Origin of the sequence: Ruegeria sp. HKCCA0235A (assembly GCF_013033235.1) — a bacterium.
Classification (GTDB): domain Bacteria; phylum Pseudomonadota; class Alphaproteobacteria; order Rhodobacterales; family Rhodobacteraceae; genus Ruegeria.
Genome location: NZ_WQDQ01000003.1, coordinates 281,351 through 339,021, shown reverse-complemented (window position 1 = coordinate 339,021; position 57,671 = coordinate 281,351). Strand labels below are relative to the sequence as shown.

Sequence of the window (57,671 nt, the reverse complement as noted above, 5' to 3'; positions counted from 1 at the left end):
ATAGCTGACGACAGAAATCCCTTGCCCGCCCAACGTTGAACCTGCCTGATTTTGCGGCGGGTTCACGAAGAAGTCGATCTTGTCGCCACCGGTATTGGGATCGGCATAGAGGCCCGGGAAGAATGCAAACCAATTCATGGCCATGGCGACCTGACCTGACTTAAAGGCGTCCAGGCTTTCACCCATGTAAGAGTTTGTGTACCCCGGAGGTGTGGCTGTTTTGTAGAACTCTTTGTAGAATTCCAGCGCTTCGACGGCTTCGGGTGAATTCACGGCGCCTTCCATGTCATACGAGCCCGGCGTATTTTCATACTTGAACCCCCAAGGGTAAAGCGCACTCGTCACGCCCATTGTTATCCCTTCCGAACCGCGCTCGGTAAAGATCGCAGCGCCGTACACGGTTTTTCCGTCGATCTCGCGACCTTGGAAAAATTGCGCAATCTGCAACAGCTCTTTCTGGGATTCCGGTTCACGCAAATCTTGACCGGTTGCTTCTTTGTAGGCGGCTTGGATATCGGGATCTTCGAACCAGTCCTTGCGATAGAACCAACCGTTCGCATCACCCATTGCAGGCAGCGCATAGTAATTTGGCGTGCCCTTTGGCCAAGTCGAATAAGCGTACACAGTTGCCGGCGCGAAATCATCCATACTGATGCCTTCAGCATCAAAGAAGTCATTCAGCTTTACATAGTGACCGTTCTCAGCTCCGCCGCCAATCCATTGGCTGTCCCCGATCAGCAGGTCACAAAGCTTCCCTCCGGAATTCAGCTCGTTCAGCATGCGGTCCGCAAAGTTCGGCCAAGGCACAAACTCGAAGTTCATTGTGTGGCCAGACTCGGCCTCGAATTCCTTGGATAGCTCAACCAGCGCGTTGGCCGGGTCCCATGCCGCCCAACACAGTGTCAGGTCTTCAGCATTTGCCTTGGTAGAAAGAGTAGTAGCGGCAAGGACTATTGCGCTGGTAGACGCCAGTTTTGAGTAAGTCATCCATTCCTCCCTTTTTAACGCCGTCAATCGAGGATGTGCGAATCGCGGCATACTTCCAAGGCTATTTGAGGTACGCACCTCAAGTCTAGATAATTTTGAGGTTCGTACCTCAAAATGCCCCATGTAACTTAAATTTACGCTACTAATTCATTGTTTTTGAACAATTTACGCTGCACCATTTCCTTCCGCATACTTTCCAACAATCCACAGGAAAAACCGATAGTCTCAAAACAGTTCTTTGAAACTGACCTGCTGGCAGCTTTGGATAGCCAGTTCTCACAGGCCCTGCATTGCTGGATTTCCGGCTTTACGCCCCCCGCCCGAACGCGTGGAAATCGATGGCCCAGAAGACGCAAGACGAGCCAAATTCGGCTGTTCACGACGGATCGGAAACCAACGCATGAGCGAACTCACCATTGTCAGAATGAAGCGTTACCCTATCAAGGGTCTGAGTCCGGAGCCGCTGAAAACAGTCAACCTGAGCGCGGGTGAGGGTGTACCTGGTGACCGCCTTTTCGGCTTTGCTCGCTACAATTCCGGCTTTGACCCGACTGACCCAAAGCCACTTCCTAAAGACCGCTTTGTTGTTTTGCTGAAAGAAGCTGGGCTTGCGGGTCTCAGGACACGTTTCGACGCAACAACTCAGCAGTTGGAAATTGATGTGGACGGCCGCACCCACTGCTTCCGCATGAGCGAGCCCCAAGGAAAAACCGATGCCGCCAGACTCCTCTACGATACGCTGGAACTACAGGATCCTGAACCGCCTAGATTCGTGTCTTCGCACCCGCATCGTTTCACGGATGTTTCAGTCGTTTCACCGAAGATGATGAATGCGATATCGGTTCTCAACTTAAGCTCTATTGATGCGTTAAGCAGAAAGTTGCGCACAGACATTCACCCGGACAGATTTCGGGCGAATATCGAAATTGACGGATTGCCACCGTTTTCCGAGCTGAGCTCTGTCGGTTCCACCTTTGTGTTCGGCGATGTCAGGCTGCGGATACTCTCGCGGACGAAAAGATGCGCCGCTACCGAGGTGAATCCTGAGACGGCCCTACGAGACTTGAACATTCCGTTCTTACTTCGAACCCATCTGGGCCATATGGATATGGGGGTTTACGTAGAAGTGCTGGATGGCGGCACCCTCTTTGCTGGCCAAAAAGGAAAATGCCCGCAGGAATAAGTGGCCCAATTGATCAGACACTTAAACGTCTCCGGAATTCTTTTGGCATTCATCGGACGTGATCAGACCAACCTGTGCTCGGAACCACGTAATGCAACTCGCGAAAATTGCAGCATGAATCCAGATCGTCGAATGGAAATGATGCGAAACGGATACAAATGGCGGTGCTGTACGACAAATTGGAAGCAGTCTCTGCTAAGCCAGTACAGCTGCCCTTTTTGCCGCACCAAGTTCGCGCGGCCCGGCGAGAGCGACTGTGCGTGTTCGCTTGAAGGTATCTCTGCTGGCTAACGATCTTTTATGGTTGAAGTGGTTGTAGACGGAGGAGTGGACTACAGCGAACTTCTGCAAACTTCGCATGCGCCTAAAACGTAGCATGGCGCGTTCGCGTCGTTGAAACGGCAGGTGCGAATTCTCGACACGGTTTTTAGGCATCTACCAGCTTGCTGATTTTCTGTAGCACCCAAATCTCTGATTGCCGCCACAGATTATCGGGCTGGCCGTTGATCTTAAAAAAACCTCATCCACATGCCACTTCCATTTTTGAGTACGCCCGCTGCTGCTGGACCCGTTTTCTAAGGATTTCCGTGGCGAACATTGGGCCGAACCGGGTCCACCAGTATCGAACTGCCTCCTGGCTCACATCTATCCTACGCTCATTCATCAGGTCTTCGACATTGTAAAAGGCACAGGAAACCGAAGGTACAATATCACGGCCCGACGAATGATCCTGGGGTTGGCCTAGAATTCCTTGAATGGGCCTGGGTTGGTCACAGGTGGAGGCTTCGAAAGCCCCTGCCCGTTTCAACCCGAGTTCTTCTGACAAGACCCTTTTAGATGTCCACCTGTTCTCGCAATTCAGGTCTGCTTTGGGGTTGGTGTAATAATGGTTCAGAGCTTGCGAAGGAAATCACTGCACTCCGGCGAAAAGTATTTGTTTCTTGCGGTCTGCATCCCTTTGACACAAATCGAAATCGCACTCATGCAAAAAGCCCCGAGGGGAAGGCGCAACTAAGAAATGCCCAAAATCATCTCGCCCTGCGACTAGCGCAACCAAAGTTTTCACGCCGTTTTTCTGTTTCATTGAGGGTTTTATGAAACGCAACGCCGCGCCAATGCGTCTGTCGTCAGTGTAATTGGGTCCCGATGCGTGAAAGAGATGCCCGTGATGCATGGATGCCTGCCCCGCACGCAATTCCGCAGCCACTGCATCTTGTTCGTTCACATCGACTGCGATTTCCTGCCCGCGTGATAACAGATTGTTTTTGCTGAAGGTGTCTACGTGAGGCACGATACGGCTTTTATGGCTGCCTGGAACAAACTTCATACACCCGCTTTGCTCAGACGCTTCTGAAATCGCAACCCAACAAGTAACCTCTTCTGCATCATCCAATCCCCAATAGGTCAAGTCCTGGTGCCACGAGACGATTTTCGATGATCGCGCCTCTTTTACGAAAAGTGCACCGCTCCAAACCATGAGGTCCGGCCCCAACACCGTTGAAGCAGCCTCAATCAGCTTCGAATGGCGGAGAAGTGCATCGAATGATGGTATCAGCCTGTCCGGATACGAGTATAGAAGCTTGAGTTTCTCTGGGTCATCTCTGAGGGTGCGCTCTGCTTTCTCAAAATCATCGCGCAGCGTTTGAACCTCGGAAACTGTCAGGATATCCAGCGGAGCCACGAAACCATCTCTTTCATAAGTCGTCGCTATATCAGGCATTCGTTTAACCATTGTCATTATCCGGAAATGTTAACTGCACCTTCATTGATTGGCTTCGATCAGACGCAACCTCGAAAGCAGTGACAGCCTCCCCAACTTCGAAGGAATGCGTCACCAGATGGTCGACGTTTAGTAGTCCGTTTCGCATCATTTCGACAGCGACCGCGAACTCGGAATGGAAACGGAAAGATCCGCGAAGTGCAATCTCTTTTGCAGTCAACGCCTGCATCGGCACTGTCATGTCTCCGCCCAGGCCAAGCTGAACCAAAGTTCCACGCGGGCGCAAGCATGCGACGCCAGAAGCCAGGGCCGATTGAGCCCCGGAACATTCCAGTTGGACGTCAATCTGGCCCTTGTCCTTTTCAAACCGTTCCAACATTTGCGGATCAGTGTAGGTGTTGATGACATCGTCTGCCCCGCATTCACGCGCTATGGCTAGGGTCTGGTCCGAGATATCTGTCGCGACTATTCTGGCCGCCCCAGAACGACGTGCCACCAAGATCGTAAGGCAGCCGATCGGGCCGCATCCGGTGATAAGCACCGTTTTACCCACCAGGCTTCCAGCTTGTTTAACCGCGTGCAAACAAACCGCCAGCGGTTCTGCCATAGCGGCCTGTGCAGGGCTCAACCCGTCTGCCGGAACACATTGACTGGCTTTCGCCACGAGTTTGCTCCGAAAAGCGCCTTGGATATGCGGGAACGGCATTGCGCTGCCATAGAACTTCATATCAAGACAGTGGTTTTGCTGCCCGTTCAGACAATAGTAGCAGGCTTGGCAGGGGCGGGATGGAGAAACTGCAACCAATTGACCTAGGTTCAGCCCCTGCACACTTGACCCGAATTCTACGATTTCGCCGGCGACTTCGTGTCCAAGCACCATCGGTTGAAGCAACTTGATCGCGCCGAAGCCACCGTGGTTGTAATAATGCAGGTCAGAGCCGCAAATCCCCCCCACGCGCAATGCAATTAAAACTTCGTCTTGTCCCAGGTCGCGTACATCCCGGTTTTCCAACCTCAGATCTTTCGCAGCATGGATAACAACAGCAACACTGGCCGAAGACATTGCGCAGACTCCCTATACACATCGCCAAAAGATACGGATAGTCGGTGCCGACAACCAAGGGATTTTTGCATGACGCTTGAAATGTTCAGCCTAAGTGGAACTCGGGCGCTGATAACAGGCTCCAGTCAGGGAATTGGATTTGCACTGGCACGAGGTTTGGCTGCTGCCGGTGCGCAGGTCGTTTTGAACGGGCGCGACACCACAAAACTGGCGGCAGCAGCCTCCGAACTAAGTGAAACAGGCGCCTCGGTACGGGAACTTGCGTTCGATGCGACCGATCATGAAGGCGTCCGATCTGCTGTGGACGACTTTGAAGAAAAGGTTGGCCCGATAGACATCCTGATAAACAACGCCGGAATGCAACATAGGGCGGAGTTACAGGATTTCCCCGCTGATGCCTTCGAACGCTTGCTACAAACAAATGTAGCGTCCGTCTTTCATGTCGGTCAGGCAGTGGCACGACACATGATTGAAAGAAAATCAGGTAAGATCATTAACATTGCGTCGGTTCAATCCGCATTGGCAAGACCGGGTATTGCGCCTTACACGGCGACAAAAGGTGCCGTGACCAACCTTACAAAAGGAATGGCAACTGATTGGGCTAAGTATGGTCTAAACTGCAATGCCATTGCGCCTGGATATTTCGATACACCTTTGAACGCCGCATTGGTTGCTGACCCAGCGTTTAGTGCATGGCTCGAGAAACGTACCCCGGCCGGTCGCTGGGGCAATGTAGAAGAACTTGTCGGTGCCGCCATATTCCTTGCGTCCCCTGCATCCAGTTTCGTCAATGGACATACTCTCTATGTCGATGGTGGAATAACGGCGTCACTTTGATTTGTGGCTTTCAATCCTCTGCTGAATGCGACTGACCGAAGATATCGTTTACAGCGCCGACGCCAAAGCAATCACCACAACAACAATCAAGGAAGCCGCCATCGCAAAGTTGATCCTTCGATGCGATCTTTGGCTTATATCAAGGCTGCCCAGTTTTGCGCCAGCACCCAGCCAGATCATGTGCACTGGCACCCAGATCATATTGAATACAAGGATTTTTATGACGACCTCCCAAACGGGCGCATCGGGCAAAAAGGCAAACCCTGAAAACAATGCTGTGCTGACCACGTAAGCCTTGGGATTAATGAACTGAAGTGTCAGCCCGTTCGCAAAACCAAGTGGCGAAACCGCTGGAGAAAACCCGACCTTTGAGCCAGCGCTGGCAATTCGCCAGGCCAGAAATACCAAATACCCGAGTGAGGCGCATAGCAGCAAAGTTCTGAGCGCCGGTATAGCCAAAGCTACCGCAGCGACTCCAGAGACAACCAACATCATGTTGATGAACCCGCCCAGCATCAAACCAGCCACAAAGGCAAGTCCAGCTCGAAAACCAAATGCCGATCCAATACCCGCAGTTGTTAGAACACCCGGGCCCGGCGTAATCAGCAGAAAGAAAACCGCGACAGCAAACTCAAACACTCTTCAGATTGGCCTTTTACAGATCTCTGCATTCTGGCACAGCTGTGATCACCGATCCGTCCTTAAGGTGTTGCAGAAGATTGTCGACGGTTAGGTCACCCATAGCTGCACGCGTCTCAATAGTCGCGCTACCAGCGTGAGGGAGCAGAACGACATTGGACATCTCGCGCAACGCTTTTGGAACACGCGGTTCGTCCTCGAAAACATCAAGCCCCGCCCACCCAAGCTCGCCGTTTTGCAATGCGTTGATAAGGGCAGTTTCGTCGACGACCGAACCTCGACTAACGTTTATCAGAGTGCCGCCCGCCCCCAACGCGCGAAGCACCTCAGCGTTGACCAGCCTATTGGTCGACGGACCGCCGGGCGTGATGCATATGAGGACGTCAACATGTTCTGCCATTTCAACCAAATTGTCGAAATAACGGTACGGGACATCCTTTTGATTGCGGGTATGATAAGAGATTTCGGGGGCCCACGGCTCTAACTTATCAACGATCGCCTGACCAATGCGACCAAGACCAAGAATGCCTATCTTTTGATTGTCTGCTGATCGGGTCAAAGGGGCATTGCCTTCAACCTCCCACCGTCCGGACCGAACGTAATTGTCGTCACGTACAAGCTCTCGGTAACATGACAGCAATAGCAGAACGGCGGTGGTTGCTACTTCTTTGTTCAAAACATCGGGTGTGTGCGTCACACAAATCCCGCGCTCAGCCGCGGCATTTGCGTCTACGGCGTCGTAACCGACTCCATAGACGCTGATCATCTTAAGATTACTGAGTGATGTCATCAGGTCATGCGGAACACCATCGTGCCCGTTCGTTACGATATGCGTAATACTATCCGCGTTGAAATCGTCCAATTGATGAATGTCGAACGCTGCGGACAGGCGTTCTCGCATCCGTTCAGTGATCCCGCCGATTTGCAATAAGTCAGTCATCTTGGCCGACCGTTTGCCGCTGAACACCAAGCCCATCGATGCGAAGCTCCATTACGTCGCCTTTTTTCAGGTAAACTGGTTCCGGTTTGATCCCCATTCCGACGCCGGGCGGTGTTCCAGTTGAAATGACGTCACCGGGGTGCAGTGTGAAAAGTTGGCTTAGATGTTCAATGATCTCGGCAACGGAAAAGATCATCGTAGATGTATTCCCGGTTTGCATGCGCTGACCGTTTACATCCAGTGACATACCAAGACTTTGAGGATCCGGCACCTCATCCCGGGTCACTAGCCAAGGACCTGTGGGGCCAAATGTGTCGCAAGACTTGCCTTTGGTCCATTGACCGGTCAATTGAGTTTGAAAGTGCCTTTCAGACACATCGTTCACGATGCAATAACCGGCAACGTATTCGAGCGCATCAGCCTTGGACACGTATTTGGCCGTTTTGCCGATGACGACGCCCAGTTCGCATTCCCAGTCGGTGTGAGTAGATCCGCGCGGCATGACAACATCATCATAGGCACCAATGACGGCTGAGTTTGCCTTGAAAAAAAGTATCGGATGCTCTGGAATATCTGCGCCGGTTTCTGCGGCATGGTCCGAGTAATTCAAACCGATGCAAAGAAATTTTCCGATGCCACCGACACACGGTGCGATACGAGGATCCCCCTCGACAATTGGCAGGTTATTCGGATCCAATGAGCGCAGATTATCAAGCGTTCCGTCATCCAGAACATCGCCCGTAACATCATTGATGTGGGCGGACAAATCCCGCAATTGACCCTGGGAATCGACCAAAGCAGGCTTTTCCGAGCCCTCGGCTCCGTAACGAACAAGTTTCATTTCAGTTCCTTTTAGTGATTGTCGCGTGGCATGAAGCCTCGCGCGATATCGCGGTAGTTTTCGGCACCCTTGAGCGTCATACCGCGATCCAACCGATCTACTTTTTCGCGGAATATTTCCTGCCATGGGGATTGATTGGGCGGCATTGTATACCCACCCTTTGCCTCCAGATCGCGGGCGCGTTCATGCAGCTCTTCAAGCGAAACCAGCATATCTGCAGTGCCTTTGCTTAGATCGATGCGCAGTCGGTCGCCAGTTCGCACCAAGGCCAACCCACCGCCCTCTGCAGCTTCTGGTGAAGCATTCAGGATAGACGGGCTTCCTGAGGTGCCGGATTGCCGGCCATCACCGATGCAAGGAAGGGCTTCGATGCCTTGTTTCAACAAATATGCAGGCGGACGCATGTTCACGACCTCTGCGGCACCCGGGTACCCTTTTGGTCCTGCTCCGCGCATAATCAGAATACAGTTTGCATCGATTTTTTCGGCGGGATCATCGATCCGATGGTGAAAATCCTCGGGCCCATCAAACACAACCGCCCTGCCCTCAAATGCATTAGGATCATCCGGGTTCGACAAGTAGGTCTCTCGAAATGCCTGCGAAATCACAGATGTCTTCATAATCGCACTCTCGAACAAGTTGCCCGAGAGATTGATGAACCCCGCCTGTGGCTTAACCGGGCTACTGACAAGCTTGATTACGTCGCTATTCTGAGACCGGCGCGTCGAGCAATTTTTGCCTATCGTCTTACCGTTCACCGTTATCGCATCGGGATGCGGCAGCAATCCAGCATCAAGAAGCTCTCCCACAACGGCGGGAACACCCCCGGCCTGTTGGTAATCTTCGCCCAGATATTTACCCGCAGGCTGCATGTTAACCAACAGAGGAACGTCGTGGCCAAGCTTCTGCCAATCATCGTTGTTCAATGGAACACCAAGATGCCGGGCGATCGCATTCAGGTGTATCGGCGCGTTCGTCGATCCACCGATCGCCGAGTTTATGACAATCGCATTCTCAAAAGCCTGACGTGTCATCACATCACTGGGGCGTAGATCCTCCCAGACCATGTCCACAATGCGTTTACCCGTTTCATAACTGATTTGACCGCGCTCTCTGTACGGGGCTGGTATGGCTGCTGATCCTGGCAATTGCATACCCAAGGCTTCAGCAAGCGAATTCATGGTCGTTGCTGTTCCCATCGTATTGCAATAACCCACCGAAGGTGCCGCGGCGGCTGCGATCTCCATGAACTCATCGGTGTCGATTTCATCAGCCGCAAGGTCTTCGCGCGCTTTCCAAATAACCGTTCCTGATCCGGCGCGCTCACCTTTCCACCAGCCGTTGAGCATTGGGCCGACCGACAGGGCAATCGCTGGGATGTTGACGGTCGCAGCGGCCATAAGAAGTGCGGGCGTGGTCTTGTCGCAACCAATGTTCAGAACAACGCCATCAATCGGATACCCGAATAGACTCTCAACCAGGGACAGATAAGCCAGATTGCGATCGAGAGAGGCCGTTGGCCGTTTACCGGTCTCTTGTATCGGGTGGACCGGTATCTCGATGCACGTTCCCCCGGCGGCGATGATCCCGTCGCGAACGCGTTTGGACAACTCGATATGATGCCGGTTGCAGGGGCTCAAATCACTCCCGGTCTGAGCAATCCCAATGATCGGCTTGCCGGATTGCAGTTCTGCGCGGGTCAATCCGTAATTCAGGTATCTCTCTAGATACAATGCCGTCATCTCAAGGTTCTCAGAATTCATGAACCACTTGCGAGATCGCAGATCATTTTTTGATATTTTAGTCATTGGCCTGACCATCCCCCATCAATTATGTGCGTGTGTCCCGTGGTGAATGCACTTTCATCGCTCGCCAAATAGACGACCAATGCAGCAATCTCTTCTGCCTTCGCTACACGCCCCATGGGCTGACGCGCCACAAATTGTGCAAGGGCTTCTTCTCTGCTGCCCAGTTGCTCGCCCAACGCATCTACGCGGTCACGCCAACTGGGACTGTCGACTGTTCCCGGACAAATGCAATTGCACCGAATTCCTTGTGTTATGAAGTCCACGGCTACCGATTTCGTCAGCCCAACAACAGCAGCCTTAGTTGTTCCATATACAAAACGATTTGGCGCACCGATTATGGAACCCAATGCGGAAGACATGTTGATAATCGAGCCTCCTCCGCGCTCTAGCATCCCCGGCAATACAGCCTTTGTTGTGCGCACCATTGAACGCACATTCAGGTCCATGGCGAAGTCCCATTCTTCATCGGTTGCATCCAGAATAGTTCCATGATGCACGAACCCGGCGCAGTTGAACAAAACATCCGGCCGCGCTCGCGCGACCCCATGATGAATACTGTCATTATTTGTCACATCCATCTCGAAAATTTCGAGATTTTCGAGATTCCGATCGCGAATCAAATTTAGTTTTTCAGGGTCAATATCCGTCGCATAGACTTTCGCACCCTCTCTTGCCATCGCAATTGCGCTTGCAAGTCCGATCCCTTGTGCGGCGGCTGTAACCAGGACGTTTTTTCCCTTAAGTCTCTCTGACATATATATTTTCCGACCCTAAAAGTGGCGACTGGACAAGTGTTGCTTCGTCCCACAGATCAACCGAGAAGCAAAGAAACCTTGGTGGATTTGCAACGACTTCTGGCATGTGGGCCCAGAGCCGTTAGCGTATGACAGAGATTTTGGTTTGGCCATAACCATGCGTGGCGCACCTTCGGAAGGACAGAGGATTATGAGCAAGCAGTTCAAAGTAGCTCTATTGGGAACCGGCCTGATGGGCGCTCCTATGGCGAGGAATATTTTGCGCGCCGAATTTCCGTTAACTGTATGGAACCGCAGCTTGGATAAGGCAAAACCGTTGACGGCGGAAGGCGCGACATTGTCGGAAACTGCCCCGCTGGCGGTTTCGGGTGCAGACGTAATTGTAACGATGCTGTCGGACGGATACGCGAGCGGCGCGCTACTTTCTGACGAGGCTTTCCGCAAACAACTCAAACCCGGAATGATCTGGATTGATATGTCCAGCGCCAAACCCGAACACGCCCGAGAACAATCCGCGCAATTGTCTTCGATGGGGTTGCAGCATCTGGATGCCCCGGTTTCCGGCGGCACCAAAGGTGCCGAAGCTGCCACGCTTGCGATCATGGTCGGTGGTGATCAGGACGTTATGGAGCGCGTGCGACCGGTTCTGTCAGCAATGGGCCGCCCTGTGCATGTAGGCCCAAGTGGTTCTGGTCAATTGTGCAAACTGGCCAACCAGACGATTGTCGCTGTGACTATATCGGCTGTCGCCGAAGCGACTTTACTGGCTCAGCGAGGCGGGGCTCACCCTGCCGCGTTGAGGGCCGCACTGAAGGGGGGATTTGCTGATAGCATTATCTTGCAACAACATGGCGAACGCATGTCTGACGGAAATTTTGTACCCGGAGGTTTGTCCAAGTTTCAGTTAAAGGATTTGGACAACACGCTGGAGGAAGCGCGAAGCCTTGGAGTTGAGCTACCTAGCACCCAATCTGTGCGCGACCGTTTCGAATATCTGATTGACGAAATGGATGGGGCCGAACTGGATCATTCGGCTTTGTATCTAGAACTCAAAAAACGGAACGGAATGCTGTGACGCGGATCCTGATTATAGGCGGCGGAGGAATGCTGGGCCAGAAACTGGCCCATCGCGTGTCGACCCAAGAAACCTTTGGAGCCGATGCCCAAGTTTCACTGTTCGATCTCTCGTTCCCGCCCGACAGTGCGGCAGGTAATCAAATTGTGGGGAACTTGACTGCGTCAGGCATAGCTAAGTCTTTTGCTACGCAGCGGCCAGACGTCATTTTTCATCTTGCAGCTATCGTTTCAGGCCAAGCTGAAACAGACTTTGCGTTGGGTTGGGATGTAAACCTTATGGCAACGTGGGCACTGCTGAACGCACTTAAGGATGAACACGAGGCATCAGGAAGGGAGTACACACCTCGCCTGGTTTTTGCCTCGTCCATAGCAGTTTTCGGGTCACCATTCCCTGAAAAGATAAGCGATGAATTCCTTTCGGCACCTTTGACAAGTTACGGAGCGCAGAAAGCGGCGGCTGAATTGATGATCACGGATTTCAGCAGGAAAGGATATATCGACGGTGTTTCCTTGCGCTTGCCCACTTTGTGTGTGCGCCCGGGCAAGGCCAACGCTGCCGCTTCGTCCTTCTTTTCAGGAATAATCCGCGAGCCATTGAATGGGGATGAGGCTGTCTTGCCAGTTGCCGAAACTGTTCGACACTGGCACGCTAGCCCCCGCGCCGCTGCGACTTTTTTGACCCACGCAGCAACATTGGACACGCAGCTTTTGAATGACCGACGCGCCTTGAACATGCCAGGTGTCAGTTGCACCGTCGCCGAACAAATCGAAGCTCTGCGCAATGTCGCCGGTCAAGACGCTGTTGGCCTAATCAGGCGAAAACCGGACAAGGCAATTGAAGGAATAGTCAAGAATTGGCCGCGCGACTTTCAAACAGATCGCGCTCTGAAGCTGGGGTTTGAGGCGGAATCAAGTTTTGATGAAATCATTCAAGTGTATTTGGAAGACGATTTTAGGCCTTAGTCGCCCATCGTCTTTCCGGTTAGATGGCGTTTCAGATGATTGTGGATTTTCTCCCGTGTTAACTGCTCATCCCCCGACAATGCCGCTTCAAGTATATCTGCATGATGCCTTATGTTCTGAGAAATGAACTCAAAGTTCCGGTCTGCCACCATCAACTGCTGTCTGAATTGCGCGTAAATCCGGCTATGCAATTGTTTTAAGGTTTCCGAGCCACAGGCAGAAATAAGCGTCTGGTGAAACTCCTTCTCCGAGGCAAACCAGATCTCGACAAGGTCGCTTGGGTCGTCCGTGGCGTGAATGCGTTTTTCGATATGGCTGAGTTTGTGATGTGCAGCCGTCAATCTTGCTTCCCAATCCACCCCGCCATTTCGGATCGACATTGCGGTACCTTCGGCCTCCAACAGAACACGGACATGTGTCAATTCGATAAGCTTCTGCGGTGAACGCATTGGTACGCGAAAACCTTTTTGTTCCTGAAAGTCCACCAGACCAACAGCGGCCAAACGAAAAAGGACTTCACGAACCGCACTTGCGGAACAGCCATACACTTTACGTAGTTCTTCGGCCCGCACCTTGGCTCCATGTTCGAATCCATTAGAGATCAGGCGCATCTTAAGGTCTTGATAAATATCTATTTCTTCGTTCATCCCGGCATGCACCTTAAAGTTTTGTCCAAGTAGCGTCCTAACCTTATTTTCGAATTATCGCAAGAATCTCGAAATTTTTAGAAATTTCAATTTTTTCTTGTTGCATTCGATTCGTCGGCTTAACGTTTACCTGCGTGACAGCAAAGGAGGCGGCAAGATCTTCCACACCGCGCAACGCACAACGTCTGGGAGGACAATATGAAAGTAGTCAAGACAGCGGCCGTGGCGGCCGTAGCCACGACAATGGCAGCCGGTTTCGCGATGGCCGAAACAACGAAGCTTAGAATTCAAACCCATTTTTCGCCCGAAACTCTGTCTGGCCAGATGGCTGCAAAATTCGTTGAAGACATTCAGGAAATGTCGAACGGCGAAATCGAAGTTGAAATGTTCTATTCCTCTTCGGTGGTCAAATCGGTTGAAACCTTCGATGCCGCAGCTACGGGAATTCTGGATTGCGACATGACGGGCGGCGGCTATCAGACCGGGAAAAACCCGGCCTTCCAGTTTGCGGGTGACCTGCTCGGCGGATATCAGAACCCATACCAGCAAATGGCTTGGCTTCTTCATGGCGGCGGAAGAGAAGCTGTAAACGATCTATACAACGGCTACGACATGGAGTTCATCGGATGGTGGATTCCCGGGCCGGAGTCGCTTTCTTCGACCAAGCCGATTGCAAAAGTTGAAGACTTCAAGGATTGGAAATTCCGCTCGCCTCCAGGCCTTGCAACCAAAGTGTTCGCGGAACTTGGTGCTTCTCCGATCGTGATGGACTTCAACGAAATCTTTACGGCCTTGGAAACCGGCATCATTGATGGTGCGGATGCTGCGAACCTGACTAACAACGTGGGCCTCGGTCTGTACGAGATCGCAGGTCATACAAACTATCCCGGTTTCCACTCGATGCCCGCAGATCACCTAGCCTGTCGCAAAGACGTCTGGGAAGCGATGCCTGCGCACCACAAGAAGATCATGGAAGTCGCAATGGATAGCTTGGCATTGCACAATGCCACAATCAATGAAGTGCAGAACGCTCAGACTGCAAAAGACCTGAAGGCAAAAGGTGTTCAGTTGTACGAATGGTCGCCTGAAGACCTGGCAGCGTATCGCGCGGCCGTTCAGGTTGGTTGGACTGAGTTCGCAACGACTCCTGAGGCAAAGGCGCTTTTGGAAAGCCACATCAACTTCCTGCGTGACCTGGGCGCAATGCAGTAATCAGGCTTCGACCGAATTAGGACACTCGGAAAGGCCGCATCAGCGGCCTCTCCGCATCTGCGCCAGGATTCAGAACTTCATGAAAATTACCAGAATTATAAGTCATGTACTGCAGTACGACATGCCGGAAGTTCTGGGCTATTCGCAACAGTATTATGACAGGCGCACAACCCATCTGGTCGAGATTCAGACAGATGAAGGGGTAACCGGTTGGGGCGAGTGCTTTGGTCCCGGAAACGTAGCCATAGCCAACAAGTCCATCGTCGAAAAGGTCATCCAACCAATGGTCCTCGGCTTGGACCCTTTGGACAAAGACGTGATCTGGCACAAGGTGTACAACCTTTTGCGAGACCATGGCCAAGGCGGAATGCCAATACAGGCTTTGTCCGGGGTGGACATCGCACTTTGGGACATTACCGGAAAAATCTCTGGCCTCCCCCTCCATAAACTTGTCGGGGGCGCGCATCGCAAAAGCGTTCCTTGCTACGGCTACGGCATGATGCTCCGGGATGAACCGATTTCTCATCTGGCCAGCCGTTTTGAGGATGAAGCCGCAAAGATCAAGGCAATGGGATTTACCGCCACCAAAATGAAAACGGGCTTTGGCCCGAAGCCTGATGTGAAGCTGTGCGAAGCAGTTCGACGCGGAGTTGGTGACGACTTTCCTTTTATGGTCGATGCGAACCATGCCTATACGACTTCGGACGCGTTTTTTGTCGGTCGGGCGCTGGAAGAGCTGGACGCATATTGGTTCGAAGAACCGGTCGCGCCAGAAGACATTGACGGGTACCGCGAACTGCGAAGTTCGCTTAAAGTCAACATCTCGGGCGGAGAGGCGGTATTCAATCGCTGGGCCTGGCGCAGTCTTCTTGAAAATCGCGGCATTGATATAGCGCAGCCAGAAGTATGCGCTTTGGGCGGTGTTTCAGAGTATCTCAGGGTACTGGCTCTATGCCACGCACATTTCACTCCGGTCGTAAATCACGTCTGGGGCAGCGCCATCGCCGTCGCAACCAATCTGCACCTACTGGCGGCCATGCCATCAATTCCGGGCGGTTTGCATCCATGGGAGCCGATGCTGGAGTTCGACACAACGGACAACAAGTTTCGGGACGATCTGCTGACCGTACCGCTGGAAATTCAAAATCAGGTCAAGGCCAATAATGGCCGTGTCATGATCCCGACTGGCCCCGGACTGGGTGTCGAGCCGGATCGAGACTTTATCGATCATTACAGGATCGAAGGATAGGGACGAGGGTTACGCGATGCACAAGAATTCAGGCGGACCAATTGAATGGCTCATACCGTTGGCCTTCGTCGCGACTGCCAGTTGGCTTGTTTGGCATCTTCCAGCATTCCTGTTGGATTGGCTGCCTTACACCTCTGAATCCCTCAAAAGTCAGGTAACGGAAATATATCTACGCAGCGACGTCACGCCCGAATTGCCTGGTGTGTTCGGGGGGTTTGTCGACATCATCGACGTGGCCGCGCTCGTCCTTCTGCCGTTTCTTGCAGTGATTGGTACAAAGACCGTGCGCCCGGCGACGATGGAGTTCGAAGGCTCGACGGTTATGGATCGTTTCGCCCTGTTCATAGGCCGAGTTACGATGATGATGATCGCAATCATGACTGTCGTCATGCTCTACGAAGTCTTCATGCGCTATATCCTTGAGAAGCCGACCGAGTGGGCCAACGAAATGACGCTCTGGTTCGCCAGCTTTGTGTTTTTGATGTCTGGCTACTACGCCATGCAGCAACGCAGTCACATACGAATATTCCTGCTTTACGACGCAGTTCCACGTTGGCTTCAGCGCGTTTTTGACACGGTTTCAACAATACTGATCGTCCTGTTTGCCTTCTTTCTGGTCTACGGCAGTTACAAACAGGTGTTCGTCAACAAGCTCTATAAATGGGAGCTTTACGGCTCCGCCTTCAATCCTCCGATCCCGGCGACGTTGCAGCCGATGGTACTGATCGTGATTACGCTCGTCGCAATGCAGGCAATTTTGAACTTGGTTGCGGATTGGAACAAAGAACCGGAAATCCACACAGATGAACCGGACGAAGACGAAATTGAAATGATCAAACGGGCGGTGGGACAAGACTGATGGATATTGGAACAATCTCACTCATCCTGATGGTCGCCCTGATCATTCTCCTGGCGATCGGGATGCCCCTGGGTCTGGCCTCGGCTTCGCTTGCGGTTCTGGTTCTTGTCCTGAAGTTCGAACCGACACTTCTTTTGAACCCGTTTTCATTCGGCGACGGGATTCTCACCGGGCGGCCAGGCACTGGGCCACTCTATATTCTGGCGCAAAAGATATACGGGCTCTTAACGGACTACGTGCTTATTTCCGTGCCTTTGTTCATCTTCATGGCGTCGCTGCTAGAGCGGTCCGGGATCGCGCGCGACATGTATTCGTCGCTGAATGTCTGGCTGTCCAGAACGCGTGGCGGTATCGCGATCGTGACCTCGATTATGGCAGTGATCATGGCGGCCATGTCCGGCATCATCGGCGGTGAGGTTGTCCTGCTGGGCCTGATCGCCCTGCCCCAGATGCTGCGCCTCGGCTATGATCAGAACCTCGCAATCGGCGTCATCTGCGCCTCGGGGTCGCTGGGTACCATGATCCCGCCCTCGATCGTTCTGATCATCTATGGGCTGATCACCGAAACCTCGATCAAGTCGCTGTTCACCGCATCTTTCATTCCCGGCTTCATGCTGGCCTCGATGATCATCCTGTACATCATCATTCGCACGCGGCTGAATCCTCACCACGCGCCGCTGCCGGAACCGGACCCGAGCGACCCCGAACCGGCTGAAAAGCGCAAACTGTTTGCGGCCTTCATGAGCATCGTCGTCGCTGGGTTCTCTACTGTTCTTTTTATCCGGGCTGCGTTTTTTGAGCTTTCCGGCTCGAACGCTGCCAGCCAGGGCGAGCCCGCACGGCTGGGTACGGCTGACTACCTGCCTTGGTTTGCCGGCATCACCATCGTCGCCCTACTGCTGATCTTCTTTGTCTTTGGGAGACAGCGCGCAAAAATCGGCTGGGAAATGGGCAAAGGCCTCGTCGCGCCGCTGGTCGTCATCGGCGTCGTACTCGGCTCGATCTATGGCGGGATCACCGGCATCACCGAGGCTGCAGGCATGGGCGCCTTCGCCGTTCTGATCATCGCCATCCTGCGGGGCGAAGGATCGTTCGAGCTGGTTTGGGACAGCTTGATGCGGACGCTCAAATCCACAGGCACCATCATATGGGTCACCATCGGGGCCGCCGCGCTGGCGGGTGCCTACACCATTGCCGGCGGACCTCAATACGTGGCCGACCTGATCGTCGGGCAAGACCTGCCGACCATGCTGGTCATTCTGGTAATGATGCTGATCCTGCTGTTCATGGGCGCGTTCATGGATTGGGTCGGCATCGTGCTGTTAATCATTCCGGTCTTTCTGCCGATCGTCCTGCGCCTTCCTATCGAGGAAATCGGTCTCATTGGCGAGTTGCAACCGAGTCATGTCGCAATCTGGTTTGGTGTCGTGTTCTGTATGAACATGCAGGTCAGCTTCCTGTCCCCCCCGTTCGGCCCGGCTGCGTTCTATCTGAAATCTGTAGCTCCGCCGCATATCAGCCTGACGGATATCTTCCGCGGCTTCCTGCCGTTCATCGGGATCCAGTTGCTGGCACTTTCCGTTCTTTTGATCTGGCCGGGCATCATCGCGCTGCTTTTGTGAGGTTGCACACATGCTGACACAAGATCAGATTGGCAAGTTCCAGACCGATGGATACCTCGTGGTAGAGGATGTAATTCCCGGCGATGTCCTGGATCGGGTGCAGTCCGAATACTCGAATGTCCTGAACCGGCTATATGACGGTTGGTACGATAAAGGGCTGGTCAAGGACGAGCCGTCCGGAATGTCCTTCTGGGACAAACTCCTGTCCGCCTATCAGGCCGGTTGCGACTATTTCCAGCCGCTGGACATCTCATTGCCCGGCGACCGGATCATGGCGGACACACCTTTCCATATTGGGCCCGCCGTGTTCGACTTGCTGACGGCCCAACCCATGCTGGACATCGTCGAGCAGTTGATCGGGCCAGAGTTGGTCAGCAATCCGATCCAGCATGTTCGGCTGAAGCCCCCTGCCCTCAAGCTGTCCAAGGACGAGGTGCGGGCGCATATCACCGCAACGGACTGGCATCAGGACCGGGCAGTTGCGTTGGAGGATGCGGACCAGACCGACATGGTCACGGTCTGGATTGCCGTCAACGATGCAACGGTCGAAAACGGCTGCCTGCAAGTGCTGCCTAAGGCAAAGGACCAATCCATCCTGCCGCATTGCGCGCGGACTCAGACAGGCATTGCCGACGGGTTCATTGACGAAGACCGCGCCCTGCCCCTGCCTGTCAAGGCGGGCGGGATCATCCTGTTTCACCCTCTGACACCACATGCGTCGCTGGTCAATGAAACGGACCGGTTCCGCTGGTCGTTCGACATCCGCTTCAGTGCAGCAGGCCAACCCACCGGTCGAGACCATTTCCCAAGCTTCATCGCGAGGTCCAGATCGCGCCCCGAAACCGAGCTGCGGGATTGGCGTGTCTGCAAGTCAAATTGGGAGGCGGCGCGGGCAAGGCTGTCCGGGCAACCGCACATAGATATTCACCGGTGGACATCGGACTCGCCCTTTTGCGCTTAGATTCGGCTGCCAGGAAAGCTGATTATGACTTTTGTACGTTTAGATCGAATGGATAGCGTGGTGGTTGCAACTCGGCCCCTGGAGGTCGGCAGTTTGGTCGAGGATGTCACGACCAATGCGCGCATCCCGTCGGGCCACAAGGTCGCCACGCAGATGATTGTACCGGGCGATCCGGTGAGAAAATATGCCCAGATCATCGGTTACGCGACCCAAATGATCCACCCCGGCGATCATGTGCATACCCACAATGTCAAGTTCCGCAACACCAGCGTGGACTATGAGTTTGCGACGGATCACAGGCCTATGAGACCCGCCGCTTCGGTTGATACGTTCATGGGCTACCACCGGGACAGTGGTCGGGTCGGTACGCGGAATTTCATCGCGGTTCTGACCACCGTGAACTGTTCGGCGACGGCGGCTCGCATGATCGCCAATCACTTCACGCCGGACAAGCTGGCCGAGTATCCAAATGTCGACGGCGTGGTGGCCTTTGTCCACGGAACGGGCTGCGGAATGGCCGATTCAGGCGACGGTTTCGAAGCTCTTCAACGGGTCATGTGGGGGTTTGCGAAACATCCCAACCACGCTGCCGTTCTGATGGTCGGTCTGGGCTGTGAGATGAACCAGATCGACTGGCTGTTGGATGCGTATGGGTTGAAGCAAAGCCCCACTTTTCAGACGATGAACATCCAGAACATCGCCGGACTGCGCCGGACCGTGGAAATGGGCATCACCAAGATTAATCAGATGCTTCCCATTGCCAATGAGGCGCGGCGCAGCGAAGCCCCTGCGTCCGAATTGATGGTTGCGCTACAATGCGGTGGATCGGACGCCTGGTCCGGAGTGACCGCGAACCCGGCGCTCGGACGCGCCTGCGATCTGTTGGTCGCCCAAGGCGGCACGGGTGTCTTGGCTGAGACGCCCGAGATTTACGGAGCCGAACACCTTTTGACCCGCCGTGCCCTTGATCGCGCAACCGGGGAAAGTCTGATCGGACTGATCGATTGGTGGCAGGACTACACCGCCCGCAATCACGGTTCGATGGACAACAACCCAAGCCCCGGCAACAAACAAGGGGGTCTGACGACCATCCTTGAGAAATCGCTGGGGGCGGCGGCGAAGGGCGGAACCAGCCCTTTGACCGGTGTGTTCAAGTACGCCGAACCCATCACCGCCAAGGGCTTCACCTTTATGGACAGCCCCGGATATGACCCAGCCTCGGTGACAGGGCAGATCGCGGCCGGGTGCAACCTTGTGTGCTTCACTACAGGGCGCGGTTCGGCCTTTGGGTCCAAACCGGCGCCGACGCTAAAAATCGCCACCAATTCTGAATTGGCGGCGCGCATGTCCGAAGACATGGACGTGGACGCGGGCGACATCCTGACCAAAGGCGTCAGCGTCGAAGAAAAAGGACAGGAGATATACCGACGGATGCTCCAAGTCGCCTCGGGCGCGCGAACCAAGTCCGAGGCGCAGGGCTTGGGCGACTACGAATTCGTTCCTTGGCAAATCGGAGCGGTGATGTGAAACGGATCCTTGTAGCCGGCGGCGGATTGATCGGTATTCGCCACGTCCGCGCCGTGATCGAGCATCCCGGCTGCACCTTGGTCGGGTTGGCTGATCCGAATGTCTCAATCCAGATCGATGCGCCGCGTTTTGCCAGTATGGACGAGGTGCAGGACACAGTAGATGGCGTCATCATTGCAACGCCGACCCGCCTGCATGCCGAACATGGCATTCTGGCCGCATCCCGCGGTTGGCATATGCTGATCGAAAAGCCGGTTGCCGCATCGATCGATGATGCACTGCGCCTTAAGACAGCCGTTCGCCAGGCCGATGTACGCAGCCTGGTCGGCCACCATAGGCGGTACCACACAACCTTGCAGCACCTGAAGAAGGTGATCGCGCAAGGTACGATCGGACAAGTCATCAACGTCTCGTTGCTGTGGGCCATGCGTAAACCTGACAGCTATTTTGAACAGAACTGGCGGACTTCCGATGGCAGCCCGGTGATGATCAATCTGGTGCACGACATCGATGTCCTGCGCTTTGTGATCGGAGAAATCTCGGATGTCGTCGCCCTGCCCGGCGCGCCGATCCGCGGATCGGATCGGATCGAAAGCGGCGCTGTCGCGATCGCATTCGAAAACGGCGCGACGGGTACCATCAGCTTTGCCGACACCACGCCCAGCCCTTGGGGATTTGAGGCCGGAACCGGTGAAAATCCGAACATCGGCACGACCCATCAGGACATGATGTGGATCACGGGAACCAGGGGCGCCGTCAGTTTTCCCTCCATGACCCTGTGGCGCGGACAGGATTGGGGCACTGCGGCCCAAAAAGACCAACTTCCAAGACCGGACCAGAAACGCACACCGCTGGAGGCGCAACTGGATCACTTCCTTGACGTGATCAATGGCGCTCCACCTTTGATCGACGTCGAGGATGCAGCCCGAACGCTCGAAGTCACATCACGCATCGAACAGGAGCTGAAGGCGCGAACGGCCCGAGCGCGGGCGCCGGCCTGACGGAGACGCGGCAGGGCAAAATTTCGGACCATTCAAAAAAACCAATGACTAATCCCCGGGCAATATGAGCAATCAGACTGCAAAGCCGCCCGCGACAGACACAAGAATGAAAACCAGACATATTCACGGAAAGGGAAACCAATGAGCAAACCATCAATCGGGTTTATCGGCCTGGGACTCATGGGCGGAGCCATGGTGAGCCGGCTGTTGGACCAGGGATACTCGGTCACGGTGTTGGGAAACCGCGACCGCACACATCTGGACGCCGCGATTGACCGGGGCGCCCGCGAGGCGCAAAACGCCCGGGAGCTGGCTCAGGCCAGCGACATCGTGATGCTGTGCATGGGAACGTCCGAACAGGTCGAGGGCCGTATGCGCGGTGCTGATGGAGTGATCGCGGGACTGAAGCCCGGGGCGATCGTCATCGACTTTGGCACCTCGCTTCCGGGCAGCACACGCGCCCTGGCCGAGGAGGTTGCCGCAGCCGGCGGAAGCTATCTTGACGCGCCACTGGGCCGGACGCCGTCGCATGCACTGGAAGGCAAGCTCAACATCATGACGTCCGGTGACAAGGTTGCCTTTGACAAGGCCGAGCCGACACTGAAGGATCTGGGTGAAAACGTCTTTTTCCTGGGCCCTGTCGGATCGGGACATACGATCAAGCTGATCAACAACTTCTTCGGCATGACGGTCGCGAACGCGATGGCTGAAGCCTTTGCAATGGCTGACATCACCGGCGTTGACCGCAAGCAGCTGTATGACGTTATGGCCGCAGGGCCGCTGCATTCCGGCATGATGGATTTCGTCAAAGCCTACGGTGTCGAGAATGATCCAAACCAGCTGGCCTTCGCCATCAAGAACGCGGCAAAAGACCTTGGGTATTATGATCGAATGGCGCGCGAAGCCGGTGTTACCAGCGTGATGTCACAGGGCGCGCTTTCGGCGCTGAACGACGCGCGCGACCACGGTCAGGCGGATGACATGGTCAGCCAGATGGTTGACTACTACGTCAAACGTTTCAACACCTGATCTATGGCCGTAACCGCCAACCCCACTGCGGATCTGCCGCGCCTTGGCATCGTGCTGATGCTGACGGCGTGGCTGTTCTTTTCGCTGGTGGACCTAGGGGCCAAATGGTTGGCGTTGGCCGGCGTGCCGGCATTTCAGTTGGCGTTCATGCGCTATGCAGGGCACTTCGTGATCTCAGTGGGCGTGATCGCCAAGGGCGGGATCGAGGCTGGCCGGTTCAAGACCGACCATCCATGGCAGGTCATTAGCCGGGCATTACTGCTGATCTCGGCGACCGTTTTCAACTTCTATGCCCTGCGGTTTTTGCCTCTGACCGTCGTATCGGCAATCATGTTTTCCAGCCCTGTCATCGTGTGTTTTCTGTCCGTCTTTGTATTGAAAGAAAGCGTGGGCCCATGGCGTTGGGCGGCCATCATCCTGGGCTTTTTGGGGGTGTTGGTTGTCGTGCGGCCGTTTGGTTCGGCCTTTCATCCAACCATGTTTCTGATCGTCTACAATGCCACCGCGTTGGCCCTGTACTCGATCATGACGCGCAGGCTGTCCGGAGTTGTTGCCGTGGACACCATGCAATTCTACCTCGGGCTTACCGGGACTGTGGTTCTGTTGCCCTTCGCCCTCTGGTTCTGGGTCCAGCCGGAAAACACCTGGAGCCTGATTGTCCTGATCGGCCTTGGCGTCTTTGGCTGGGGCGGGCATCAACTGCTGACGAACGCGCATCGGTTCGGAACGGCCAACCAGTTGATGCCATTCACCTATTCGTTCCTAGTCTATGTTGCGATTTGGGGCTATCTGTTCTTTAACTCGGTACCGGATGCATTCACGTTGGCAGGAGCTGCGCTGATCATGGTCGCCGGGCTCATCATCTGGAAAAGAGAAAAGAAATGACGCGAATTGCCTGCATCGGCGAAGCAATGATCGAATTGTCCATGCTGGAAACCGGCGCACAGGTAGGCGTCGCGGGGGATACGCTGAACACAGCCATCTACATGCGCCGCGCAGCGCCTGACCTGCAGGTGGAATATGTGACATGTCTGGGTGACGACCCGTTTTCGGGGCGCATCGCGGACTTCATCGACAGCCATCGCATCGGGACATCCGGCATCCGCATCATTCCGAACGCCTCTCCTGGATTATACGCAATCACTACATCCGCGGACGGTGAACGCAGCTTTACCTATTGGCGCAGTGAGGCGGCCGCCCGTCAGCTTTTTGCCGATCACAATTTCAGCCCGCTAAATGGTTACGACGTGCTCTACTTGTCAGGTATTTCCGTGGCCATTCTTCCGCATGCGGTTCGGCTTGCACTTCTGGACTGGCTCGAAGGCTCTTCCGTCCGGTTGGTCTATGACAGCAACTTTCGTCCGCGTCTTTGGGACAGCGTTGAACACGCCCGGCAGATCAACCAGCGGCTTTGGCGGCGTGCTGACATTGCCCTGCCATCCATCGACGACGAGATGGCACTGTTCGGGGAAAGCGCGGATCAGGTGGCAGCACGCTTTGCCGTCCATCACGGCATCGGTGCGTTGAAACGCGGAGAGAACGGTCCTCTGTCCATCGGTCAGAACATTGAACAAACCTATGAACCTGCCAAGAGCGTACTGGATACCACAGCAGCGGGCGACAGTTTCAACGGTGGGTACCTCGCGGCCTTGCTGACCGGGAAATCACAGGCCGAGGCCCTGATGGCTGGACACAATCTGGCATCCACCGTTGTTCAGTTCCGCGGCGCCATCATTCCCGGATAAGTGGCGCGAGGTCTTCGGCGCCGACAAGACGCAAAAGCGGCACTAGCGGATCTGGCTGCTTGGCAGCCAAAGCGATTTCCGACGCGCAAGGATCGTTCAGCGCCCTGCCCTTGGCGGTCTCGGACGTGCAATAGGAAATCCAGGCCCGCACCCCCGTGATCACCGCCTGAGACCCGGTTTCACGGAGTGTGGGAATAAACCGATAGGGCAGCTTTTGGCTGCCATCCATCGCTATTTGGTCCAAACGGTGCGCCAGCTCGGGGTTTTCAAACCGGCGCAACAGAGCCTCGGCATAGTCCATGACCTGCGCTTGCAGCGCAGCGGGCAGCGTTGCGCCCGCATCCTTCATCAACCCGGAAACCAGCGGGCGCAAAACCGGGTCTCGAACCGCTTCGTGAACGTAGGTCAGGCCCCGCTCCAAACCTGCATAAGCCAACAGTGAATGGGCACCGTTCAACATGCGCAGCTTTCGCATCTCGTGCGGTGCCACATCATCGACCAGTTGCACGCCCGGCCAATCCGGGTGCGGACCGGCGAAATTGTCTTCGATCACCCACTCCGAGAACGCTTCGGTCGGAACGGCCATCGGATCGCCGCTGATTGCGCGAACGGCGTCCGTAGTGGCTGGGGTGATCCGGTCGACCATCGCGTTGGGAAAACGAACGGCATCCCAATTGACGTCCAGACCGGCTGCATTCGCAAAATCGGAAACGGCCATCTCGAGCGTTTTTCCGTTTTCCATGCGGTTGTCGCAACTCAGCACCGTCACTGGCTTGCGCCGTTCCGCAAGGCCAAAAGCCAGAAACCCGATCAGCGTCGCAGGCCCTTGCCCCGCCAGATCGGCGGCAATCGCCGATTCCTGAAGGTTCAGCTTGCCCGCGGCATCCAAATGATAACCTTTCTCGGTCACGGTCGCCGAGATAATCTCGGCATCCGCCATCGCGTCGAAAACCGCTGCACGATCCTCGGGCGCGACCAGAACGTCCCGCAGGGCCTTGATGCGCCGGACTCCCTGCCCCTGTACGCACAGGTCGTACTCGAAACCCTGACGGGCCAATCCATCCCGAACCGAGGATGAACGCAGGCTGACGCCGACAACGTCCCATCCGCCCTCTTGATCGGTGTAGTCCAGCAAATGCGCCCGGGCAAAATTTCCAAGGCCGAAGTGAAGAATTGTACCCATCTAGCTTTGCAACCCGTAAACCTGTTTCGCCAGATCAACCGCCAGCAACCGCGCAAGATGCTCGGCACTGTCCCGACTGAAGCAACCGCGCGCAACCTGCTCGGCCAGATGAATCGCCACTCCCCGCCGCCAAAGGTCGTGTCGTGCAGGAATGGACAGAAAGGCTCGCGTGTCGTCATTGAATCCGGCCAAATTGAAATATCCGGCCGTTTCAACAACCTGATCGAAATACCGCGCAATCCCGGCTGGGCTGTCATGGAACCACCAAGGCGGCCCTATCCGAAGGCATGGCCAATGTCCCGCCATCGGGGCCAGTTCACGGGCATAGGTGCTTTCGTCCAGTGTAAACAGAATGATGCGCAGTTCCGCCGTGTTTCCGACCCGGTTCAACAGTGCCTCAAGGCCCGTGACCCAGTCCATCGCTATTGGAATGTCGGCCCCCTTATCCCGTCCGAAGTCCCGCATTACAGCGGGGTTCGTGTTGCGCTTGCTCCCAGCATGTATCTGCATGGTAAGACCATCATCGACAGACATCTGTGCCATTTCGATCAGCATATGCCCATAGAACCGGCGAGCATCCTGTTCGGTCCCTTCCCTCCGTCTCAGCCGCTGGTACATCGCATCCGGATCTTCCAGCCACTCGGTCTGCACGCGTTCGATACCGTGGTCGGTGGCTGTACAGCCCAGCTGGATGAAATAAGCCCGCCGCATCCGCAGCGCATCGAGATAGCCATCATAGCTGCCCAGATCGCAACCTGTCAGTTCAGCCAACTTGTTCAGGTTCTGTACGAACTCCGGATCCGCCCCATCCAAAACCCCGTCTGGGCGGAACGTCGGAACAACCCGCCCGCCCCAACCGCTTGCACGGATCTCCTGATGCTCCACGAGGCCGTCGAGAGCGGAATCCGTGGTGGCCAGAACCTCGATCCCAAACCTGTCGAACAAAGCCCTCGGGCGAAATTCGGGTTGCGCGAGCTTTTCTGAGATCTTTTCATAGATCAGATCAGCCGTGCGCGAAGACAACTCGTCAGACACGCCCAGCGTTTCATGCAGCACGTAGTTCATCCAGATCCGGGATGGCGTTCCCAGAAACAGATGCCAGTGCTCGGCAAAGGCGCGGAACACGGCGCGAGGATCCTTCTTTCGCCCCTCTTCCCCAACACCGAGTTCTGACAAGGGAACGCCCTGCGAATAGAGCATACGGAACACGTAATGGTCGGGAACCACCAACAGCTCTGCCGGGTTGGGAAACGGCGCATCGGTTGCAAACCAACCCGGATCGCAGTGACCATGCGGAGACACGATCGGCAGGTCTTTGATGCCCAGATACAGGTCTTCTGCCATCCCATTCAAATTACCAGTCAATTCTGCCTCCGATACTGCCGCCCGCAATTGTTAACACAGTTTTTAATGGTTGCATCTTTCCCGTTCGAACCCGCAGACTGACCGAGTGATCCGGGGGATTGAATGAATATTGCGCTGATTGGTTTGGGGATGGTTTCTGGCACGCATGTCGCCGCCATTCGGGCGTCGGAACAAGGCCTCAGTCTTGCCGGCGTCCTCGGGCGCAACCCTGAAAAAACAGCTGAGTTCGCGCGGCGAAACGATACCCGCGCATTCGGCTCGGTCGAGGAAATTGCAAACGACCCAAACGTTGACTTTGCGATCATCGCAACCCCGCCCGATCAGCGCACAGAGTTGGTGCGGGTTCTTTCGACCGCTTCGAAACCGATCCTGATGGAAAAACCCATCGAAAGAACGCTGGACGCCGCGACAGCCATTGTCGATCAGTGCGAGATGTCTGGCGTGCCGCTGGGCATCGTCTTTCAGCACCGCGCCCGCGCCGCCTCGCAGGCGCTGAAATCAGCCATCGAACAGGACGAGTTGGGCGCGATCGCCACGGTCGAGATCCGTGTCCCCTGGTGGCGCGATCAAAGCTACTATGACGAACCGGGTCGCGGCACTTATGCACGCGACGGTGGCGGCGTCATGATCTCGCAGGCAATCCACACGCTTGACTTAGCGATGTGGATGCTGGGGCCGATCTCGGACATTCAGGCCGTGATGAGGAAAACTCCACTACACGATCTCGAGGCCGAGGATTGGGCAGGTGCCATCTTTGAAATGGGGAACGGCGCGGTGGGCACGTTGATGGCAACCACCGCCGAATTCCCCGGGGCCGCTGAATCAATCACCATCCAGGGCACGCGCGCCAAGGCGCATCTGGAGTCAGGTGTCCTGACCCTGACCACTTTCGACGGTCAGAAATCCACCATTGGCGAAACCGCCGCCACAGGCGGAGGGGCCGATCCCATGGCGTTCACGCATGCGTGGCATCAGACGGTCATCGAGGATTTTGCCAAGGCCGTTTCCAGTGGAATGCTGCCCATGGCCACCGGACACAGTGCCCTTTTGACACACGCCGTCATAGACGCGATGCAGATCGCCAATCGAACCGGCCAGAAAACACGAGTCATCTCATGAGCCTGACCTGCGTCGCCCTTGGCCTGGACCACCGCCATATCTATGGCATGACGGAAAACATGCGCAAAATCGGCGTGGACTGCGTTGGCTATTGGACACAAGGCGATCCGGAAACGCTGGTGGGCTACGTCAAAAGGTTTCCCGATATTCCGCGGCTGGCCCGACTGGAAGACGCCCTGACCTGCGGGGCGGATCTCGCGCTGATTTCGGCAATACCGGCAGATAGGGCCGCGTTGACGATCCGCGCCATGCAAAACGGCATGGATGTCATGAGCGACAAGCCTGGCTGCACGACGTTCGAACAACTCGAGCAAATCAAGCAAACGGTCGCGGACACCGGTCGCATCTGGTCGGTGAACTTCTCCGAACGGTTCGAAACGCCCGTCAGCACCCGGGCGACCGAGCTGCTCGAGGCCGGTGCCATCGGGCGCGTGATCCAGACGGTCGGGCTTGGCCCACACCGATTGAACCGAGCGACCCGGCCAGAATGGTTTTTTCAGCGTGACCACTATGGCGGCATTCTGACCGACATCGCCTCTCATCAGATTGATCAGTTCCTGCACTACACAGGTTCGAAAACCGCAGAAATCACGAACGCCTATGTGGCGAACTGTGCAAACCCTCAAGATCCCGGACTGCAGGATTTCGGCGAGGTCAATCTGCGCAGCGAGAATGGCACCGGGTACATCAGGGTTGACTGGTTCACGCCGGATGCCTTGCCGAACTGGGGGGATGGTCGCCTGACGATCCTGGGCACGGAAGGATATATCGAGTTGCGGAAATACGTCGATGTGGGCGGAGTCCCGGGGACAGATCATCTGATCCTCGTCAATGGTGAAACCTGCCAAAAGATCGACGCATCCGACGCCGGCCTTCCCTACTTCGCGCGACTGGCCGATGACATCCGCAACCGGACCGAAACTGCGATGTCGCAGACCCACTGCTTTACGGTCATGGAACTGGCACTGTACGCGCAGGAAATGGCGGAACGCAGATGATCAACGTTGCGATCCTTGGCGCAGGTATCGGCGCGCAACATCTGAGCGCACTGGAACGGCTTGACCGTACTTTCCGGGTAACCGCCGTGGTCGACCAGAATAAGGACCGGATCGAACAGATCCGGCAGAACTCGGATTTTCGAGCACTGACCAATATTCAGGACGCACTGGATGATCCGACGATTGATGTCATCGACATCTGCCTGCCGCCCCACCTGCATGTACCGACTACCCTTGCAGCACTGGCCGCACGAAAACACGTTGTCTGCGAAAAGCCTCTTGCGACCTCGATGCGGGATGTGGATCGGATCACGGCAGCCGCACGCGACGCGGGCAAGGAGGTGTTTCCGGTTTTTCAATACCGGTGGGGCCCGTCACTGGCCCAATTGCGCCACCTGCAACGCGCAGGCCTGACCGGAGCGGTCCAAACTGCCGCGCTTGAAACCCATTGGTCCCGAGGGGCGGACTATTACGCGGTACCGTGGCGGGGAACATGGGCCGGTGAACGCGGCGGCGCGGTTCTGGGCCATGCCATCCACAACCATGATCTGCTGACTCATATCGCGGGTGATATCGCCTGGGTGTCTGCGATGACCACAACGCGGGTCAACCCGATCGAGACCGAAGACTGCGCCGCGATCTGCTTCGGCATGACGTCCGGAGCCTTGTGCACAAGCAATATCACCTTGGGCGCAGCCACGGACGAAACCCGCCTGCGGTTCGTCTTTGAAAAACTGACCGCCACTTCTGGCACCGAACCCTATGCCCCGGGTCAAACGCCCTGGACATTCGTCGCGCGGGACCCTGTGGATCAATCCGCTATCGACGAGGCCCTTGCAGCCGCCGCTGCCGAACCAACGGGGTTCGAAGGGTTCTTTACTGAAATCGGCAAGGCGCTGCGGTCCGAGGCAAATTCGGCCGTTACGCTGAAGGATGGCGCTGCGTCCATCGGCCTTGTGACGGCGATTTATCACGCGGCGCGCAGCGGGCATCGCGTTGCCCTTCCCATCAGGCCCGATCACCCGCTGTATGAAGGATGGCTGCCATGAAACAATGTTGGCGTTGGTTCGGACCCGATGATCCGATCGCCCTGGCCGATCTCCATCAGGTCGGGGTTCAGGGCATCGTCACCGCGCTGCATCACATCCCTCCGGGACAGCCCTGGGACGAACCAAGCATAGCCGACCGGCAAGCCGTTCTGGCCGCTGCCGGGTACAGTTGGGACGTTGTCGAAAGCCTACCCGTCTCCGAGGCGATCAAGACGCAGTCGGCGGACATGGCCGAGCATCTGAAGGCGTACAAATCCAGCCTCCGGGCCCTGTCCGCCCGTGGCGTCAAAGCCGTTTGCTACAACTTCATGCCGATCCTGGATTGGACGCGCACCGCCCTTCGCGCCCCGCAGCCGCATGGCGGAACGGCCATGCTGTTCGACCTGACCGACTTTGCTGTATTTGACATACATATTCTCGAACGTCCGGGCGCGTCCGAAGACTATTCCAGCGCCGTCCAGCAAACGGCCAAGGATCGCTTCTTGCACATGTCGGATGAATCCAAAGCCCATTTGCAGCACAATGTCACTGCGGGATTGCCCGGCGCCAACGATCAGTGGAGCGTGCAGGACGTGCGCGCTTTGTTGCAGACATATGCGCATATCGACCGTGACCGGTTGCGCGCAAACCTTGTCGACTTCCTGTCCGAGGTCGCCCCATTCGCCCAAGAACTGGGGCTGCGCTTGTGCTGCCATCCTGATGACCCGCCATTCTCGTTGCTTGGCCTGCCGCGGATCATGTCCAGCTCCGATGACTACGGCGCCGTTTTGGATGCCGTTGACATACCGTCGAATGGCGCAACGTTGTGTACCGGGTCTCTGGGTGTTTCCCCGGAATTCGATGGGCCGGATTTCGTGCGCCGGCATGGCGACCGGATTCACTTTGTTCACTTGCGAAACACCCGACGCATTGCGGGGTCGGACAGACAGAAGCCGGATTTCTATGAGGCTCCGCATCTGGAGGGCGACACCGACATGGTCGGCACCATTCGCGAGCTGATGAACGAACAACGCCGCCGCAAATCCCAAGGACGCAGCGACTGGCAAATTCCGATGCGGCCTGACCACGGACAAGAACTGCTGAGCGATCTGGGCGGACACAGCACTCCGGGCTATCCGCTGATCGGGCGTATGCGCGGGCTGGCGGAACTGCGCGGCATTATGGCCGCGTTCTCATAACGCGTCCGGTCAGGCGGTTTCTTCCCGCCCGGAACACTTCTTTGCTTGCCTGAACGCCGCATTCTTCGTTTACTTACGGCACGTAAACGGGCAGCGGGGTGTCTTCCGGACTCGCCCGACGTCTGTTCAAGACGCGTGAAACTCCCGCGAAAACCGATGCGATTGGGCATCATTTTTCGAAACGTCTGCCATACGGAAATGGCGGAAAAACGGGAGGACTCCAAATGAAAACTGCAGGCGTAATCGGTCTTGGCGACATGGGCAGCGGCCTTGCCAAGAACCTGATCAAGAATGGCTTTGAAACATCAGGTTTCGACCTGAGCGAGACACGCATGACGGCATTTGCCGACATGGGCGGCCTGCCCAAGAACAGCGTTGGAAAGGTTGGTCGTCACGCCGACAGCGTATTTGTCATGGTGATGAACGGAGATCAGGCACGCGATGTCATTCTGGGTGAAGACGGACTGGTTGCGAATATGCCCAAAGGCGGAACGGTCATCCTGTCGGCGACCATTACCCCGGCCGAAGCCCGCGCTATCGGGCAAGACATGGAGGGCTCGGGCATTCATCTGATCGACACGCCGGTCTCGGGTGGGTTTCCCGGCGCGCAAAACGGCACATTGACGATGATGGCTGCCGCCGCAGCGGATGTGCTGGACCGAAACGCCGAAGTCATGCAGGCAGTGTCAGCAACCATTCATCGGGTCGGAGAAAACGCCGGCGACGGCCAAACCGTGAAAGCCTGCCTGCAATCCCTTATCGGATCGATCTTTTCCGCCACATTCGAGGCTGCGGCCCTGGCGGCCAAAGCCGGTGTCAGCGGTCAAGCATTGGTTGACGTGTTCTCATCCTCCAGCGCGGGGTGCGGTGTGGTGAATACCGCCCTTGAAAACATCATTGATCGCAAGTTCGAGGCTACCGGCAGCCACATCGCAACCATGCACAAGGACCTGACGATCTCTCTGGCACTGGCCGGTACGTTGGGCGTTCCGATGCATACAGCCTCGTCCGCAATGCAGATCTTTCACGCCGGAAAAACCAAATACCCGAACGGCGACAATTGGGTGTGTACCCGCGTCATCGAAGAGATCGTTGGCGCAGAATTGCATCGCTGAGGAGGCTGAACATGAAACTAGGTGTGATTTGCGACGGCATTTCCCGCGATTTGCGGCATGCCGTTGACGTGATGGACGAATTCGGTCTGGAATATGCAGAGCTTCAGTTCGTTGGTGATACGGAGGTTGGGGACCATTCCCCGCAGCAAATTGCCGAGATCGACGCGCTCTTGCGTGACCGGGGCAAGCCTGTGTCCTGTCTGTCGCGCCATATCTTTGCCGGGATGACAGCTGCAAACAGGCCCGGTGACGACCTGCACACCGGGCACATGGACGCCTTGAAACGCGTAATCGACATGGCGCATGTTGTTGGGTCTCCGCTGGTTCGGATCATGACCCAACGAAAAGAGCAGATACTCTGGGGAAAAAACGGCGCCGAAAAGTGGAACGTAGCACATGGGGTATGGGACTCGATGCCTCCGTTAATCGCGCCAGCGGTTGAACTGGCAAGGGCCGAGGGCGTGACGTTAGTCGTAGAAACCGGAAACGGCACCCTAGTCAACTCCAACTATACAGCCCGCAAGCTGATTGACGAGTTGGACGCAAAAGATGCTTTGAAGGTGCTGTGGGACCCCGGAAACAACTGCTGGTGCCATGAACTGGCATATCCGGACGGTTATGAAGAGTTGCGCGGTGGTTATCTGGGTCACATTCACATCAAGGACGTAAAGGTCGACACACCGCGGGCAACGCTGGAAGTGCGCCGCATGGGGGAAGGTCAGCTTGCGCCTCTGTTCCAACCCATCGCGGGCGCGCTCAGGTCCGACGGCTATGATGGCGTCATTTCCTTCGAGAGTGTTTATCACCCCGGCAACGGAAATTTCGAAGATGGTTTTCGCCTGTGTGTGGGCAGGTTCAAAAGCCTGTTTGCATGACTCACAGTCAATATGCGTTACAAATCAGAATTTTGAACCCCGCAGCTGAACGCGAAATGGGGTGTGTGAGACTGGGCGCGTTCGCGCGGGATCAAAGGAAGGGCTTGCCGGATGAAACAAGAGTTTTTTGACCTGTCCATTGAAACGCCCGGCAAATCCCTCACCGACATCAGCGGAATTGTTCAGCGTGCGGTGTCCGAACATGAGCTTGTCTCGGGCCTGCTGACCCTTTGGTGCGTCCACACAGGTGCCGCGCTGTTGGTGCAAGCCAATGCCGATCCCGAAGTGGTCAAGGATATCGAGACGTTCTTCGAGAAACTCGTACCCAAGTCACCAGGCAAGTATCACCACCGCCCGACCGAAGACGACAACGCCCCGTCGCATCTGCGGGCGCTGTTGACACAAACTCAGGTATCGATCCCGGTCGAACAGGGGCAGCTTCCGCTGGGCCGCGTGCAAAGCCTGTACCTGTTCGAACATCGCGAGGCACCTAAAACCCGCCGATTGAAGGTGCACTACATCGGGGATTGATGCCTTGGGTCCCATGGAGGGTTGACGGTGCTACCGCCCCATCCAGCCCCCGTCGACAACAAGGATTTCACCGTTGACGTAGTCCGACGCTGCAGAAGCCAAAAAGACTACAGGTCCGGCGAAATCACCAGGCGTACCCCAACGGCCTTGGGGTGTTCGTTCCAGAATCGACTTTGATCGGACCGGATCGTCCTGCAGGGCTTGAGTATTGTCGGTCGCGATGTAGCCGGGGGCGATCGCATTCACGTTCACACCCTGCCCGGCCCATTCATTGGCCAAGGCCTTGGTCAGCTGTCCAATCCCGCCTTTCGACGCCGCATATCCGGGCACGGTGATGCCGCCCTGAAACGTCAGCAGCGAGGCGGTGAAGATGATCTTGCCTGAGCCGCGCGCCAGCATGTCCTTGCCGATCTCTCGGGACAGAACGAACTGCGAGGACAAGTTGACCTCAATCACTTCGTCCCACCAGTCGTCCGGGTGTTCGGCGGCAGGCTTGCGTTTGATCGTACCGGCATTATTGACAAGGATATCAGGGGTTTGTCCATCGGCTCTTAACTGATCAATAAACCCATGCAGTGCAGAGCGGTCCGAGAAGTCGCATTGGTAAGCCCGGAAATTGCGCCCCATCGCGGTGACGGCTTTTTCGACCTCCGAGCCGGACAGCTCGAGCGAGGCGGACACTCCGATGATGTCTGCTCCAGCCGATGCCAATGCCTCGGCCATGCCGCGCCCGATGCCGCGTTTGCATCCGGTCACAAGCGCAGTCTTTCCCGTCAGGTCGAAACTTTGCAAAACACTCATGAACGCGGTCCTACTTCGATCAGGCTTTTCATTGCGGTTGGGCTGCGATCCAGTGCTTCGAACGCAGCCTGAATGTCTGACAGAGGACTGACGTCGGTAATCACAACATCCGCGTCCACTCCGCCCGAGGCGACAACTGCGATGGCTTTCTCGTAATCCTCCGGCTCATAGACCCGAGCACCGATCAGTTGCAGCTCTCGCCAGAAGAATTGGAACAGGTCGATCTGGGGCTTTTGGGCATGGATCGCGACCATCACGATCCGGGCCCGCGTCGCGGCAACGGCGGTCATCGCATCAACACCGGGCTGCGTTCCCGATACCTCGAAAACCACATCCGCCCCTTTGTCGCCCGTGCGCGCGTTGATCGTCGTCACCAGATCGGTTTCGATTGGGTTGATCGTGTCAAAACCAAGCTTTTCAGCAATCGCCAGACGGTTCGGATTCACTTCGGAGATCACGACATTGCCACCCGCGTCCCGCGCGACCATGGCAACCAGTATACCGATCGGGCCGCCGCCGATGACGACAACGTCCTCGCCAAGTTGCAGGCCAGACAGCCGCACATCGTGGCAGGCAACGGCGACCGGCTCGATCAGCGCCGCGTGATCCATGCGCAAGTCATCCGGCAGAACGTGCAACGTGTGGGCCGGAACAGTCCAGATCTCTTGCATCGCGCCATCGGTGTCGAGGCCGAGAAACTTGAGATTCTGACAGATATGCTGATGCCCCCGCTTGCAAGCTGGGCATTCTCCGCAGTGATCAAGCGGTCGGACAACGACCTTCCGGCCGGGTTGGACCGTATCGACGCCCTCGCCCACCGCTTCGACGACACCTGACATCTCATGCCCAATCACACGGTTCAGGCCGACACGGGCATCCATGTTGCCGTGGTAGACATGCATATCCGTCCCGCAAATCCCGCAAAACGCAACGCGAATGGCGGCCTCGCCGGGGCCCGGAGCCGTCGCCTGGGCCTGTTCCACGGCAAAGCTCTTGTTGCCCCTGTAGTACGCCGCAGAGATCGTCTGGGTCGTCATGTATGCATCTCCCTGTGTTCCGCATTCAGTTTGTCCCAGTCGAATTCCACTCCGGTCCCCGGCGTATCCGGGGCCACGGCCAGGCAGTCTTCCACGACAAGCGGACGGGTCGTGTACTGGTCTATCGGGAATGAGTGTACTTCCAGCCACCCCGCGTTGGGTTGCGCCGAAACGAGGCTGACGTGCAATTCCTGCATGCCATGGCTGCAAACCGGAATGCCATGCTGAGCGCTCAGCGCGGCCACGCGCAACCAGCCGGTGATCCCGCCGCAATTTGAGGCATCGGGCTGGATGAAACTCAGCTTCGCGTCATCAAAGGCGTACTCGAATTCGTGAATGGTGTGCAGGTTTTCACCCATGGCAAGGGGAACGCCCGTGGCTTCGGCAATTCGGCCATAGCCTTTGTAGTCGTCTGGAATAGTCGGTTCCTCGAACCACAGGATATCGCAGTCGGCGAACCCTCGGGCGGCCTCGATGGCCTGTTCGACGCTCATGGAGTAATTCGCATCGACCATGAAGAACCGGTCCGGTCCCAGCATCTCGCGCACCGCCCGGGCGCGCGCCAGATCATCGGCCAGATCCGGTTGGCCGACCTTGATCTTGACCGCGTTGAACCCACGCGCAAGGTAGCCTTCGGTCTGCCGCAGCAGTTTCTCCAACGAGAAATTCAGGTCGATCCCGCCGGCGTAGGCCTTGCACCGTTTGGACGCTCCACCAGCCATTTGCCACAGTGGTGCATTCTGCGTTCTGCCACGAATGTCCCAAAGGGCAATATCCACGGCCGAGATGGCGAACGAGGCGATCCCGCCCCGTGCAACGTAGTGCACATGCCATTGCATGGCATCGTACAGGCTTTCGATCTGTTCGGCGTCTTGTCCAACCAGGAACGGCGCAAGGTCATGCTGGATCATCGCCAGAATGGCATGACCGCCCTTGCCGCCCGTATAGGTGTACCCAACCCCCTCAACCCCATCCGACGTTTGAATGGTGACGGTGATCAATTGAAAGAACGTGTGATCCCCATGTTTGGCATCAACCAGGACTTCGGCGAGCGGGACGTTGAACAGCCGCGCTGAAACACTTTCTATGCGATTCACGAACCCAAGACCTTCTGCTGCCTGGCAATAACCCGAGACTGTAAAAGGATGACCGCAAAAAGAAAGCCTCCACGTATGACCATCTGCCAATAGGCGCTGAAACTAATGGTCCCCTGACCGTTTTCAAAGTTCAGAACGTTGAAGACCAGCCCCAGCAGCAGCGCGCCGGCCACCGTCGCGGGGATCGACCCCATTCCACCCGTCAACAGAGTGCCGCCCACAACGACGGATGCGATGGCCGACAATTCCCATCCGACGCCCTCAAGGGGTTGTCCGGCTCCAAAGCCCGAGGCCAGAAAGACGCCAGCCAGCCCAGCACAGCCACCCGATAGAAGGTAAACGAAAGCCTTGGCCCGGTTGACTTTCAGGCCCATGAGGTTCGAGGCATCCTCGCTGCCCCCGATCGCCAACACGGTCCGCCCGATGGTTGTTCTTTCCAGCACCAGCCAAAGTGCCAGCGTCAGTCCGGCCACGATGACGATTGCCCATGGAAACAGGCCGAACGCCTGCCCCATGCCAAGCTTAGTAAAGTTCGACCCCCAATCGACTGAAATTGTCTGGGCGCCCGAAATCACCAATGCGCCGCCTTTTGCGGCAAGCATCGTCGCCAGAGTGGCGATGAAGGGCGGAATCCGAAGGATGATAATGCAAAAGGCGTTGATCGCTCCGAAGCTCACCCCGGCAAGTACGGCCCCCGGCAGCGCAACCTGAATCCCGTATGGGCTGAGATAGGCCGCAACAACCGAGGTAAAGGCCGCCACGGATCCGACCGACAGATCAATCCCGCCGGTCATGATCACAAAACACATGCCAAGCGCAATCGCGATGAACATCGCGTTGTAATTCAGGAAAGACGAGAAGTTGTAGGCGCTGCCAAAGTTGTCATATCGCATCAGCCCGAACAGGATCAAAGCCAGAAGTGCGATCCAAACCGTCACCGAGGCAGAATTGCGCCGAAGGTACTTTCGCAGGTCAAAAGCTGTTTCATCCAACATCGATCAAGCCCTCCGGAACTGCTGGACCCAAACGGCCAGGATAATGATGACGGCCTTGGCTATTAGCGCAACTTCGTCCTCTACCCCGTTGGCCAGCAACGTATATTTGACCAACTGGATGATCACGGCTCCCAGAATGGCGCCAAAGATCGGCGCCCGGCCGCCTTGCAAAAGCGCCCCGCCGACAACCGCGGCCGCGATGGCATCAAGTTCCATCAGATTGCCGTTGCGCGCAGCGTCCGAGGCCGAGTTGATCGCAACCACGATAAGACCCGCCAGGCCCGCAAGCACCGCGCAGATGACATAGGCCCCGATCTTGACCCGCCGGACGGGACCACCCGACAGATAAGCCGCGCGTTCATTGCCGCCTATTGCCAGCAGGTAACGGCCCCATGTGGTTCTGGTGATCACCCAGAACAGCACACAGGCAATGGCCAGCGCCAGCCAGCCTTGAAACGGCAAGCCAAGCACTTTTCCGGTTCCAAGATAACTGAATGAAGGGTTTGAAAATGTCTGTAGGTTCCCGTTCGTCAAAACCTGGGCAATACCGCGACCAGAGATGAAGAGAATGAGCGTTGCCACAATGGGCTGAACGTTCAATATGGCAACCATCACTCCGTTGAACACCCCGCATAGCCCCGCGATGAACAGCGGCAGGATTATGGCCAAAGTGACGCCGAGCATTGGATTCGCGGTCCCCAGATCCGACAGAAATATCAGCGGGGCCAACGCCCCCGCCAGAGCCATGACCGCGCCAACCGACAGATCAATCCCACCCGTGGCGATGACCAGCGTCATACCCATGGCCACGATGGCGATCGTGGCAACCTGGCTAATATTTACGAACAAAGTTTGCAGTTGCAGGAAATTGGGGGTGAAAAACGCGTTGAACACCAGCAGGGCGACCAACGCGGCGATGCCGCCGTGAAAGCGGAAGGGCATCGATGCAACCCGTTGCGGCAACTTCATTGCGCGGTCCATGAACCAGTTCCTTCTTCATGATGCGCAAGCGCGCGCACCAGTATGTTCTCGGTAATCCCGGGGTTTGTCAGTTCCTTGACCGAGCGCCCCTCGTGCATGACAACGATGCGGTCGGCGCCTTCCACCAGTTCTTCGAACTCCGAACTGATGAGGACAACGCCGAACCCCTTTTCGACATAAGACCGAATGAACGACTGGATCTCTCGCTTGGCGCCGACATCCACGCCTCGGGTCGGCTCGTCCAGTATCAAGATGTCGGGCTGCGTCGCCAGCCAGCGGGCAAGCAACACCTTTTGCTGGTTGCCGCCGGACAACTCGCGAATGGGCTGATCCATATGCGCTGCCTTGATGCCCAGATCGTCGATGAACGCCTGAACGATCTCGCGCTCGCGGGCAAAGTCGATCTGACCACGGCTGGCCAGTTTCGGCAGCAGGGCCAGCGTCATGTTCTCGCGCACGGACATGTCTGGAATGATCCCTTCGGCCTTGCGATCTTCGGTCAGAAAGCCAACCCCGTTTGCGATTGCGTCACCCGGACCGGACGGTTGCCCTACCGCACCGTGCAGCTCGATTACGCCGCTGCGTGCCCCGTCCACACCGAACAAAGCGCGCGCGGCCTCGGTCCGACCCGAGCCCAGCAACCCGCCCAGCCCAACGATCTCCCCACGGTGGAGCGTGAGGTCAAAATGCGTCAGCCGCGGGCCTGTCGAAACAGAGTCGGCCCGCAAAACGATATCGCCTTTCTTGGCCTTTGCGCCCGCAAAATCCGTCAGACCGTCTGCCGCGATCTCGTCCTTGTTGCGGCCCAGCATGTCCGCGATCATTTCCAGTTTGGTCGTGTCCCGGACGTTGCGCGTGCTGACGGTACGCCCGTCTCGCATCGTTGTGACCCGATCGCAGATCTGGAACAGCTCATCGAGGAAATGCGAGACATACAGGACGGAAACGCCCTGTTTCTTTAACTCGCGCACCACACCGAACAGAACTTCGACTTCGCTGGCATCCAGTGAAGACGTTGGTTCGTCCATGATGACCAGTTTCGCGTCCAGCGAAACGGCCCGCGCAATCGCAACCAACTGCTGGATCGCTGTCGAGAAATTTCCCAGCGGCTCGGTCACGTCGATTTTTATGCCAAAGCGCGCAAGAACCTCGCGTGCGCGCCTGTTGCCCTCGCGCCAGTCGACCAGAAAGCCGAGACGTTTGGGCTCGTACCCCATGATGATGTTCTCGGTCACTGACCGCAGAGGCACAAGGTTGAGCTCTTGATAGATCGTAGCAATTCCGGATTCCTGCGCTTCGCGCGGGGTGGAAATGCGGCTTGGCAAACCGGCCAGATGGACGTCACCGACATCCCGGTCGTACACTCCGGTCAGAACCTTGATCATCGTCGATTTACCCGCACCGTTCTGGCCGATCAGCGCATGAACCTCGCCAGGTGCGATCTCAAGGCTGGCCTGGCTGAGTGCCGGTACACCGGCAAAGGACTTTTCAATTCCCGACATCGAGACGAGCGCATTCATGAGATGTCTTCCTCCGATTGCTTGCAGGCGGCGCCGACCACAGGCCAGCACCACCCACCAGGGAGAATCAATAGGCTTCGTCGATGTGATCGGCCGCGTTGTCCTTGGTAAAGATGCGATCTTCGACCTTCACCCATTCCGGGATCGTCTCGCCAGCCGCGTATTTCTTCATGACTTCACAGGCCAATGGGCCAAAGAAGGGCGAGCTTTCCACCGTTACCCCCATCTTGCCATCGATAATGGCCTGAAGCGCGTCGCGTGTCCCGTCGATCGAAACGATGGTCACGTCCTCGCCGGGCTTTCGCCCAGCCAGTTCCAAGGCCTGAATCGCGCCGATCGCCATCTCGTCATTATGGGCGTAAACCACGTTCACGTCGGGATGCGCCTGAAGCAGGGTTTCCATCACCTGACGCCCCAGGTCGCGCGCAAAATCACCGGTCTGAGAGGCCACGATCTCAAAGCGGTCATCCGCTGCAATCGCGTCGTCGAAACCCTTTTTGCGGTCATTTGCAGGCGAGGACCCTGTCGTGCCTTCCAACTGGACGATGATGCCTTTGTCGCCCTCGAAATTTTCCATCAGCCATTGCGCTGCCCGGTTGCCCTGATCAATGAAGTCCGATCCAAGAAATGCCACGAAATGTTCGCCTGGCTTGGCGACGGCTGGATCAACCGAGCGGTCCACCAGAAAGGTCGGAATGCCGGCGGCACGGGCCTTCATAACGGCCGGGATCAGCGGCTTTTCTTCCCGCGGGGGCAGGAACAGAACGTCGATACCTTGTGCGATCATGCTGTCCACATCCGCAACCTGCTTGGCAGCAGATCCAGCCGCATCCGTCGCGATCAGATCCCAGCCGCAGGCCTCGGCCGTGTCATGGAACGATTTCGTCTCGGCAATGCGCCACGGGTTGTTCGACTCCATCTGCGCAAAGCCGACCTTGTAGCGATCCTTCTGCTCAAGCGGCGGCAGATCCTGCGCCATCGCCGTAGTGCCCAAGAGCGCACCCGCGACAACAGTCGAGATCAAAAGAGTTCTGCGTTTCATGGTTATTCCTCCTCCATTGGTGCGGTCGCCTCCGTTTTGACCGCGAGTTTTCAGGTCATGCCCAATTCATGTAAGTCGTCTGTTTCCTCAGATAGCCATCGAAGCCATAAGCGCCGTCTTCGCCCCCAACACCGGACAGCCCCCAACCGGTGTGAAATCCCTGTACGGCTTCGCCATTCGATCGGTTCAGGTACAATTCGCCGAACTTCAAACTGCTCGGGGCCTCCATCAATCGGCGGTGCGATGCCGTAAAGAGATAGGCAGACAGCCCGAATGAAGTGTCATTCGCAAAACTTATCGCCTGATCAAAATCCTCGACTCGCATGGCTGTCGCGACGGGACCAAAGACCTCCTCTTGCATCGCGGCATTGCCGTTGTCGGAGACCTCGAGAACGGTCGGGGACATCCAGTGCCCCTTGCGATGCGCGCCGTCCGTCAAGGGCCCACCTTCGAGATGGACCGTGGCACCTTCGGCGATGCTGCGTTGGATGATTTTTGCGACCTTGGTCACCTCGACTTTGCTGACTTTGGGACCCAGATCGCAGTCCTCCATGGGATCCCCGATCGACAAAGCGCAGGCTGCGGACACGAATTTTTCAAGGAACTGATCCGCAATGTCGTGATGCAGATACATCCGCTCGTTGCAGGTGCAAATCTGGCCGCAATTGGCAAACCGGGCGCCAATGGCGGCTGAGACTGCGGCATCAATGTCCGCATCCTCCATCACTATGAACGGAGCCTTACCGCCAAGCTCGAGCCGGACGACCTTGATTCGGTCGGCCGCGGCGCGAAATATCTCTTTCCCGGCGCGTGTGCTGCCGGTCATCGTGATCAGTGACGTATCGGGGTGTTCGACCAGCCGCTGCCCCACCACCGGCCCCTTCCCCGTCAGAACATTCAGAACACCGGGCGGAAACCCGACCTTGTCGGCAAGCTCGGCGACTGCAAGACCGGACAACGGCGTGATTTCGTGCCCCAACAGAACAACGGTGTTGCCCGCGACCAGCGCGGGTCCGACCTTCCTGGCGGCCAATGCCAAGGGGTAGTTCCAGGCCGTCAACGCAACAACAACGCCGTAAGGATGACGCCGGATCTGAATTTCCTCGGACTTGTTGTCCGATGCCACTATGTCACCCGAAATCCTCCGGGCCTCTTCAGCTGCATGGCAAAGAAAAGTGACGGCGGCATCTACTTCACCTCGGGCTTGCGAGATCGGCTTGCCCTGCTCGGCCGTGATCAGAGCTGCCAGACGACCGGCGTCGGCCCGGATAGCCTCGGCGAGCTTCAGAACCAATCGCGCCCGCTCGATCGCCGGGCGCGAACACCACGCGCCAAAAGCGCGGCGAGCCGCCTCGACCGCTGCATCCGCATGAGCGGCAGTGCCATCTGGAACTTGCGCAACAATCTCTTCATTTGCAGGGTTCTCGACATCAACCGTGCCCGCGTCAAAGTCGGCAAAGCGACCATCGACAAACATCGAATGGCGAATGACTTGACCCAACTCCCCCACTACAGATCGCAATTTCGCCTCCCGCGCTTGCTCGGCCAAACCACAGTGGCGACCGCACCGTCGATCAAAACACTAATAATATTATTTCGTCAACACTAATATTAATTATTAGTCACTAATATTAGTTGCGCACCTTCTGCATAGTCGATAAAAAGGATGCGAACAAAAAGGTTGAGCGATGAACAATCAAGCGAACAAAGCCGGGCAGCACAGGGGTGTGGGACGAGTCGCGGGCCGGCAGCGCGTAACGATGCACGACATTGCACGCGTCGCCGGATGCTCGCAGACGACAGTATCGCTGGTCCTCAACAAAAACGATTCCGTCAAAATCTCCGAGGACACCAAGCAACGAGTCCTGGATGCCGCCAACACGCTTGGATACGCCATGCCCTCTCAACTCAGGAAACCCCAGGACAGCGCGCGCCGGCCCGCGGCGTTGGACGGAACCATCGCTTTTGTCGTGGATGATCTGGCGTCGAGCCCCGAAATGGTAAACGCGTTCAATGGCGTGAAACAGGCCGTTCGGGACACCGGAAATCTTGTATTGCTGGCAGAAACCCAAAACGACCCCGAGGTCGAGCCCAGAACGCTTAGATATTTCCTCGACCGACAGGTTGCGGGCATCATTTACGCAACTGTTTTCACCCGGCGGGTGGTTGTTCCGGAAATCCTCAGGCAGACCGCTACCCCGGTTCTGCTGCTGAACTGTTTTTGTGACGACCTCTCTTTTCCTGCGGTGATCCCCGGCGAAGTCGCTGCTGGACATACGGCGACCAACGCCCTGATCAAGGCTGGGCACAAGCGAATCGCCACCATCACCGGCGAGCCGTTCATGGAATGCGCCGCAGGACGAACGACCGGGTATAGAAACGCCTTGGCTTCTGCCGACATTCCATTTGACGAAGACTTGGTCATCGAAGGCAACTGGCTGCCCAGCGCAGGCTATGCTGCCACGCGGGAATTGATGGACCTGCACTCTCCGCCAACCGCCATTTTCTGCCAAAATGACCGCATGGCGATTGGCTGCTATGAAGCGCTCAAGGAACTTGGCCTGTCCATCCCCGAGGACATTTCGGTCATAGGATTTGACGATGATGAAACCGCGCGACACCTGTCGCCGCCCCTGACCTCGATGATCCTTCCTACTCGGGCGATGGGACGCTGGGTCGTCGAACAACTGTTCCACGGACCAACTGATGGTCAGCGGCACCCTCTCGTGAAGCTTGAATGCGAACTGGTCGAGCGCGACTCGATCAGCGAACCCAAACGCCGGACCTGAAGGCGAAATCATGACGGAAACCTTTGATCACATCGTCATCGGCGGCGGCTCTGCCGGCGCCGCAGCCGCGGCGCGACTGGTCAACCAGGGCAAGTGCAGGGTTCTGGTGTTAGAGGCCGGTCATTCGCATCGCCATCCGTTGCTGGACATGCCGCCGGGCATCTTCAAGATGATCAACGGGTCAAAGTTCATGACCTATCACAAAACTGAACCGCAAGACCATCTGGACGGTCGTGTGCATGACATTCCGCAGGCCAATGTGTTGGGCGGCGGGTCTTCCGTTAATGCGCAGGTCTATATGCGTGGTCGCCCTTCTGATTATGACGCGTGGGACGACCTGCTACGACAGACCAATGACGGGGTCGGCTGGGGATGGGACGATGTACTGCCCTATTTCCGCAGGATGGAAGACAATAACAGGCTTCACAATGACCTGCATGGCAGCGATGGTCCGGTGCAGGTTTCGGATCCAGGGCATATCGATGACATGTCCCGTTGGTTCGTCCAGTCGGTTCAGGCCCTTGGCGAACCATTCAACACGGACTTCAACGGCGCAACGCAGCGTGGTGTCGGGTTCTATCAGTTCACCAATCGCGCTGGAAAGCGCAGCTCGTCGGCCTATGCTTTCCTCGCCCCTCTAGAGATGAACCCGAACTTGACCATCCGACTTGGCGCAACGGTCAGCAAAGTCATCATTGAGAACGACAGGGCGGTCGGGGTGCAGTACCGGGACAAACGCGGAGCAAACATCGTCCGGTGCGATGGTGAGGTTGTCCTTGCTGCGGGCGCTTTGGTCACGCCGAAAATCCTAATGCTGTCAGGTATCGGACCGGATGCACAACTTGCAGAACACGGTATTCCCGTCATCTGCCCATTGCCCGGGGTCGGACAGAACCTAATCGACCACCCCGAAGTTCCCATCACCGCCTTTGCCAATGGTCCTTACGGATATTTCAAACAAGGTGAGGGCTGGCGGATGCTGCGCAACGGCATCCAGTTCAAACTGTTCGGCAGCGGCCCGGTGACTTCCGCCGGGGTCGAAGCCGGCGCCTTTGTCAATCCGTCGAATCCCGACGGAAAACCGACCATTCAGGCCTTTTGCGTGCCCATCGTCTATCTGGATCGCGACGCGCTGGACGAGGTGCAGGATGACTTTGGCCTGACCGTTACGACCGTGGTGGTCAAACCGAAATCACGCGGAGAGGTTCGGCTTCGCTCGGCCGATCCTCACGCCATGCCGGTGGTCTCGCCCAACCTTCTGAAGCATGAAGACGACATGCAGGAGATGATCCGGGGGCAGCGGTTCTTTCGCCGGGCATTCACGTCCGGCCCGCTTGCGCGAAGGATCCGCGAAATCGTCATTCCAACAGCGGATGACGATCAGACGCTGCGAGCACATTGCAAGCGGTTCGTAAAAACCAACTATCACCCGGCGGGCACCGCGAAAATGGGCCGGGACGGCGACGGAATGGCCGTGTTGGACGCCAGAATGCGCGTGCGCGGGATCGAGAGCTTGCGGGTGTGCGACATGTCCGCCGTGCCGGACATCAACGCCGGCAACACAAACGCACCTGCCATGATGCTGGGTGAACGATGCGCCGACCTGATCCTTGGCATCGGTTCGGCCCGCGAGATACGCAATTCCTGACCTGAGCTGCGACGTCACCATTGGTTGATCCAACTTCTGGCGCAATGAAATGGTCCCCGCCCTGCCCGTTGCACCGAAAACAGAATACCCTCCTGCCACAAGCCGTCAGGACGTTCCCCGCCAAAGGTGCAGGAGCGTGTGGCATACGCCCTACAGAAAGTTGTCCCGCCTGGGCGTGAAACAATCGATCAACTCTCCGGCAGTAAGGCAAACACACCCATGGCTTGCACCGGACGGAATGATCAGGCTGTCAACAAGTCCCACCCAAAGCGACCCTGCCAAAACGCGACAATGAGCCCGGGGCCTGTCTCGTGCGCCGAGGGCACGGTCTGCTTCGCCTCTGATGGATAGCGCATGCGTCAAATCGCTGGAATTGCGCCTCAATTCCGGATCAGAAAACACAACTGAAGTGAAACGGGTATGAGTGGCGGGGAGACAGGGATTCGAACCCTGGGGACGCTCTCACGCCCAACGGTTTTCAAGACCGCCGCATTCGACCACTCTGCCACCTCCCCGTCGAAAGCAGGGTCTAAGGCGAAGTTCGCGCAGAGGCAAGTCGAAATCGGGAAATCTTGCCGAAGCCCATGCAGCGGTCTTTCCATGACACTTCAGCCACGTTATGATCCGTACGAAAGACCGCAACAGGCTGGCACACAGAACTAGCAGATCGGCAGTGGGGTTCGGAAAACGAAACCCCTTCAGGCAAGGGAAAAGCAGATGAAGCGAGCGATCGAGACACGCCCGGGGCCTAAACGGCTGGCGTATCTGGCGTTGACTTTGACGATACTGGCCGGATGCGAAGAAGTTTTGTCAACTTCTGAATCGACTGAAAAACCGGAAGACAATTCGGGAAAAACAGAACTCCTACCCGAGGTGACTTCCGGCTCTCAGCGTGATGTCGAGGCCCCTGAGGTTTTTCAGACAACCGAAGCAGGGCTTTGGGATGGCCGGCCTTCTCTTGGCGGGATATGGGTTGCGCACCCGGATGCGTCCCAACCTGAACGTGTCGTGATCAAAAACACGTCCAACAACAAATCGGTGACCGGCGCCCTGTTCCGGCGCGAGCGCAATTTGCCCGGGCCTGCGCTTCAGGTCTCGTCCGCTGCCGCGAAAGAGCTGGGAATGCTCGCGGGTGCGCCGACAAAAGTCAGTGTCGTCGCACTGCGCCGGGAGAAGCTGGAAGAACCGTCGTCGGAGGATGCGCCAGAAGCAGAAGAATCAGCCGCCGAAACCACGGCTGCGGTTGCTGATGGAGCTTCCGACACGCAAGCGTCCGCAGAGCCGGAAAAACCGGTCAAACGGAAGTGGTGGCAGAAAAAGGAACCAGCCGCCGCCGCGACTGGTACGACTGCGGTTGCAGCCGGTGCGGCCAGTTCATCCGATGAAACGGCTGAAGACGTCGAGCCCGCAAGCGAAGATGCCGAGACTGCCACATCAGCGGACGATCAGGTCGAAGCACCTGCGGAAAAACCTGCCAAGCGGAAATGGTGGCAGAAGAAAGCCCCCGCCGCGGCGGCTGCGGGAACGGCCGTGGCCGCGGCAGACACAGCAACCGAAAGCGCAGACGTAGCCGCCGAAGCCGCTGCGGCCGTGGCGTCGCCCTCTTTGTCGGATGCACCGGTCGCGCCCCCTGCCGAGCAACCTGCCAAGCGGAAATGGTGGCAAAAGAAAGACCCCGCCGCGATCACCGAAACACCGCTGGACCCGGTAGAGGGGGCCGCAGCAGCTATTGATGCGTCAGACGCCACGCCTGTCGCAGCTGCCACAACGTCGGCGACACCTTTGAGCAAACCGTATGTTCAGATTGGAACCTTCAGCGTTGAGGCAAACGCCAAGTCAGCAGCCCAAAAGGTGCGTCGCAACGGATTGCCCACAGTTGTTCGGGAACTGAAAACAGCGAATAGTACAGTCTGGCGCGTGCTGGTCGGCCCCGCCACAACCCGGGCCGTGCGCAAAGCCTTTCAAAAGGACGTGAAAGACCTTGGCTTCAAAGATGCGTTCACGGTAACCGACTAATTCAGGGAGGCGTAACATGCTGTCCTCAATACGAACATCTGTTCTGGCTCTTGGGCTTGCCGTTCTGGCGATACCAGCCCAGGCTTTTGATACATCCGCCCGCGCGGCTTACGTGATCGACCAAACCACCGGTACCGTGCTGCTGTCGAAAGAAGCCGACCAACCGTTGCCGCCTGCGTCGATGTCCAAGCTCATGACGCTTTATGTTGCGTTCGAAGCATTGCGGGACGGACGCTTGACGCTGGACGAAACTCTGCCTGTTTCGGAACACGCGATGAGCTATGGCGGCTCGACGATGTTCCTGAATACGCAGGATCGCGTTCGTGTCGAAGATCTGCTGCGCGGCATTATCGTTTTGTCGGGTAATGACGCCTGCGTCGTCATTGCCGAAGCGCTCAGCCCGGACGGCACCGAAGCGGGATTTGCGCGATACATGACCCAGCGGGCCAAGCAGATGGGCATGAACAATTCGAACTTCGCAAATTCGAACGGCTGGCCCGCTGCCGGGCATATGATGTCGGCTCATGATCTGGCCGTTCTTGCAGACCGGCTGATTACCGACTTTCCGGAATACTACCCCCTTTTCGCCGAAGAAGTTTTCGAATTCGATGGCCGCGCGCCGTCAAACGCCCGCAACCGCAACCCGCTGCTGCGGCTGGATATCGGCGCAGATGGCCTGAAAACCGGCCATACACAAGAAGCGGGCTATGGCCTTGTCGGGTCCGCCAAACAAGGCGACAGGCGTGTGATCTTTGTGCTGACGGGGCTCGACAGCACCGGCCAACGGGCAGAGGAGGCTGAGGCCGTGGTTAACTGGTCGTTTCGAAATTTTGTCGAGAGGACAGTTGCCACCGCGGAAACGCCGATAGCCGAAGCCAAACTGTGGATGGGCGAGAAAAAGACCGTGGGACTTGTTCCCGAAGGTGATCTGAATGTGCTGTTCCCGGTTCTGGGCACTCAGAATGTCGAGGCCGAAGTGGTCTATGACGGCCCGATCAACGCGCCCGTCAAAAAAGGTCAGCAACTGGCCGAACTGGTGATCAAGCCCGAAGGGTTGCCGGAAATCCGGCGCCCGCTGGTGGCAGCCGAAGATGTTGCGATTGGCGGGTTTGTGGTGCGCATGCTGACCGTCGGCGGTATCGTGTTGAAAGACGTGATCAACAACCCGCTGGAGTCGATGTGACGAAAGCGGGGTTATTTCTGACCTTCGAAGGCATTGACGGTTCAGGCAAGTCAACACAGGCGCGGATGCTGGCGGAACATCTGCGCGCGCAGGGTCACGAGGTGGTACTGACGCGCGAACCCGGCGGTTCTGCGGGGGCCGAGGAAATTCGCAGCCTGGTTTTGGAGGGCGACCCGGATCGCTGGTCGGCCGAGACCGAGATCCTGCTGTTCACAGCAGCCCGCCGCGACCATTTGGAGCGTACAATCGAGCCCGCGCTGGCGGCAGGGAAGGTGGTGATCTGCGACCGCTTTGCTGACAGCACACGTATGTATCAGGGCTTGTCCCGGGGTGACCTGCGAAATCTGGTGGATCAGTTGCACAGCCTGATGATCGGGCGCGAACCGGACATGACGCTGCTGATCGATATGGACCCCGAAACGGGCCTGGCCCGCGCCAAGGGGCGACAAGGCACCGAAGAACGGTTCGAGGACTTTGGCCCGGAATTGCAAAAGAAGATGCGCGCCGGTTTTCTGGCGCTGGCCGATGAGTTCCCCGACAGGTTTCACATCGTGGATGGCAACAGGGACATGGACAGCGTTGCGCAGGATGTGACAGAAATCGTCCAGGCAGCACTGCGGTAGACGATGAGCGACGATATCCCTTCTCCGGATCAGGTGCCGGGCGCACCACATCCGCGCGAAACCGTTCGGCTTTTTGGCCAGGATGCGGCTGAACAGGCATTCCTGACCGCCTACACGTCGGACCGTTTGCATCACGGTTGGCTGCTGACAGGGCCACGCGGTGTCGGCAAGGCGACCCTTGCCTGGCGAATTGCAAGGTTTCTGCTAGCCACGCCGCCGGCCGAGGATGGCGGCTTGTTCGGCGCGCCGCCTCCGCCCGAGACGCTCGATATCGATCCCGATCACCCGGTGGCCCATCGTATTCAGGCCGGGGCAGAACCGGGTTTGGCGGCGATAACCCGGTCGCTGAACGATCAGGGACGGCTGCGCGGTGAGATCGTCGTGGATGACATCCGCAAGCTTGGAAAGTTTTTTGGCCTGTCCTCTGCGGACGGCGGCCGCCGCGTCGTGATCGTGGATTCAGCAGACGAAATGAACGTCAGTGCTGCCAACGCGTTGCTGAAAATGCTGGAAGAGCCGCCTGCCCGTACCACCCTTTTGCTGGTATCGCATCAACCCTCACGCCTGTTGCCAACGATCCGTTCACGCTGTCGCACGCTGCGCTTAGGCCCGCTGAACGCGCAAGACATGCAAGCCGCCCTGTCACAAACGGAAACCGAAATTCCCGCGCAGACAGAACACATTGCCGCGCTTGCCGCAGGTTCAGTCGGAGACGCCGTGCGTTTGATCAATCTGGGTGGTCTGGACATCTATGCCGAACTGATCGCCATTCTGGGCACCTCGCCCCGCATGGATCGCCAGCGCGCGCTGGCCCTGGCCGAAGCGGCAGCACAGCGCGGCGCGGCGGACCGGTTCGAACTTTTGCTTACCCTGATCGACATCGCTCTGTCACGGCTGGCCCTGACCGGGGCAACGGGCACGCCCCCGCTTCCGGAAGCCGCCCCCAACGAGGGTGAAACACTGGCGCGTCTGTCAGCATCGCCAAATCAAGCCCGTCGCTGGGCCGAGGTCGCCGCAACGATCACAGCCCGAGCGCGACATGGTCAGGCAGTCAACCTTGACCCTGCCGCTCTGGTCCTAGATACGGTGTTCAAGATACAGGAAACTGCCGGTCAGAACAGATGAGCGACACCCCCCAGATTACCGACAGCCATTGCCATCTGGACTTCCCGGATTTCGAAGGCCAGTTGGACGACATCATCACGCGTGCTGCCCAGGCTGGCGTGACCCGGATGGTGACGATCTGCACCAAACTGCGCAACGAACCCGCCGTCCGTGCGATTGCCGAAGCCCACGCGCCGGTCTTCTATGCCGCCGGCACACACCCGATGAGCGCCGCGGACGAGCCATTGGCCTCGGTCGATGATCTGGTCGCCCTGACACGGCATCCTAAATTCGTCGGTATCGGTGAAACCGGCTTGGACTACCACTATACCGCCGACAGTGCCGAAGTGCAGAAACAGTCACTGCGCATTCATATCGAAGCGGCCCAGCGCACCGGGTTGCCCCTGATCATTCACGCCCGCGCAGCTGATGAAGATATGGCCCGCATTCTGGCCGAAGAATATCGCAACGCACCCTATTCCTGCGTCATGCACTGCTTCTCATCGTCTGCTCAATTGGCCAAGGCCGCGCTGGAGCTGGGGTTTTATCTGTCCATGTCCGGCATCGCAGCCTTTCCGAAAAGCCAGGAGTTGCGCGATATCTTCGCAAACGCCCCGGTGGACAGGATTCTGGTGGAAACTGACGCGCCCTATCTGGCCCCGCCGCCCTATCGCGGCAAACGAAACGAGCCGGCCTATACTGTGCACACGGCCCAAAAGGGGGCCGAAATCTTTGGCATGGACTATGCCGCCTTTGCTGATCAGACACAGAGGAACTTCGACCGGCTGTTTACCAAAGCGGCACCATACAAGGCCGCCGCATGACCGGCTTCCGATTTACAATTCTGGGCTGCGGGTCCTCTGGCGGCGTGCCGCGGCTGGGCGGTCAGTGGGGCGATTGTGACCCTGCGAACCCCAAGAACATCCGGCGCCGCTGTTCGATGCTGGTCGAACGCGACGGGCCAGATGGGACAACCTCGGTTCTGATCGACACCACGCCGGATATGCGCAGCCAGTTGCTGGACACGGGTACAGGGCGGTTGGACGGGGTCGTCTATACGCACTCCCACGCAGACCATGTGCATGGAATCGATGATTTGCGCATGATCGTGTTCAACATGAAAACCCGCGTTCCCGTTTGGGCGGATGGAGACACCCAGAACGCCTTGTTGGGGCGGTTTGGATACGCGTTCATTCAGCCGGAAGGCTCTCCTTATCCTCCGATACTCGAGCTCAAGTCCATCAACGGTCCATTTGAAATCGACGGCCCCGGCGGCCCGATTCCGTTTCGTCCTTTCAAAGTGAATCACGGTTCGATCGATTCCCTTGGATTCCGCATAGGGCAACTCGCCTATCTTCCGGATGTCGCCGAGATCTACGACGATGCCTGGCCCGAAATGAAAGGGCTGGACTGCCTTGTCATCGACGCCCTGCGCCGCTCACCTCATCCAACGCATGCGCATCTGGAAAAGACGCTTGGGTGGATCGAAGAACTCCAACCGAAGCGCGCGGTTCTGACCAACATGCATATCGATCTCGACTATGCCACCGTCGATGCGGAAACCCCCGACCACATCACCCCCGCCTTCGACGGGATGGTGATCCATCAGTCGCAGTAGGCCGCTGCCCGTCGCCCGCATGATATCGCAGCAGGCCCGTCGCACGGGGGCCACATGCTGCAAAGCCTGATCGACGTCATTCTTCCCGTTTTCCTTGTGATCGGGGCCGGGTATACGGCAACCCGCACGGGGTACTTCAAAGAAGCGCATGTCGATGGGCTGATGAAGTTCACCCAAGGCTTTGCGATTCCCTGCCTTTTGTTTCTGGCCATCGCGCATCTGGACCTCAGCGCCAGTTTCGACCCCCGGCTTTTGGCCAGTTTCTATTCCGCTGCCGCCCTGTGTTTCACAGCAGGCCTGTTCGGCGCGCGCATCATTTTCGGGCGCGATTGGGAAGATTGCGTTGCCATCGGGTTTTGTTGCCTGTTCTCAAACTCTGTCCTGTTGGGTTTGCCGATAACCGAACGCGCATACGGGCCCGAGAACCTGACCGGCAACTACGCGATCATCGCCTTCCATTCTCCGTTTTGTTACGGCGTCGGGATCACGGTGATGGAGGTCGTGCGAAATCGCGGTCATGGTGGCGTGCGCATGGCACGGTCTGTTTTGTCCGCAATGTTCAAGAACGCGCTGATCCTTGGTATCGCCCTTGGGTTTCTGGTCAACCTGTCCGGCCTGGCGATCCCTGCCGTGGTCGACGAAGCGCTGGGGTTGATCACCCGTGCTGCCCTGCCCGGGGCGTTGTTTGCCTTGGGCGGTGTGCTGGTCAAATACAAGCCCGAGGGCGACCTGCGCACCATTGCTTATGTTTGCTGTATCTCTTTGATGCTGCATCCCAGCCTGGTGTGGGTGTTCGGCAAATCCACGGGCCTGCCGCAGGATCTGTTTCGGTCTGGGGTTTTGAATGCGGCCATGGCTCCGGGTTTCAACGCCTATATCTTCGCCAACATGTATGGTCGCGCAAAACGGGTCGCAGCGTCGGCCGTACTTATCGGAACGGCCTCGTCCATTCTGACCGTCTGGCTATGGCTGACACTTCTGGGCTAACTGAGGTGTTGACTTCAGGTTGATGTGAAACACCTATCGCGCAACGCAGCAGGAGATCCGAATGTCACATGCCATAATTGTCGCTCATGGCCAACCGTCAAACCCGGAACCGGCCGAAGCTGCACTTGCGGCATTCGCCGCCAAGGTCAACGCGCTTACCGAGCATGTAGCGGTACATTCAGCCACTCTGGCTGCGCCGGGTGTGTTGGATGCAAAGCTGGACCGCGCGCCTGAAAACGCGGTCATCTATCCACTTTTCATGGCAAAAGGGTGGTTTGTCACCAGCGCGCTACCCAAACGGCTTGGGCACCATCCGGCACGGATTTTGGACCCACTTGGAATTGACCCGGACCTGCCGGCCCTGACCGCAGAGGCCCTGCGATCGGAATTGTCCGACAAACACTGGGCCGCTCGGTCCACCGATCTGGTCATTGCCGCGCATGGTTCCGGGCGCAGCCGGAACCCGTCGACCGTAGCGTTGCAGTTTGCGAAACAGCTTGCAGAACTGATGGCGTTCAAATCCGTTCGCGTCGGTTTCGTTGAAGAGCCACCTTCCATATCTGACGCTGCAAACGGTACCGAAGGTCAGGCGCTGTGCCTTCCGTTCTTTGCCTGTGCCGGAGGGCATGTGCAGGAAGACGTCCCGCAAGAGCTGGATCGCGCAGGGTTTTCAGGCGTGGTCCTGCCGGTGGTGGGAGAGTTGCCTCCGATCCGGCAACAGATTGCGAAAAAGATAAATGCGGCATTCGGTTCAGCCTGAAGCCCCGATACGTGCCCATCGTGTTTTCAGAACGAATTCAGGTTTGCGCCTTGCTCAACGCTGAATACATGCGATGGCAAGACCGGCCGTCGCGCTTGGCCTGATAAAGGGCCAAATCTGCTGCGTGAAGAATGTCGGCGGCATTGGGGCAGTCGAACTGCGTGGACAAGGCAGTGCCAATACTGGCCGAGATCGAACAACTCTGATTCTGAAAGGTCATCGGTTCCTTCAACCTTGATATCAGACGACCAGCAATGCAGGCCAGAGTATCTTCCCGAGTCAGATCTTTGAAAATAATGACGAATTCATCCCCGCCGACCCGGGCCACGGTGTCGTTGCTTCGTGTTTCCTGCTGCATGATGCGGGCGGCCTGCTGCAAGACGAAATCACCCGCCGCATGGCCCAGCTTGTCATTTACAGATTTGAAAAAGTCCAGATCCAGATGCATGAGCGCGAAGGTGGAATTTCCCGAAATCAAATGCTCGAGCAAGTGATCCATTGCCCTGCGGTTCTTCAGCCCGGTCAATGTGTCGGTAAAGGCCTGCTCTTCGGCTGCAAGCATCGCACCCTGTAGCCGAAGGTTGAGAGAGCGGGATGCCTCCATCGCGGCGGATTTGGCTTCGACCAGATACAACAGCTCAATCGCCAGATCCGTGCCCGAGAAATCAGCACTTGTCAGCGCATAGTCCCGTACCGCATCCAAAATCGAGATACCAAATGACAGATTGATGACCGCGCCACCGGAATGCGGCAAAGGAGCGACCAAGCCTTTGAGGATTGTGCGCGGTTCATCATGAAACCTCAGATGCAGCTTCGCCCCCGCCATTGACATCAGGGCGGGAATGGTGGTGATCGTTCTGGGGCGGATCAGTTCAAACACATCCAGAAATCCCTGCCCCACCAGCGGCAGTTCAGGTCGCAACTTTTGCAGGGTCGGACCTGCTTGCTGAATATGCCCGTTTTGGTCCACCAACAGGAACATCGGGCAAAGCGTTTCCAGCAGACCTGCCAGTTCTTGGATATCTGTCATCCGTTCCGAGCCCCCAGATCAAAATGCCGCCCCTCAGCAAAAGCGCTTTCAACCAACATGATGGAAATGACGTCACTGCCTTGCTGCTGCCCCTCGTGTGACAGCATCACCAGCGCACCATAGTCATCCGCCATTGCGCGCAGGACCCCAACCATGACATTGGAATACCCTGGCAGGCCCGGAGAGCAACTCAGCTGAAATTCCGTGGCTGACAGCTCTCTCAGTTCCAAGGCCGGCAGGGTCAAATCAGACACGGCCAGCCGCACGCGGTCCGCCAGATCGTCGAGCGAATGAAGAAATTCCACGTAACTGACGCCGCCGAACCTGAGAAGTCGGCGCAGCCCTTCCATATTCGGATGAGACACGAGATACGTTCCCAGGTCCTCAAACACTTCGGCTTGCGGCCGATCGAGGTCTGCGCTCAGCGCCTCCATTACCTTGGACGTCATGTCATCGTCATAGACGAGCATGGCCTCGAACTCGACAAACCCCAGCCGCGCGGCTTCGGTCACGCGCAACCAGCAGGATCGCCCGTAGGTCGCACAGACAAAGGACTGTATCGCCCGATTGATCAGACCATGCATCAGTTGCCCCAGTTTGGTGTCCTGTGCACTGTGGCCGGAAAAACCTTAACAAATAGCCAAAATCCACCCTGAGTTGTAGCTAATTCAACCGAGTATCAGCGCGATACCACCTGTCCGGTCAGAAATCCGTGGGCGCGCCGCCTTCCGCTTTGCGGCGTTCGACAAAAGCGGCCAGCTCCTCGCGAATGCTTTCATCGATCGGGGGGGCTTCAAAGCTCGAGATGATCTCCTTGAACATGTGATGCGCGCGTTCTGCTGTCCAGATACCGCCGGCGACCTCCCATCCTTCATAGTTTTTCCAATCACTCAGGAAGGGTTGATAGAAGGCCGTGGTATAGCGATCCTGCGTATGCTGAATGCCAAAGAAATGACCGTCATTGCCGACTGCCCGGATCGCATCCAGTGCAATCTCGTCCGGCCCTGTGGCGGTCAACTCGGGGTTCATATAGCGTTGAATTTGCTGTAGGATTTCGCAATCCATGATAAACTTTTCCGGGCTGGCGATCAGACCGCCCTCAAGCCAACCGGCTGCGTGGTAGACCATATTGGTGCCCGATTGCACGGCGGCCCAAAGCGAGTTCGAAGTCTCCCACACCGACTGCCCGTCCGGCACATTTGCCGCACAAACACCCGAAGACCGCATGGGCAAACCATAGAACCGCGCCATCTGGCCGGTCATCTGGGTCGAACGCATATATTCCGGTGTTCCAAAGGCCGGCGCGCCGGATTTCATATCCACATTCGACGTGAATGTACCGATCACACAGGGAATACCGGGGCGCACGTATTGGAACAGCGCAATGGCACACAGCGCCTCGGCCAAGGACTGCGCCACGGCACCCGCCATGGTAACGGGGGCCATCGCACCCGCCAGCGTAAAGGGCGTGACAACAATCGCCTGACCACGCCGCGCCAGGCGCAGACACCCGTCGATCATCGGGTGATCGTGTTTCAGCGGCGAGGTCGAGTTGATATTGGTATACATCCGCGGCGCGGCTTCGAACTCCTCGTGACTCAAACCGCCTGCGATGCGCACCATCTCCATGACATCTTCGACGCGTTCCTTGCCCAGCGAATAGGCGTGCATCGCCTTGTCGGTCAGGGTCAGCTTGTCGTACAGCACGTCCAGATGGCGCACGCTGGCGTGGATATCGACCGGCTCGACCGGGTATCCGCCGGCGAAATGGATGCAGTTGAAGTATTGCGTCAGCTTCAGAAGGTTCCGGCACATCTCGCGATTGCCCGGTACTTTTTTCCCGATCTCCATGTCCCAGTAATTCGGCGGGGAAGAGACGTTGCCGAACAGGATGTTCTTCCCGCCGATTTCGATCTTGCGATCCGGATTGCGAGGGGTGATCGAAAAACGGCTGGGAGCCTTGGCGATCATCTCCATGACAAAGTCCCGCCCCATGCGGACATTGTCGCCGTCGATGGTGCAACCCGCCTCGCGCAGGATGCCTATTGCCTCTTCGTTGTAAAACTCGATCCCGATCTCTTCGAGGATGCGCATCGCCCCTTCATGGATCGCTTCGATACCGGCCTGATCCAAAGGTTCTGTGGGGCGATCGATATTGACCGGCGGATCCCAGGGCATCTGGTCAATCGCTGCACTGCCCCTGCGCGCAGCCGCCCCTGCGCGCCCTCCTCCGCGGCGCTTGCGTGTCTTGGTCTCGGCCATCGGTGCCTCCTGTTCTTGCTTTCGTCAAGCAAGCCCCGAAGAGACGCCTATGGCCGCTCCGTCTGCGACAGAATATGTCGGTTTTTCATCCCGTTTTGTC

The 57,671-nt window shown here is 57.0% G+C and carries 53 protein-coding genes and 1 tRNA gene (1 of these 54 cut by a window edge); 31 read left to right on the top strand and 23 right to left on the bottom strand.

Features of this window, described 5'->3' with window-relative positions:
- Positions 1–987 carry the 5' portion of an ABC transporter substrate-binding protein gene (locus tag GOW56_RS07740; RefSeq protein ID WP_171205555.1) on the bottom strand. 333 nt of this gene lie to the left of the window's left edge, so 987 of the gene's 1,320 nt are visible here — the first part of the coding sequence; its start codon is at positions 985–987; its stop codon lies off the left edge, out of view.
- A gap of 400 nt (positions 988–1,387) precedes the next feature.
- On the opposite strand from GOW56_RS07740, the gene GOW56_RS07735 reads away from it, so the two are divergent.
- Positions 1,388–2,170, top strand: a complete 783-nt coding sequence (locus tag GOW56_RS07735; RefSeq protein WP_171205507.1) for an MOSC domain-containing protein — start codon at positions 1,388–1,390, stop codon at positions 2,168–2,170.
- A 910-nt stretch (positions 2,171–3,080) separates the two neighbouring features.
- Here the strand turns inward: GOW56_RS07735 and GOW56_RS07730 are convergent.
- Together GOW56_RS07730 and GOW56_RS07725 are read right to left on the bottom strand one after the other, a co-directional pair.
- Positions 3,081–3,902, bottom strand: coding sequence for a phytanoyl-CoA dioxygenase family protein (locus tag GOW56_RS07730; protein ID WP_254447174.1), 822 nt, complete (start codon positions 3,900–3,902; stop codon positions 3,081–3,083).
- Positions 3,895–4,953, bottom strand: a complete 1,059-nt coding sequence (locus GOW56_RS07725; RefSeq protein ID WP_171205505.1) for an L-idonate 5-dehydrogenase — start codon at positions 4,951–4,953, stop codon at positions 3,895–3,897. The genes GOW56_RS07730 and GOW56_RS07725 overlap by 8 nt, the downstream gene beginning before the upstream one ends.
- 69 nt (positions 4,954–5,022) lie before the next feature.
- On the opposite strand from GOW56_RS07725, the gene GOW56_RS07720 reads away from it, so the two are divergent.
- Entirely contained in the window at positions 5,023–5,790 is a 768-nt protein-coding gene (locus tag GOW56_RS07720) for an SDR family oxidoreductase (protein WP_171167428.1), read from the top strand.
- 48 nt (positions 5,791–5,838) lie between these two features.
- Here the strand turns inward: GOW56_RS07720 and GOW56_RS07715 are convergent, their stop codons facing one another.
- The 5 genes from GOW56_RS07715 to GOW56_RS07695 are packed head-to-tail and all read right to left on the bottom strand — an operon-like array spanning position 5,839 to position 10,773.
- Complete coding sequence (locus GOW56_RS07715) at positions 5,839–6,429, bottom strand: LysE family translocator (RefSeq protein WP_171205504.1); 591 nt, start codon at positions 6,427–6,429, stop codon at positions 5,839–5,841.
- A 16-nt stretch (positions 6,430–6,445) separates the two neighbouring features.
- Complete coding sequence (locus GOW56_RS07710) at positions 6,446–7,405, bottom strand: 2-hydroxyacid dehydrogenase (RefSeq protein WP_254447173.1); 960 nt, start codon at positions 7,403–7,405, stop codon at positions 6,446–6,448.
- Positions 7,362–8,210 carry a fumarylacetoacetate hydrolase family protein gene (locus GOW56_RS07705; protein ID WP_171205503.1) on the bottom strand — a complete coding sequence of 283 codons (849 nt, stop codon included), beginning with the start codon at positions 8,208–8,210 and terminating at the stop codon, positions 7,362–7,364. Before GOW56_RS07705 ends, GOW56_RS07710 begins: the two co-directional genes overlap by 44 nt.
- Before the next feature lie 11 nt (positions 8,211–8,221).
- Positions 8,222–10,018: an IlvD/Edd family dehydratase gene (locus GOW56_RS07700; RefSeq protein WP_171205502.1), complete on the bottom strand. Its 1,797-nt coding sequence runs from the start codon at positions 10,016–10,018 to the stop codon at positions 8,222–8,224.
- The gene (locus GOW56_RS07695) at positions 10,015–10,773 is read right to left on the bottom strand and encodes an SDR family oxidoreductase (RefSeq protein WP_171115147.1); all 759 of its coding nucleotides are present in this window, start codon (positions 10,771–10,773) and stop codon (positions 10,015–10,017) included. The genes GOW56_RS07700 and GOW56_RS07695 overlap by 4 nt, the downstream gene beginning before the upstream one ends.
- A 106-nt stretch (positions 10,774–10,879) precedes the next feature.
- Here GOW56_RS07695 and GOW56_RS07690 point away from each other — a divergent pair, with 106 nt between their 5' ends.
- Both GOW56_RS07690 and denD read left to right on the top strand, forming a co-directional pair.
- Positions 10,880–11,848, top strand: a complete 969-nt coding sequence (locus GOW56_RS07690) for an NAD(P)-dependent oxidoreductase (RefSeq protein ID WP_371807883.1) — start codon at positions 10,880–10,882, stop codon at positions 11,846–11,848.
- A complete protein-coding gene (gene denD, locus GOW56_RS07685; RefSeq protein ID WP_171205501.1) occupies positions 11,845–12,813 on the top strand; it encodes a D-erythronate dehydrogenase in 969 nt (322 codons plus the stop codon). Before GOW56_RS07690 ends, denD begins: the two co-directional genes overlap by 4 nt.
- On the opposite strand, the gene GOW56_RS07680 is transcribed toward denD, so the two are convergent.
- A complete protein-coding gene (locus tag GOW56_RS07680) occupies positions 12,810–13,460 on the bottom strand; it encodes a GntR family transcriptional regulator (RefSeq protein WP_171115139.1) in 651 nt (216 codons plus the stop codon). The genes denD and GOW56_RS07680 overlap by 4 nt on opposite strands.
- A gap of 198 nt (positions 13,461–13,658) precedes the next feature.
- On the opposite strand from GOW56_RS07680, the gene GOW56_RS07675 reads away from it, so the two are divergent.
- From GOW56_RS07675 to GOW56_RS07630, 10 genes are all read left to right on the top strand, one after another.
- A complete protein-coding gene (locus GOW56_RS07675) occupies positions 13,659–14,672 on the top strand; it encodes a TRAP transporter substrate-binding protein (protein ID WP_171205500.1) in 1,014 nt (337 codons plus the stop codon).
- A 79-nt stretch (positions 14,673–14,751) separates the two neighbouring features.
- Positions 14,752–15,921, top strand: a complete 1,170-nt coding sequence (locus tag GOW56_RS07670; protein ID WP_171205499.1) for a mandelate racemase/muconate lactonizing enzyme family protein — start codon at positions 14,752–14,754, stop codon at positions 15,919–15,921.
- A 58-nt stretch (positions 15,922–15,979) separates the two neighbouring features.
- A complete protein-coding gene (locus GOW56_RS07665) occupies positions 15,980–16,780 on the top strand; it encodes a TRAP transporter small permease subunit (protein WP_253286096.1) in 801 nt (266 codons plus the stop codon).
- Positions 16,780–18,402: a TRAP transporter large permease subunit gene (locus GOW56_RS07660; protein WP_171167410.1), complete on the top strand. Its 1,623-nt coding sequence runs from the start codon at positions 16,780–16,782 to the stop codon at positions 18,400–18,402. Before GOW56_RS07665 ends, GOW56_RS07660 begins: the two co-directional genes overlap by 1 nt.
- Positions 18,403–18,412: 10 nt before the next feature.
- Positions 18,413–19,363 (top strand): phytanoyl-CoA dioxygenase family protein, encoded by a 951-nt coding sequence (locus GOW56_RS07655; protein ID WP_171205498.1) that lies wholly within the window; start codon positions 18,413–18,415, stop codon positions 19,361–19,363.
- Between the two features lie 24 nt (positions 19,364–19,387).
- On the top strand, positions 19,388–20,890 hold the full coding sequence (locus GOW56_RS07650) for a UxaA family hydrolase (RefSeq protein WP_171205497.1): 1,503 nt from the start codon (positions 19,388–19,390) through the stop codon (positions 20,888–20,890).
- A complete protein-coding gene (locus GOW56_RS07645; RefSeq protein WP_171205496.1) occupies positions 20,887–21,891 on the top strand; it encodes a Gfo/Idh/MocA family protein in 1,005 nt (334 codons plus the stop codon). Before GOW56_RS07650 ends, GOW56_RS07645 begins: the two co-directional genes overlap by 4 nt.
- Positions 21,892–21,942: 51 nt before the next feature.
- Positions 21,943–22,920, top strand: coding sequence for an NAD(P)-dependent oxidoreductase (locus GOW56_RS07640; protein WP_371807887.1), 978 nt, complete (start codon positions 21,943–21,945; stop codon positions 22,918–22,920).
- A 3-nt stretch (positions 22,921–22,923) separates the two neighbouring features.
- On the top strand, positions 22,924–23,805 hold the full coding sequence (locus GOW56_RS07635; RefSeq protein ID WP_171205494.1) for a DMT family transporter: 882 nt from the start codon (positions 22,924–22,926) through the stop codon (positions 23,803–23,805).
- Positions 23,802–24,665, top strand: coding sequence for a sugar kinase (locus GOW56_RS07630; RefSeq protein WP_152458537.1), 864 nt, complete (start codon positions 23,802–23,804; stop codon positions 24,663–24,665). Before GOW56_RS07635 ends, GOW56_RS07630 begins: the two co-directional genes overlap by 4 nt.
- Here the strand turns inward: GOW56_RS07630 and GOW56_RS07625 are convergent.
- Together GOW56_RS07625 and uxaC are read right to left on the bottom strand one after the other, a co-directional pair.
- Entirely contained in the window at positions 24,652–25,848 is a 1,197-nt protein-coding gene (locus tag GOW56_RS07625; RefSeq protein WP_171205493.1) for a mannitol dehydrogenase family protein, read from the bottom strand. The two genes, GOW56_RS07630 and GOW56_RS07625, sit on opposite strands and share 14 nt — an antisense overlap.
- Complete coding sequence (gene uxaC, locus GOW56_RS07620) at positions 25,849–27,192, bottom strand: glucuronate isomerase (RefSeq protein WP_171205553.1); 1,344 nt, start codon at positions 27,190–27,192, stop codon at positions 25,849–25,851. It lies immediately after the preceding gene.
- Between the two features lie 123 nt (positions 27,193–27,315).
- Here uxaC and GOW56_RS07615 point away from each other — a divergent pair, with 123 nt between their 5' ends.
- From GOW56_RS07615 to GOW56_RS07585, 7 genes are all read left to right on the top strand, one after another.
- Positions 27,316–28,332, top strand: coding sequence for a Gfo/Idh/MocA family protein (locus GOW56_RS07615; RefSeq protein ID WP_171205492.1), 1,017 nt, complete (start codon positions 27,316–27,318; stop codon positions 28,330–28,332).
- A complete protein-coding gene (locus tag GOW56_RS07610; protein ID WP_171205491.1) occupies positions 28,329–29,330 on the top strand; it encodes a Gfo/Idh/MocA family protein in 1,002 nt (333 codons plus the stop codon). The genes GOW56_RS07615 and GOW56_RS07610 overlap by 4 nt, the downstream gene beginning before the upstream one ends.
- Positions 29,327–30,379 carry a Gfo/Idh/MocA family protein gene (locus GOW56_RS07605; RefSeq protein WP_171205490.1) on the top strand — a complete coding sequence of 351 codons (1,053 nt, stop codon included), beginning with the start codon at positions 29,327–29,329 and terminating at the stop codon, positions 30,377–30,379. Before GOW56_RS07610 ends, GOW56_RS07605 begins: the two co-directional genes overlap by 4 nt.
- The gene (gene uxuA, locus GOW56_RS07600) at positions 30,376–31,557 is read left to right on the top strand and encodes a mannonate dehydratase (RefSeq protein ID WP_171205489.1); all 1,182 of its coding nucleotides are present in this window, start codon (positions 30,376–30,378) and stop codon (positions 31,555–31,557) included. Before GOW56_RS07605 ends, uxuA begins: the two co-directional genes overlap by 4 nt.
- Before the next feature lie 224 nt (positions 31,558–31,781).
- Entirely contained in the window at positions 31,782–32,672 is an 891-nt protein-coding gene (locus GOW56_RS07595) for an NAD(P)-dependent oxidoreductase (RefSeq protein WP_171205488.1), read from the top strand.
- An 11-nt stretch (positions 32,673–32,683) separates the two neighbouring features.
- Positions 32,684–33,547: a sugar phosphate isomerase/epimerase gene (locus tag GOW56_RS07590; RefSeq protein ID WP_171205487.1), complete on the top strand. Its 864-nt coding sequence runs from the start codon at positions 32,684–32,686 to the stop codon at positions 33,545–33,547.
- 111 nt (positions 33,548–33,658) lie between these two features.
- The gene (locus GOW56_RS07585) at positions 33,659–34,078 is read left to right on the top strand and encodes a secondary thiamine-phosphate synthase enzyme YjbQ (RefSeq protein ID WP_171205486.1); all 420 of its coding nucleotides are present in this window, start codon (positions 33,659–33,661) and stop codon (positions 34,076–34,078) included.
- A 30-nt stretch (positions 34,079–34,108) separates the two neighbouring features.
- Here the strand turns inward: GOW56_RS07585 and GOW56_RS07580 are convergent, their stop codons facing one another.
- From GOW56_RS07580 to GOW56_RS07545, 8 genes are all read right to left on the bottom strand, one after another.
- Entirely contained in the window at positions 34,109–34,879 is a 771-nt protein-coding gene (locus tag GOW56_RS07580; RefSeq protein WP_171205485.1) for an SDR family oxidoreductase, read from the bottom strand.
- Positions 34,876–35,916, bottom strand: a complete 1,041-nt coding sequence (locus tag GOW56_RS07575; RefSeq protein ID WP_171205484.1) for a zinc-binding dehydrogenase — start codon at positions 35,914–35,916, stop codon at positions 34,876–34,878. The genes GOW56_RS07580 and GOW56_RS07575 overlap by 4 nt, the downstream gene beginning before the upstream one ends.
- Positions 35,913–37,013 carry a mandelate racemase/muconate lactonizing enzyme family protein gene (locus GOW56_RS07570; RefSeq protein WP_171205483.1) on the bottom strand — a complete coding sequence of 367 codons (1,101 nt, stop codon included), beginning with the start codon at positions 37,011–37,013 and terminating at the stop codon, positions 35,913–35,915. Before GOW56_RS07570 ends, GOW56_RS07575 begins: the two co-directional genes overlap by 4 nt.
- Entirely contained in the window at positions 37,010–38,008 is a 999-nt protein-coding gene (locus tag GOW56_RS07565; protein WP_171205482.1) for an ABC transporter permease, read from the bottom strand. The genes GOW56_RS07570 and GOW56_RS07565 overlap by 4 nt, the downstream gene beginning before the upstream one ends.
- A 3-nt stretch (positions 38,009–38,011) precedes the next feature.
- Positions 38,012–38,989: an ABC transporter permease gene (locus GOW56_RS07560; RefSeq protein WP_171115099.1), complete on the bottom strand. Its 978-nt coding sequence runs from the start codon at positions 38,987–38,989 to the stop codon at positions 38,012–38,014.
- On the bottom strand, positions 38,974–40,509 hold the full coding sequence (locus GOW56_RS07555) for a sugar ABC transporter ATP-binding protein (RefSeq protein ID WP_254447171.1): 1,536 nt from the start codon (positions 40,507–40,509) through the stop codon (positions 38,974–38,976). The genes GOW56_RS07560 and GOW56_RS07555 overlap by 16 nt, the downstream gene beginning before the upstream one ends.
- 67 nt (positions 40,510–40,576) lie before the next feature.
- A complete protein-coding gene (locus GOW56_RS07550; RefSeq protein ID WP_093961695.1) occupies positions 40,577–41,551 on the bottom strand; it encodes an ABC transporter substrate-binding protein in 975 nt (324 codons plus the stop codon).
- Between the two features lie 55 nt (positions 41,552–41,606).
- Entirely contained in the window at positions 41,607–43,073 is a 1,467-nt protein-coding gene (locus GOW56_RS07545; protein ID WP_217358800.1) for an aldehyde dehydrogenase family protein, read from the bottom strand.
- Positions 43,074–43,239: 166 nt separating this feature from the next.
- On the opposite strand from GOW56_RS07545, the gene GOW56_RS07540 reads away from it, so the two are divergent.
- Together GOW56_RS07540 and GOW56_RS07535 are read left to right on the top strand one after the other, a co-directional pair.
- Positions 43,240–44,340 carry a LacI family DNA-binding transcriptional regulator gene (locus tag GOW56_RS07540; protein ID WP_254447170.1) on the top strand — a complete coding sequence of 367 codons (1,101 nt, stop codon included), beginning with the start codon at positions 43,240–43,242 and terminating at the stop codon, positions 44,338–44,340.
- A gap of 10 nt (positions 44,341–44,350) precedes the next feature.
- Complete coding sequence (locus GOW56_RS07535) at positions 44,351–45,988, top strand: GMC family oxidoreductase (RefSeq protein ID WP_171205481.1); 1,638 nt, start codon at positions 44,351–44,353, stop codon at positions 45,986–45,988.
- Between the two features lie 425 nt (positions 45,989–46,413).
- On the opposite strand, the gene GOW56_RS07530 is transcribed toward GOW56_RS07535, so the two are convergent.
- Positions 46,414–46,503 (bottom strand) — tRNA-Ser (locus tag GOW56_RS07530).
- A gap of 202 nt (positions 46,504–46,705) precedes the next feature.
- Here GOW56_RS07530 and GOW56_RS22075 point away from each other — a divergent pair.
- From GOW56_RS22075 to GOW56_RS07490, 8 genes are all read left to right on the top strand, one after another.
- Complete coding sequence (locus tag GOW56_RS22075; protein ID WP_171205480.1) at positions 46,706–48,004, top strand: SPOR domain-containing protein; 1,299 nt, start codon at positions 46,706–46,708, stop codon at positions 48,002–48,004.
- Positions 48,005–48,020: 16 nt separating this feature from the next.
- The gene (locus GOW56_RS07520) at positions 48,021–49,187 is read left to right on the top strand and encodes a D-alanyl-D-alanine carboxypeptidase family protein (protein ID WP_171115085.1); all 1,167 of its coding nucleotides are present in this window, start codon (positions 48,021–48,023) and stop codon (positions 49,185–49,187) included.
- Positions 49,184–49,810 (top strand): dTMP kinase, encoded by a 627-nt coding sequence (tmk, locus tag GOW56_RS07515; protein WP_152458555.1) that lies wholly within the window; start codon positions 49,184–49,186, stop codon positions 49,808–49,810. The genes GOW56_RS07520 and tmk overlap by 4 nt, the downstream gene beginning before the upstream one ends.
- Before the next feature lie 3 nt (positions 49,811–49,813).
- Positions 49,814–50,935, top strand: a complete 1,122-nt coding sequence (locus tag GOW56_RS07510; RefSeq protein ID WP_171205479.1) for a DNA polymerase III subunit delta' — start codon at positions 49,814–49,816, stop codon at positions 50,933–50,935.
- Entirely contained in the window at positions 50,932–51,738 is an 807-nt protein-coding gene (locus GOW56_RS07505) for a TatD family hydrolase (RefSeq protein WP_171205478.1), read from the top strand. Before GOW56_RS07510 ends, GOW56_RS07505 begins: the two co-directional genes overlap by 4 nt.
- Complete coding sequence (locus GOW56_RS07500) at positions 51,735–52,532, top strand: MBL fold metallo-hydrolase (protein WP_171167362.1); 798 nt, start codon at positions 51,735–51,737, stop codon at positions 52,530–52,532. Before GOW56_RS07505 ends, GOW56_RS07500 begins: the two co-directional genes overlap by 4 nt.
- Before the next feature lie 54 nt (positions 52,533–52,586).
- Complete coding sequence (locus GOW56_RS07495) at positions 52,587–53,519, top strand: AEC family transporter (RefSeq protein WP_152458559.1); 933 nt, start codon at positions 52,587–52,589, stop codon at positions 53,517–53,519.
- A gap of 61 nt (positions 53,520–53,580) precedes the next feature.
- Positions 53,581–54,279: a CbiX/SirB N-terminal domain-containing protein gene (locus GOW56_RS07490; RefSeq protein ID WP_171205477.1), complete on the top strand. Its 699-nt coding sequence runs from the start codon at positions 53,581–53,583 to the stop codon at positions 54,277–54,279.
- Positions 54,280–54,316: 37 nt separating this feature from the next.
- On the opposite strand, the gene GOW56_RS07485 is transcribed toward GOW56_RS07490, so the two are convergent.
- The 3 genes from GOW56_RS07485 to GOW56_RS07475 form a co-directional block, all read right to left on the bottom strand.
- The gene (locus GOW56_RS07485) at positions 54,317–55,309 is read right to left on the bottom strand and encodes a GGDEF domain-containing protein (protein ID WP_171205476.1); all 993 of its coding nucleotides are present in this window, start codon (positions 55,307–55,309) and stop codon (positions 54,317–54,319) included.
- On the bottom strand, positions 55,306–55,893 hold the full coding sequence (locus GOW56_RS07480) for a heme NO-binding domain-containing protein (protein WP_171167348.1): 588 nt from the start codon (positions 55,891–55,893) through the stop codon (positions 55,306–55,308). The genes GOW56_RS07485 and GOW56_RS07480 overlap by 4 nt, the downstream gene beginning before the upstream one ends.
- 118 nt (positions 55,894–56,011) lie before the next feature.
- The gene (locus GOW56_RS07475; protein WP_171205475.1) at positions 56,012–57,571 is read right to left on the bottom strand and encodes a trimethylamine methyltransferase family protein; all 1,560 of its coding nucleotides are present in this window, start codon (positions 57,569–57,571) and stop codon (positions 56,012–56,014) included.
- Between the last annotated feature and the right edge of the window lie 100 nt (positions 57,572–57,671).

What these genes read in the sequence shown, in the direction of transcription:
- GOW56_RS07505 (WP_171205478.1), top strand. Translation starts at nt 50,932, where the DNA reads ATGAGCGACACCCCCCAGATTACCGACAGCCATTGCCATCTGGACTTC.
- uxuA (WP_171205489.1), top strand. Translation starts at nt 30,376, where the DNA reads ATGAAACAATGTTGGCGTTGGTTCGGACCCGATGATCCGATCGCCCTG.
- GOW56_RS07705 (WP_171205503.1), bottom strand. Translation starts at nt 8,210, where the DNA reads ATGAAACTTGTTCGTTACGGAGCCGAGGGCTCGGAAAAGCCTGCTTTG.
- GOW56_RS07595 (WP_171205488.1), top strand. Translation starts at nt 31,782, where the DNA reads ATGAAAACTGCAGGCGTAATCGGTCTTGGCGACATGGGCAGCGGCCTT.
- GOW56_RS07700 (WP_171205502.1), bottom strand. Translation starts at nt 10,018, where the DNA reads ATGACTAAAATATCAAAAAATGATCTGCGATCTCGCAAGTGGTTCATG.
- GOW56_RS07730 (WP_254447174.1), bottom strand. Translation starts at nt 3,902, where the DNA reads ATGGTTAAACGAATGCCTGATATAGCGACGACTTATGAAAGAGATGGT.
- GOW56_RS07615 (WP_171205492.1), top strand. Translation starts at nt 27,316, where the DNA reads ATGAATATTGCGCTGATTGGTTTGGGGATGGTTTCTGGCACGCATGTC.
- GOW56_RS07625 (WP_171205493.1), bottom strand. Translation starts at nt 25,848, where the DNA reads ATGGGTACAATTCTTCACTTCGGCCTTGGAAATTTTGCCCGGGCGCAT.
- GOW56_RS07475 (WP_171205475.1), bottom strand. Translation starts at nt 57,571, where the DNA reads ATGGCCGAGACCAAGACACGCAAGCGCCGCGGAGGAGGGCGCGCAGGG.
- GOW56_RS07670 (WP_171205499.1), top strand. Translation starts at nt 14,752, where the DNA reads ATGAAAATTACCAGAATTATAAGTCATGTACTGCAGTACGACATGCCG.
- GOW56_RS07585 (WP_171205486.1), top strand. Translation starts at nt 33,659, where the DNA reads ATGAAACAAGAGTTTTTTGACCTGTCCATTGAAACGCCCGGCAAATCC.
- GOW56_RS07655 (WP_171205498.1), top strand. Translation starts at nt 18,413, where the DNA reads ATGCTGACACAAGATCAGATTGGCAAGTTCCAGACCGATGGATACCTC.
- GOW56_RS07680 (WP_171115139.1), bottom strand. Translation starts at nt 13,460, where the DNA reads ATGAACGAAGAAATAGATATTTATCAAGACCTTAAGATGCGCCTGATC.
- GOW56_RS07540 (WP_254447170.1), top strand. Translation starts at nt 43,240, where the DNA reads ATGAACAATCAAGCGAACAAAGCCGGGCAGCACAGGGGTGTGGGACGA.
- GOW56_RS07520 (WP_171115085.1), top strand. Translation starts at nt 48,021, where the DNA reads ATGCTGTCCTCAATACGAACATCTGTTCTGGCTCTTGGGCTTGCCGTT.
- GOW56_RS07695 (WP_171115147.1), bottom strand. Translation starts at nt 10,773, where the DNA reads ATGTCAGAGAGACTTAAGGGAAAAAACGTCCTGGTTACAGCCGCCGCA.
- GOW56_RS07495 (WP_152458559.1), top strand. Translation starts at nt 52,587, where the DNA reads ATGCTGCAAAGCCTGATCGACGTCATTCTTCCCGTTTTCCTTGTGATC.
- GOW56_RS07485 (WP_171205476.1), bottom strand. Translation starts at nt 55,309, where the DNA reads ATGACAGATATCCAAGAACTGGCAGGTCTGCTGGAAACGCTTTGCCCG.
- GOW56_RS07575 (WP_171205484.1), bottom strand. Translation starts at nt 35,916, where the DNA reads ATGACGACCCAGACGATCTCTGCGGCGTACTACAGGGGCAACAAGAGC.
- GOW56_RS07565 (WP_171205482.1), bottom strand. Translation starts at nt 38,008, where the DNA reads ATGTTGGATGAAACAGCTTTTGACCTGCGAAAGTACCTTCGGCGCAAT.
- GOW56_RS07550 (WP_093961695.1), bottom strand. Translation starts at nt 41,551, where the DNA reads ATGAAACGCAGAACTCTTTTGATCTCGACTGTTGTCGCGGGTGCGCTC.
- GOW56_RS07720 (WP_171167428.1), top strand. Translation starts at nt 5,023, where the DNA reads ATGACGCTTGAAATGTTCAGCCTAAGTGGAACTCGGGCGCTGATAACA.
- GOW56_RS07660 (WP_171167410.1), top strand. Translation starts at nt 16,780, where the DNA reads ATGGATATTGGAACAATCTCACTCATCCTGATGGTCGCCCTGATCATT.
- GOW56_RS22075 (WP_171205480.1), top strand. Translation starts at nt 46,706, where the DNA reads ATGAAGCGAGCGATCGAGACACGCCCGGGGCCTAAACGGCTGGCGTAT.
- GOW56_RS07630 (WP_152458537.1), top strand. Translation starts at nt 23,802, where the DNA reads ATGACGCGAATTGCCTGCATCGGCGAAGCAATGATCGAATTGTCCATG.
- GOW56_RS07560 (WP_171115099.1), bottom strand. Translation starts at nt 38,989, where the DNA reads ATGGACCGCGCAATGAAGTTGCCGCAACGGGTTGCATCGATGCCCTTC.
- GOW56_RS07650 (WP_171205497.1), top strand. Translation starts at nt 19,388, where the DNA reads ATGACTTTTGTACGTTTAGATCGAATGGATAGCGTGGTGGTTGCAACT.
- GOW56_RS07635 (WP_171205494.1), top strand. Translation starts at nt 22,924, where the DNA reads ATGGCCGTAACCGCCAACCCCACTGCGGATCTGCCGCGCCTTGGCATC.
- uxaC (WP_171205553.1), bottom strand. Translation starts at nt 27,192, where the DNA reads ATGGCAGAAGACCTGTATCTGGGCATCAAAGACCTGCCGATCGTGTCT.
- GOW56_RS07735 (WP_171205507.1), top strand. Translation starts at nt 1,388, where the DNA reads ATGAGCGAACTCACCATTGTCAGAATGAAGCGTTACCCTATCAAGGGT.
- GOW56_RS07580 (WP_171205485.1), bottom strand. Translation starts at nt 34,879, where the DNA reads ATGAGTGTTTTGCAAAGTTTCGACCTGACGGGAAAGACTGCGCTTGTG.
- GOW56_RS07510 (WP_171205479.1), top strand. Translation starts at nt 49,814, where the DNA reads ATGAGCGACGATATCCCTTCTCCGGATCAGGTGCCGGGCGCACCACAT.
- GOW56_RS07610 (WP_171205491.1), top strand. Translation starts at nt 28,329, where the DNA reads ATGAGCCTGACCTGCGTCGCCCTTGGCCTGGACCACCGCCATATCTAT.
- GOW56_RS07500 (WP_171167362.1), top strand. Translation starts at nt 51,735, where the DNA reads ATGACCGGCTTCCGATTTACAATTCTGGGCTGCGGGTCCTCTGGCGGC.
- GOW56_RS07480 (WP_171167348.1), bottom strand. Translation starts at nt 55,893, where the DNA reads ATGCATGGTCTGATCAATCGGGCGATACAGTCCTTTGTCTGTGCGACC.
- GOW56_RS07675 (WP_171205500.1), top strand. Translation starts at nt 13,659, where the DNA reads ATGAAAGTAGTCAAGACAGCGGCCGTGGCGGCCGTAGCCACGACAATG.
- GOW56_RS07555 (WP_254447171.1), bottom strand. Translation starts at nt 40,509, where the DNA reads ATGAATGCGCTCGTCTCGATGTCGGGAATTGAAAAGTCCTTTGCCGGT.
- GOW56_RS07725 (WP_171205505.1), bottom strand. Translation starts at nt 4,953, where the DNA reads ATGTCTTCGGCCAGTGTTGCTGTTGTTATCCATGCTGCGAAAGATCTG.
- GOW56_RS07535 (WP_171205481.1), top strand. Translation starts at nt 44,351, where the DNA reads ATGACGGAAACCTTTGATCACATCGTCATCGGCGGCGGCTCTGCCGGC.
- GOW56_RS07710 (WP_254447173.1), bottom strand. Translation starts at nt 7,405, where the DNA reads ATGGGCTTGGTGTTCAGCGGCAAACGGTCGGCCAAGATGACTGACTTA.
- GOW56_RS07590 (WP_171205487.1), top strand. Translation starts at nt 32,684, where the DNA reads ATGAAACTAGGTGTGATTTGCGACGGCATTTCCCGCGATTTGCGGCAT.
- GOW56_RS07605 (WP_171205490.1), top strand. Translation starts at nt 29,327, where the DNA reads ATGATCAACGTTGCGATCCTTGGCGCAGGTATCGGCGCGCAACATCTG.
- GOW56_RS07490 (WP_171205477.1), top strand. Translation starts at nt 53,581, where the DNA reads ATGTCACATGCCATAATTGTCGCTCATGGCCAACCGTCAAACCCGGAA.